This window comes from Shinella curvata (assembly GCF_022899935.1).
GTDB classification, from domain to species: Bacteria; Pseudomonadota; Alphaproteobacteria; order Rhizobiales; family Rhizobiaceae; genus Shinella; species Shinella curvata.
The window spans coordinates 1-51,028 of record NZ_JALJCJ010000012.1 but is presented as its reverse complement, the minus strand read 5'-3'; the positions used below and the strand labels follow the sequence as shown (position 1 = coordinate 51,028).

Below are 51,028 nucleotides of genomic sequence, written 5' to 3'. Positions count from 1 at the left end.
GAGACCCCGATCTTCCAGGTCGCCGACTACGGTCTCGTCGCGGACCTGTTCGAAGCACTCCCGGAATTGCAGAAGGCGCTTTGAGTGGCATGGCGGGAATAGAGGAACTTCCCGAACGCGAGTCGATGGAATTCGACGTTGTGATTGTCGGTGCGGGCCCGGCTGGTCTGTCTGCGGCGATCCGGCTGAAGCAGGTCAATCCGGACCTCACCGTCGTCGTGCTCGAGAAGGGTTCGGAAGTCGGCGCGCATATTCTTTCCGGCGCGGTTGTCGATCCCATCGGCATCGACCGCCTGCTGCCCGATTGGCGCGAGGATGAGAGCCACCCGTTCAAGACCGAGGTGAAGGACGACCACTTCCTGCTGCTCGGCCCGGCCGGTTCCATCCGCCTGCCGAACTTCGCCATGCCGCCGCTGATGAACAACCACGGCAACTACATCGTCTCGCTCGGAAACGTCTGTCGCTGGCTGGCGACCAAGGCGGAGGAACTCGGCGTCGAGATCTATCCCGGCTTTGCCGCCTCCGAAGTGCTCTACAATGACGAGGGCGCCGTCATCGGCGTCGCGACCGGCGACATGGGCATCGAGCGCAACGGCGAGCCCGGCCCGAACTATACGCGCGGCATGGCGCTCATCGGCAAATATACGCTGATCTCGGAGGGCGTGCGCGGCTCGCTCGCCAAGCTTCTGATCCAGAAGTTCGACCTCCAGAAGGATCGCGAACCCCAGAAATTCGGCATCGGCCTCAAGGAGCTCTGGCAGGTCAAGCCGGAGAACCACAAGCTGGGTCTCGTGCAGCACTCCTTCGGTTGGCCGCTCGGCATGAAGACCGGCGGCGGTTCGTTCCTCTATCACCTCGAAGACAACATGGTCGCCGTGGGCTTCGTGGTGCATCTCAACTACAAGAACCCCTATCTCTTCCCCTTCGAGGAGTTCCAGCGCTTTAAGACGCATCCGGCGATCAGGGGCACGTTCGAAGGCGGCAAGCGGCTCTCCTACGGCGCCCGCGCCATCACCGAGGGCGGCTACCAGTCGGTGCCAAAGCTGTCCTTCCCCGGCGGCGCGCTGATCGGCTGCTCGGCCGGCTTCGTCAATGTGCCCCGCATCAAGGGCAGCCACAATGCGGTGCTCTCGGGCATTCTTGCCGCCGAAAAGCTGGCCGATGCGATTGCGGCCGGCCGCGCCAATGACGAGCCGATCGAGATCGAGCAGGGCTGGCGCGACAGCGCCATCGGCTCGGACCTCAGGAAGGTGCGCAACGTCAAGCCGCTGTGGTCGAAGTTCGGCACGGCTATCGGCGTGGCGCTGGGCGGGCTCGACATGTGGACGAACACGCTGTTCGGCGGTTCGATCTTCGGCACGCCGAAGCACGGCAAGACCGATGCGCAGTCGCTGGAACCGGCCGCCAAACACAAGCGGATCGACTATCCGAAGCCGGATGGCGTGCTGACCTTTGACCGTCTCTCCTCGGTGTTCCTGTCGAACACCAACCACGAGGAAGACCAGCCGATCCATCTTCAGGTGAAGAACCCGGAGCTGCAGAAGACCTCGGAACTCGACATCTATGCCGGCCCGTCGACGCGCTACTGTCCTGCCGGTGTCTATGAATGGGTGGAGAAGGACGGCAGGCAAGTCTTCGTCATCAACGCGCAGAACTGCGTGCACTGCAAGACCTGCGACATCAAGGACCCCAACCAGAACATCAACTGGGTGCCGCCGCAGGGCGGCGAAGGGCCGGTTTATCCAAATATGTGATGCTGTAGTCGAGAACCCTAAGTTGCCTCAACGCCTCTGCAAGTGATTAAATTTATTGAGGCGTTTAAAAATCCGAGAACCCGACATTTCCCAAAGTGAAGCCCGGGATTTCCCAATTCGCAAGAACAAAAAAAAACCGGGCGGAGCCCGGTTTGTCATTTTTTGGAGGTGAGCAACATTTCTACATCGTCGCGGAGGTAGAAATTTTCGCCCACTCGCCATTTGGGAATTTGCACTTTTAGGCCACGTTTGAGCGCGTCGTTTGTCACTCGGCCACCGAGCTTCTTGGCGAAACCAGCAAGCTCCCGTTCAGGCAAATACCGATCTGAAAATCGGCGTAGTTCGAGCTTCGCGTACTGGGCCACCGTCGCAGACTGGCTCGGGAACACCTCTCTTAGAAATCCTTCATGCGCAAGCGCCGAAACGGTGTTTTCGCTTACTCGAAGTCTGACCGAAGCGTCGGGAGCTGAGATATGACCGGAAGGCGCGGTACTGTAGACGGCGGAGAAGGCCTCGAGTGCCGTTACATAGGCATCCTCCTGGCTGTCATTTATTCGACGATCCCGCACCATATCGACGATGTGTTCCATGAAGCGGACCTCGAACACCTCTTGCTCACATGCCAGATTGGATTTTGCTGTAGTACCGGCGGCGGGCAGCTTGCCAAGTTCCTCAAGCACCGTTCGGAGCGAACTGGCTGGGACTCCATATTCGCGTGATGCCGAAGATACAGAGTGGTACTGGCGCTTCGTGACGGCACCAAGGAATTCGTCGCCGGGTCCCAATGCGAGATGTTTTACCCCGACATCGCGCATGATCGACAGGACTTCGGCATACCCCGGATAGTCGGCGAACTGGAGGGCCTCTGCCGCAAAGCGTCCAAAGATGCTGGTGGGGCAATGCCGTCGTTTCGATCGAAAGTTCTTTGACATCTGCTCAGCAAGCACCCTTTCGAACTCCTGGACGCCAGCTAGCAGATGTTCGAAACCTACGTCGGCGGCGGAACATAGCTCCCGATCCGATGCCGCCGGCCAATCGCGGTTGGGGCCTTGAATCTCTGCGCCAACGAGTTCGCACAAGTGGGCGGCTGCCTGCAGCGGAACGCTGTCGAGCCAGCTCGGCTGAGTGGGCAGGTTCCACTCGAGCCGCTCGCGGGCATACCGCTCAAAGTTTGTTTCTGCCCGGCTGGAGGACCGCGCGCAAAGGCCTTCAATGCCGCCTGGCTCTCGTCGTAGTCTCAGAGCGAAATCGGGTCCGAGATGCCAGTCAATACGAGGCAGCTCTACGAGCTCGACGTGATGAACGGGGCAGGCTCTCAAAAATTTGGGAAGCCAGTTTAGGCGAGCAAACGCCCGATTGCCGGGCCTCCCAAACAAGTTCTGTTCGTCATCGGCAAGGCAAAGGGCGCACACCCGGTCTTGAGCCAAAGAGACGAAACGCGCCGCCAGCCGATGCCCGCGGACAGCCAAGTCCGCGCCTGACTGGCAAGTTCCCCTCCGGTTTACGTGGAGGTCGGGACCAAGCAGGCGCTGAAGAGCGCCGAGCGCGTTCGACGCCCCCTTAGTTAGCTCGCCAAAGTTCAGCCCGAACAACGACCAAAAATCGGAAGCATTCTCCGCTCCATGTAGCGCGGCGGTGCGCGAACAAAAGCTCGCGACCGTTTCCCCTTCATGTGCGCGTGCCTTTAGCGACAACGTATTCACGGGCGATCTCCGAACTTGATCTGTTTCTCCCCGCGCTCTCGTCGGGTCCTGGGTGCCTTATCGTTGACACGCATGAACGCCTTTAATGGTTCTAGTTCCTGCCAAGCGGCGTGCGTGAAGACGTTTTCATGCTCGAGGCAACCGGAGTAAGCCATATACATTTTCTCGAAATGGACCTTGCTGACCTCCGGAGCCCCCTCAAGGACAGCCAATTCCACTGCACCACGGATCATTTGGACGATTGTCCCAAAATTCCCCGAACCCGCGTGGCTTAGGCGCTCCTTGAATTTTACGTTTGGATCGGTCGGCAAATTGAGCGAGACCTCCCCATGGGCGGCGATCTTCGAAAGAATTTCGTCGATTGTCGCCAAGCCTTGAGTGCCCTCGAGCTTCTCAAGTCGGATCGCCGTCCGGCGTGTGAATAGTTGCTCATGCTCCGAAAGGAATTCGGCAAGCGGAGGAACACCCGCAAGGATTAGGCGTACCGGCCAGTCAGGCATCTGCACAAGCCCCTTGAACGCATCGGCGATCTTCTGCTGATCCACGGCATTCGCGGCGACCACGGCATGCTGAGCTTCGTCGATCACGACGAACATGATCTTGTGGGCCTTGAGCGCTACCCGAAACGTATCCCACGCCTCGTTCTCGCGGATGCTGGCCCGCACCGGCATACCCAGTTTGCGGAGGCCCTCAATCGCGAGGAGCTTTGGCGTGCAAGGGGAGGGTGGTTCGTACATCAACACCGGATTGACTGTTCCACCGTCCTCGTCGGTGTACGGTGCCATGGCCTCGATCAGTGAGATATGCTCCATGATCGTTCGGGTTTTGCCGGCTCCGGATTCTCCGCAGACAGCGAGGATGCGGCGCTTGCCGGGTCGGTTCTCGTCTTGCGGATCGTGCCAAGCGACGCTCGCCACCAAATTGTTGAAGGCAAGGCTGAAGGTTGTATCTCGGGTCAGGCCGAGGTAGCGATCGTTGATCCGCTTCACTTTTTCGGCCTTTTCGAGTTCGGAAGGCGAAAGGGTTGCCCGGATGCGAGCGATGGCAGCTACTTGTTGGCGATTCCAGTCCATAGGTTTTCTCCTGAGGTAAGCGCCCGCGCTGGACGGGTCGATTGGGTCTGAATGACGTCTTCGGCACGCGGACGCGTGCCGAAGACGTCATGGCGTCAGCGATCAAACACGGAGTTGCTCAGACCGATGGCCGGCGTTTCCGGAGCCGGCACCGTCTCCTTGACATCGGGCTCGCCCGTATGCTCCGACGCATCGCGCCACGCGTTTTCCCCTACCGGGAGCTCGATCCCGATCGTGCGATAGAAGTCTTCTGCGAGCTGGCCGGTGGACATGAAGTCCTGTGGAACCGAACTCTCGCGGGCGGTGATGCGGAGCTTGAGGTCCAGCTTCTTTTCCCACTCGAGATAGGCAGCTTCCGTCGAGACAGGGTTGTCGAGATCGGCTTCCATGCGCAGGACTTCGGCACGCTTCCGCGCGTCTTCCTTTGCCTTACGCACGGTCGGTCGAGACAACTTTGCCTCTGTCGCGTTGATCGCCTTGAGCTCAGCGCAGATGGCGGTCCAGGCCCACATGCTCATGCCCTCGAACTCTTCGTCGATAGCAGGTACGGTCAGCCAGCCCTCGCCAGTCCACACAGAGATGGACCCGAGGTTCTGGCGATCGACGCGGATGAGAGCGAGATGGCCATCCTTCCAGCGGCGACGGAGTGCCTGCAGCTCCACCGACTGGAAGTACACACCGAGAAAGCGGATGCCCTGCTTGCCTACCACACGCTGGACGTTAACCCCGAAGATGTGGCGGCGCTGAGCCGGAGACGGCGGCGGCGTGATGCCGTGCTTGGCAAGGCGGTTCCAGGCATTCCTTGGCGTTTCGCCGCCCAGGCCTTCGTGCGGAGTGTTGTGATACACGTCGACGAAGTAGCGCGTCAGGATGGCCGCAACTTCTTCGAACGTCACGCTGGCTTCAACCTCGGGATCGCTATCGCCTTTCGCTTCGACGGAGTTGCCGGTCAGGCCCGAAAAGTACTGGAACGCGTGCTCCGCAGTCGTACGGAAAAAACGCTCGATCGTACCGCGCGCGGAGGCTGCTCCCGCTGGAGGCAGAAGGAGAGTTGCTCCGAGATCGTTGACCGTGACACGGAAGGGCTGGCTCGAATACCAAGTCGCCGAATCCGTCGCCACCTCCTCAAGAGTGCCGCAATACTCCCAGGTCGAGGTGCAACCGTAGAGCTTGGCGATCGACGTTTTTACGATCGCCGTCATCTCGAGCGTAGCGATCGACGTCATCACCGAAGGTGCCTGCTTGTGTACACGGAACCCGAGCAGACAACGCGTGGCGACATCGATGATAGCGGTCATCCAGAGACGGATGCGCGCGACCTTCGTGCGCTGCTTCTTCGACATTTTCTGCCAAACGCCTGCGAGGACGAGGAGAACCTGGAGGTCTACGCGCCATTCGTCCATCTCACCGCGCTGGAGGGGGCGGAAGACCTTCAAACCATCACGAGCGGCGGCGTATTCGCGGTCAGCCGCGGCCTTGCCAAGCCGGGCGTACGCGAGAAACGCAGCCGGCAAGTCGTTGATGCGTTCGCTGAATGTCTTGAGCGAGGGGGTGCGCAATTCAGGCAGCGAGGCCACGGGATTTCCGCGCTCCTCATTCTGCTCGTTCGCGAGCAGAATGCCGGCATTGATCTCCTTGATTTTTTCCACCATGAGCGCATGAGCTTCGGCTTTCGTCGAAGTCGGGTTCGCGAGATAGAACTCGATGTACTGCTGCAACACGACACACTCTTCGGCCGTGTAGTAGGTGTTCTTCTGGTTGCGTCCCCACTTTTTAACCTGATTGAGCGCACTTGCATCGCTCTCATATTTACGGAGCCAGTTGCGGACCGTACGGGGGTGTGGGATCGGCTTGACCTTGTCAGTGAGGTAGTTCTTGCGCTTGGTCCCCTTGTCAGCGATTTCGTCCCAGATTTCGGGAAGCGTCTTCTTCATCACCTTGTCAGAACGCGTGAATCCGCTCTCCTCGCGCTCGCGACGGGCGAAGATTTCACAGACGCGGGTCTGGAACAGGCTCTGCTCCTGGCGCTTCTCATCGAGGTCGCCGAGATAGGCGCGCGGACGGGCCGCAGCGCGAGAGCCTTTTTTCGAGTAGTAGTCGGGACGGTACTCCATCGGCTCGTCCGGGTCGCGGAACATCGCGTGGATTTCCTCGTGCGTGAAGGTTTCATGGAGCCCGTCATGAACGCGCTGCAAGGTATGCGTCTGGAGATCGCTTTCGACCGGGCGGCGGAAGATGCCCTTGAAGTAGAGAGCATCGAAGGACTTGAAGTTGTACACGGGGGTGATCGGGCCTGCGGCGAGGATTTCGGGGTTCTTCATGAGGCTTCTCCTTGTTTGCCTGGATGGGGGCTGCACTTTGGTAGGTGCCAGCCGAAGGTCCGGCAGGCAGTTCTTGAACAAGTTCGCGCTGTATCCGTCTGCAGACGGACGCCACCATCCTGCCCATCAGGGCGGACGAGGCATGAGCGCAGGCACACGGGTTCCCTGCGGCACTTCGACAAAGCGCGTCACTTCAGTGCTCCTGATTGTGGGGCGTCAGCGGGCTACGCGAACAAAGGGACGCTCGAGCAGAAGGCGATCCGGTTCGGCATGGACCAGAACGCGTTCATGGATCAGGCAGATCGCGGCATTCAGTCCGCGTGCATATTTTGCGGCACGCTCTGCGAGGGCATAAAGGCTCACCTGGCCGCAGATGTCCTGCACCAAACGGCGCATTTCTTCGCAATCACCGGCGTTGCGATTGCGAACCGCATTGCGGATGACCTGGGCGTTTGCCGAACGCACGCGGGTTGCGTGTTTTTGGGTGACGAGCACCATCTCGTCGGCTTGGCCTTTGATGACCGGCTTGAGACGTTCGATGGTATCTTCGATACCGGTCTTCTCGACTTGGTGGGTGGGCTTTACCGCTACGAAGACCTTGTTGGTTTTTACGGTGATACGGTAGTCGGGAGTGTGCTTCGTGCGCGTCCCGTCCGCAGCCGTAAAATGCACCGCTGACGGCTGGTCTTCCAGAAGAAGAACATCCGGGCAGGCCAGAGCCATTTCTGCGATAGCCTTCTCGTGCGTGCTTTCGAAGCCGATCGCGCGATTGCGCTGATGGTCCACCAGATAGCCGCGGACATGGCCCTTGGTGCGCTCCGCCGGCTTGCGGGTGCTGGTAGAACGCTGAACCGGAACCCAGATTCCCGCGTTAATGAGCTCTCCGTCCTCGGTAACGAGCTCAATAGTCGAATAGCGACCGGACGTGGGGCCGTCCGGCAGCAGTTGAGTATCGTCTTCCCTGCGGTGCTCACGACCAAAGCCCGCGTTCTTCTCGCGCAGATAGCGGAGGACTGCCTTTGCGTTCATGCCATGCCCTTTCCAGACACACGTTGACGTCATCCGCAGCCGAAAAGGCTACGGAGCTAGAGTCCCAGGATGCGACGGTTAAGCCGGGGACTACGCGCGAAGGCGTATGGTCGCGTGAGTGGAAAGGAAGGAACGGCCGAACGCGCCCGAGGCTACGGCGACGAGCGAGCTAAAGTCAAAAAGGTGATCGGAATACTGGCTGAAGCCGACGGGACAAACGATAGCCAGAGCCTCGCGGCTCGAGGGGCAATTCTGATTTTTGCAGCTCGTCGTTTTCATGACAGTCACCAGCTCTAACAATGTTGTGCAATCATTGCTTACTGGGGATTACCGTAACCTAGCAGTCACGGCAGAATGATACCGGACTATAGGTTAGCGGGCGTCCCGCGTTTCTATATGTATCATCCTGGCAGTCATGAATTAGCTTCCCGTTTCGACTGATGCTTACCTACAGGCTGGAATTTCCCATTTCAATCCGAGATTTCTTCAAATCCAGACTAAAAGCGCCCGGATTTGAAACATCCTCTCGACATGGTTAACGGGCGCATACCTAAGTCGATACTTTGGAAACGACCCGCAACAGCGCTCATCGGCGGCGTTGGCCAAAAGTCACGGCGCTGGGCGGTCTCATGAGGTGTGTTTCCACGACTAACTTGTGGCTCTCGGGAAACCACAGAGGCGCGGGTTGCCCGCGGATCATTCTGTTGATGAACTCAGAGTTGAGGCCAGCCCCGTGCAGCATATCGTTGTCGTCCACGAATAGTTCCGAGTATGGGACGCGCGCGAGGATGTCCTCGCTGGTCTGGTGGAGGGCCATGGTCGTCAGAAACTGATAGCCGATCATCATCCTGACGACGAAGCTCCCGTAGGATGCCTCCAGAGTGTAGGGTGTTTCCCTGCTGAAGCCATGTTCGAGACCCCACCGCGCCACTTCCAACCGATGCATTTCGTTCTCCACTTTGTCGGGAGTAGCGTGCGTGGTCGGGAAGCAAGTGACAAAGTCGGCATGTAAGGCGTCGCACCTGCTCACCTAACTGTGGCAGCTGAGAACGCCTGTCGGATGACGCGAGAAATTCAAATCTTTCGCGCCAGGCGGCATGAGCCGCCATTGAAACGCGAAAATCCGGAGCGGTTGCTCCGGATTTCTATACCCAGGGGATTTTGGACGACGGCAACCATCGCAATGGTGGCGTCCACCCGATGCGTTCTATGTTGCGGCAACCGGCACGTTAACGCGTGCGTTGGCGATCACCTGATTTCAGGCCTGCCTAACTACGCTGCCTTTCGCGTGAAAAGAGCGCGTGCGAGCACGCCCTTCAATTGTTCGTGCGAGCTTTGGACAAAAGCGGTCGCCATGGGCGACGGACCTTCGACCTCGACTTGGCGAAGGCTGACGAGGATCATCGTCATGAATGTTCGCACTTCACTTTCTTCCCAAGTGAAGACCTCAAGTGCATCCTTCGCGGTCGCCTCGTTTTCGAAGCACAAGAACTCTCCCACCTTTCCCGTCTTGGTTGCGTCGAGGTGAAGTTCGTAGATATCGGCCGGGTCCCCGAAGCTGACCTTATCGAAAGACATCAGCAGGAAGGGAACGGGATGCGTTTTGTCGGTTGCGGCTGCGATCCGCAAATCGCCGTAGAACCGATCGACGACGTCCTTTGCGAAGGACATGATTGCTTTCACCTCGGGGTGGGACTCCAGATCGAGGATAGCGCCAGCGAGAAGTTGATAGGGGCTTTTCATATTACTGCTCCAAACGATAGAGGTCGCGAAGGCCGACAAGGAAGTCCCCGGCCTTCTGGTAGAAAATGACCAGACGGCCGTCGTCACCGCCCAGATCGGCGATGGCGCGCGTCGCAAGACCGACCTTCAACAGAGCGGTAAATGCCGTCGGCTCATCGGTGAGGATCAGCCCGGCGATTTCGAGCGCGGTCATGTCCTCGAAGCCTTCCATCACCACCAACTTGCGAAACGTATTCGATGGCGGGCGCTCATACAGCTCGTGGTACTCGTCGAGGACGAACCGTGACGAGCAAAGTTCGAGACACGGTTTCGCGAATACGCGGGAGGAACTGGCCATCTCGCGGACCGAGACCATGAAATCTTCCGCAGACTCGAGAGCCGTGCAGAGCACCTCCAGAAAGCGTTCGCGATTATCATCGTCGAGGAAGTCGGCGATTTGGGAGATAGCGGATGAAGTGTCAGTCAAGTCCATACCTTTCTGCGCGCGGGTACTCGCTGGGCGCGAAGCGCCGTTCGGAAAACCCGGACGGCCCCGTTTTTCAGTTTAATGTCGAGGGAGGTCAGCTCGGATGTTGAGCGCGCATTCGTTCTTGCACGCATGGAATTGCGTGCTTGGGAGAAAGACGCCGCGGTACCCGAGCTGATCGAGTGCTCGAAAGGATCGCTAGGAGGAGGGATAGTACATAGGGTCACCGTTGCGAGCGTTGCACAGACAAAACTCTCCCTGGTTTGACCCTCGCCAGGCAGCATGCCGCTGAAGTTACTCGCCTTCAGCATTCTGCGGGGACAGGTTGTTGTCTGGGCCGCGCGCTCGTCTTGGGAGTTATGGTTTTCCGCGAGGCTACCAACCTAAGCCCGCGGCACGTCTCCGAAGTGGTTTCAAAATACACATCGAGCCCGCCGCATCAAGTTTATTACCGCGTATTCAGGGGCTGGCGCTTGATTTTGTTTTCCGGCATAATTTTACGAAAAATATAACGATCGGATACTAATGGTTCTGTTTCCGGTACTTGTGCTGATCCGTTTATATTGTGCTCAAGACCCGAGTGTGCTCTTGAGGCAACACTGCCGGAATGCGAGGTCCCTGATTTTCACGTCGGAGTCTTCTTTTCACATAGTGCGCGAGACATTACATTGCTCGCATAAATGAGGGATTCGATCTTGAATCGTCGCGTGAATGAGTGGAGCAGGGCCGAAGGCGAGCGTAGAATCCGAGAGGTTCTCGACAGCGCCAAGCAGGTTGGTCCGCAGGCGATCCGCGACGTCGACGGCCTGTTCGAGGTCCGGTTCATCGCTTCTACCGAGAAAGAAAGCGCGGGAGAATTCCTGGCGCGCGGTGGGCCAGACAGCCAATAGCTTCGTGCTCCCACGACAGAAAACGTAATCCCAGCGGAAGTGCCCTGCGTGACTGGGGTAACCTGAGTAACCGTGTAAGTGCAGTCACTGCCCTCAACGAGCACACCCAATCTCCCCGATCAGTCCGCGATGTCCGGCGACTTCGGGGTAACCTGCGTAGGCATGCCACATCTCCGTCTTTCTGACGGGACGATTTGGACGTGATCCTGTTTCCAAAGTCGGTCACGGCCGGTTCTGCGTTGATTACGTCCCCCGTGCACTCAACCAGATCACATCACCATCGTCGTCATCGCCATGCGGGCCTCCTCGACCCGTTCGCAGCGCGGGATCGTCCACATGTCATTCGAAGGGTTGTACACTCCGGGCAGGGGATGGAAGCGGTTGATCGTCTCGAAATCCTTGGCGTTCATCGTGGCGATGGGCATGTCGTAGACGATCGACGTGGCGGCGATGAACAGGTCTTGCCCCGGCTTCTTTTCGTGGGCGTGCTCGTTCACGAGCCACAGATGGGTCAGTGGCTTGCAGCAAAGCAGTTTCCCGAGGATGCGAGCTACCTGGGGAGTTGCCGCTGGATACTCGAAGTCCGTTTCGAGCAATTCGTCCATCCATTGCCAGAGCTCTTCGGCTCTATAAGGGTCTGAACGATATTTACCCGCAATTCCCGTTTCTACCTCGAGGATAACGGCGAACGGTATTGCGACCCGCCGCTGACGCCGAAGCCACGCCGAGATTGTGGGATGGGGCCGCGGCCTACTGGACTCGCTAAGTATATTGGTGTCGAGCAGGAAAATATCGGTAGCCATGCTTCCCAACGTCGGCTGTGCGGGTCAACACTACGCTCGTCTGTCATGGTTAAAACCGGGTGAATCGGCTCGGAAATTAACCAATTTCGCCCGTAGGAGTTGACTTGCAGGGAGATGTTCTCTAAAAGTTCCTTCCATGATCAAGGCCATCATGTTTTCGATACGAATAGGTTGAGCAGCTGCCACCCCGGCGGACGTTCCCATACTATTTGTATCGAGGTCATGTATGGCATCCTCAGATCACGTTACGCGGAGGCTTCGTCCTAGCCTCGAAGCCGCGCTTCCTCAGAAGAATTTCCGCCCAGCAGTCAAAGGACCGGTACGTCGATCGTTCCGATCGAGGGTCGTCCACGATCTCTCGGCTATTCTGGAACTTGATCCCACCGTTGTTTCGTGGTCCTGCGGTCCTCCGCAGGTAGTCGTGGGCGGTAAGGACTACGCCTCCGACATCTGCATGACGGACACTGATGGCGTTCGGTGGATGCTGGATGCGTTCGACCGCAAACGGCCGGCTGACGTCGCAGCGATCACCTCTGCCGCCGCCGCGCTGTCCTATCGCTATCGAATTGTCGACCGATCCGAAATCTATGATGGTTTTCGCCTGAGAAATGCGAGCGACTTGCTTCGCTACGCAGGCCATAACGTCCCGCTAGGGGACCGCGTACGGCTACTCTCCGTCCTTGATGAGAACGGGTCCTTGTCCTTTTCCGAGTGTCTTCAGGTTTTACGGGAAACACAGCCCGTCGCGGCGCTCGCCTCTTTAATTCTCCAGGGAATTGTCGAGGTTGAACTCGATGACGCTCTGATCGGGCCAGAGACCATGGTGAGGCGGATACGGGCCTGACTGCGCCTGTAGCCGTCAGACCCATCATCCTCGAGGCTCATTATGACCTATCGCATGACACGCGCCAAACAGGCGCACAACCTGGCGACGCTGGTCGCCACGATGCTTATCAGACGGAGCATCCGGCCGTTTCTACCGGCGTCGAATTTCATTGTGGCAATTGAAATTCCCGACCGGATCGACATCGATTTATACGAGATGGTGACCCGTCAGTTGCTGAAGCGGGACCACATCCTCGATATCGACGACAGTGTAACTGTACACGACGCGGCCGAGTTAACCCAGAGCGCAGGGCCCCTGATTTCGAAGTTCAGGGACGCCCGACGCGTTGTCATTTTTTACACCAACGACGAGGAAATCTCTCCGGACCTCAATGTCATGATCGACCTTCGGACGTGCATTGGCTCTCCGAGAGCAGTTCATTTCATGGCGGCCGCAAGGACCCTCGGGGCATCTATGAACGAGGAGGAGGCCGCGTACCTTGTCACGAGGCCGCTTCGCGACGTTCGTCTGGCTGCCCGTCCAGGCCGTCCCATCGGTCGCCTGGTCCAACATTTGCAATCGCTATCAAGGAGGGATGTCGAAGCCGCTGCCAAGGTCCATCCACCTGGATCGCTTGTGCTCGAGTGCATGGAGGGATATGGGCCGGCGAAAAACTGGGGCCTTCAACTAGCCGAAGACATCAAACGATGGACGCGCGGGGAGATCGAGTGGAGGGACGTTGATCGCGGTATCCTCTTGAATGGCCCGCCGGGCTCGGGGAAAACGACTTATGCCCGCGCATTGGCTAACAGTTGTGGAATCAATCTCATCACCGAATCGGCGGCTGCTTGGCAGGCGAAGGGCCACCTCGGTGACATGCTGAAAGCGATGCGGCGGGCTTTCGGAGCCGCACGTGCGGCGCAACCGACACTCTTGCTCCTGGATGAATTCGACAGTTTCGGTCACCGCGGCGTCACCGCGGACGACCGAAATTATGATTACAAGGTGCAAGTAGTAAATGGTCTCTTGGAGTGCCTCGATCCGAGCGACGGTCGGGAGGGCGTGGTCGTAATCGCGACGACAAACAACGCGGCAGCCATCGATCCCGCGTTTCTGAGGCCGGGGCGTTTGGAACGTGTGATCGATATCCCGCTGCCGGACCCGGAAGCGCGAAAAGCGATCTTGGAATTTCACCTTCGTCACCGATATATCGGCGACTTCGATCATTTCCGCGATTGCACCGAGGGGTGGTCGGGCGCAGACCTCGAAAAGCTCGCCCGGGATGCGCGCCGGCTCGCGAGACATGCCGCCCGAACTGAGGTGACCGAAAGCGACGTCATCGCAGTCATGCCCGCCGTGGTAACGCTCACCGAGGAGGAGCGCTTTCGACTGGCCGTACATGAAGTGGGGCACGCCATTGTCGGTTACTCCCTCAGGCCTGACAGCCTCGTAAAGGTAACAATCACCGGGAGGAGGCCTCGGACGAAAAGCTGGCAAGCGATCGGGGCGACCCAGTTTGATGAAGCGTTACCGTTCATGCCGACAGCAAGGCACTTTCAGGACATTATCGCAATTTTTCTAGCTGGCATGGCGGCGGAGCGCGCCGTCTTCGGAGATCATTTCGCGGGCTCGGGAGGGGCGTCGTCGGCCGATCTGGTGCTTGCTACCGACTTCGCTACCATGATGGAACGCACCTTTGCTTTCGGCGACGGCTTGCTTGCCGACATGGGAACGGGAAATCGACCGATGGAAAGCCTCAGGCTGGCGGACCCGGTCCTCAGGGATGCGGTGCGTCGAAGGCTCGACGTGGAGTACAAACGAGCCGCGGCGATTATTGAGGAAGGCAAGAGCGCGTTGTTGCGCTTGGCCACTCGTCTCTCTCAAAGCCTCGAACTCAGCGCAGAGGAAGTCCGCGAGACGTTCGCTCAGACACGGTGTGCCCGTCAGGCTCGTAAAAGGAAGTCGAGAACATGAGGGTTTGGATCATCTCCGATCTCCACTGCGAGTTTGGCGTGCCCTTTACGCAGCCGACCCCGGCCGACGCCGACGTCCTTGTCTGTGCCGGCGATCTGCTCACGCGAGGCATTGTTCCGAGCATGGAGTGGCTGTCTCGGAACATCGCCTCGTCGCTTCCCGTCGTCCTTGTGGCAGGCAATCACGAGTTTTACGGCAGCGCGGTTCTGGAGAGCCTCAAAGGCGCTCGCAAGGCAGCCGGCCGATATCCCAATATCCATTTTCTCGAAAATGATGCTGTCGACATCTCCGGCGTAAGGTTCATCGGCGGTACCCTGTGGACCGACTTCCGGGTACTCCAAGGCGATCCGCAGTTGGCGATGACGGCGGCACAATCCGGCATGAACGACTTCCGAAAGATCAAGCTGTCGAAGATGCCTTATAGCAAATTCAAGCCAATCCACGCCTACAGACAGCATATGGAGACGAGGGCGTTCCTAGCTTCTGAGTTGGAGATGGCGCGCACGAGAACGACGGTCGTGGTAACTCATCATGCTCCGTCCCGGCAGTCCCTTCCGAGTGAGTTCCAGAGCGATCCACTGTCGCCTTGTTACGCATCCGACCTCGAGAGCCTCATCCTGGCCACGCAGCCGGCTCTTTGGGTGCACGGGCACACACATAACCGTAACGACTACTTGGTCGGAGCCAGCAGAGTCGTCTCAAATCCGCGGGGATATCCAGGCGAACACGTGGATTTCGATCCCGCGTTCACAGTGGAAATCTAGGTCCCGCATGGTCTGCATCGGATCGGCGAAGGGGTCGGCGAGAAACTCGACACCGTGTCCGCCCAATTCCGCGATCTGCTGACGCGCCGTACCAATATGACTGCCGGTCCTGTGAGGAGGTTGCAAGGCCGGAATTTACAAAAAATTCAACCTGTTGCTGCAGACGTTACCAGCGAGGTCCTGCAACATGACAGTTATAACGAATGAACACATTGAATTCGCACTTGGACGTAAGGGCGCAAAGAAAGCCAAGAAGCGCCGTACGGGCGGAGACGCGAACGATAGTGGTCACGAGTTCGAGAAAGCGTTCACGCTTAGCTCGATACTCGTTGAAATCAATAGAGAACTTACGGGACCAACGCGTTCGCAGGTTGTCCGGTTTCAGTCGCAGCCGTTAGGTTTCGTCGATGATCTCGTGATCTATCGTGGAGCGACTTATTGCGATTATTACGAGCTAAAGAGCGGAACCACGCAGCGTTGCACCACGGCGCTCAAATACAACATAGCTCGTCAGCAAAAGGTTCTATGCGAGAACCGAATTCGCGGCCGGATCAACATCGTTTTGAGGAAGCACCTTGTTCACGCCGGTGTGGCAGTAAAGAGGAGGACGGGCGCTCCCATTTCAATTGTAGGGTTCGAAGAAGACGTTCGCAGAGACTTGAAAGCAATTCTCGGCGCGGTTCCCGACCTCGCAGATAGCTACAAGCTGATAACGTTGAGGATACTATTGGATGGGGCGTGGCATTCATTGGGCCGCAGTGCGGACGTGGCCAAAATTATCGCCGAGTGGAGATTTCTTGCAAACTATGCGGTTTTCTCTTCGTCGCCGACTGGAGTTAGCCGAGCCCTCACCGATTTTTTCACAGATGTCGGTCTCGAACTAAAAGACGAACGAGATGTCGTGAGATTTAAGCTAAACGGGATAGGTGGATTGTTTCTGTTTCCGGTCGGCTCCCCCAGATGGAAGGCATTCGAACGTCACTTGCTTGATGCAAAGCCGAGCGATCCTATGGTCTTATATGAAATCATCGAGAGATTTAATCATGCCTGATGGTAGATCGCCATCCCAATCGGCCAAACAAAACGAAGCACTGTCATTTGAAAACGCCCGGGTGGGGCCTCAAACAGCGTTGGTGTTTGAAAACCGAGACGGTAAAATCATTGACGAGTGGATCAATGGTGATGACCATCAAGCGTACGCGGAAGTCGCATTGTTGTGCTATTGGTTGGACGAGAAAATCGTTAGCACTCCCAAGCCTGTTCGGGTGGCGCAGGTTTATCAGGATTATGAGGACCAGCCCGGTGAAAAGATATCAGATATCGTTTTGGTCAGACCGAACCTTCAACAAGCTGAACCCGTCGCTGCTATGATTTCCAGGGCTGTAGCCTTGACCTCCGTAAAACACGTTAGAATTGTCGCAGACACTGCCAACCACGTAGTTTTCACACGTCTGGGCTTATTACTTGCGAACTGTCCCCTACATTCAATTCACCTTTCAGCGCGCCTGATCGACCATGATCGTCAACCAATTCCGGAAACTTTTAGGGGGGCGGTTATCCACCAGCTTCCTCGTGACCCGTGGATGCCAGAGATCGTTAGGCGTCGGGCATTCGGAAGCGGCCCAAAGCCCGATCACACCCCTAGTGTGAACCGTCAGTTCCACTAGGACGCTATTATCCGCTAAGCCCACTTCCTAAGTCGTGAACCCTCGGCCAATGGAAGCTCTTGTCGCGTCGACCAGCCGGTCAGCTCGCCGTTGCTTTGCCTCGTTTAGACGGCGGACGACGTAGCGGGGGTTGGCGATCCCCCGGTTTGACTTTGATGCGTGCCTCCCCCGGCTTCCAGCCGACCTCATCTAGGGCGCTTCCCAACGTGGGTCTTTTGCCTTCTCGAACGTCCTTCGTACGCGATGCCATGAATGCCTCCCGTCAGCTAGCGCTAGGTTCTGCCCTTTACGGCATACTGGCAAGAGACCTTGTGTAAGCTGCGGCTGGTTTTGGACCGTACGGACGGCGAGGGAGGCTGGTGCGACGGCAATAAGTATCGTGATTTCGATATCGGCTGAACGTGGCAAACACGCTAAGCGTTGATCAAGCCGAGCATAGCGAGATTCGTGGGACTGGAATGAAAAAAAGGGAGTTACGCAGGCAACCGAAAGAAAAGAAGGGGCAGAAGCACCACTACATCCCGCAATTCTACCTGCGCCCATGGCTCGGTGATGACAACCGGCTGGAGGAGTTCGGCCGTGTTCCGCCCAGCAACCAGATTCGTTCTCGCCGGCGAGGTACTGAATCCACCGGCTATGAGTATGATCTTTACACCATTCCCGGCGTGACGGAGGAGACCAAGCAAAACATCGAGCGGGTGTTTATGGGTACAGTCGATAAGACGGCTGCAGCCGCCCGCGATGAACTGCTGCGGGGTAACATTCCCCAAGGCGAGTTACGGCACGCATGGGCGAGGTTTCTGATGTCCATGGCCATGCGGACGCCTGAAGAAATGCGGCGCTTCAAAGAGAACTTCGTCTGGTACTGGATCAAGCCGGTGGCAAAATATCAAGATCGATACGACGCGATCCGCAAACCCGACTGGCCGCCGACGCTGGAAGAATACTTCGTGTCACAAGACCCTCATATGGTGCAGCGGCAAGCGATAGTGCTGGCAACCGACCTGATGCAGCAGGAGAATGTCACGCGACACCTCATGGGGGCGGAATGGTGGGTATTCGACAGCAGCCGTGTGCAGCGGCCCTTCATGACCTCAGACCATCCGTTTGTGATGACTAATGGGCTAAAGCGGCCGGACGGGCACTTTGCTATACCGATTGGTCCTCGGCACCTGTTCGTCGCTTTCATGCAAAAGGATTTTGGTGAGTGGTTTCGCCGGATGCCAACCGGGAAGATTGTCCGCGCCACCAATGAAGCCGTGATCGGGCAGGGGCGGAAATACGTCTATGGTATCGACGGCGCGAATATCGCTGAGGTCCGCCGCCTAATGGGTAAGCGGGAATACATGACCCTGTTGCCGACGATGACCAAGAAGGAAGGCGACGAGGCGAAGGCACATATCTCAAAAGAGATTTGGGATGCATGGCTTTGAGAAGCAACGGGGCAATAGCTGACGGATATTGCCGCTTCGCATCGGCAGCCCAATAAACGATGCGCTAATAATCGTTGTCTTCACCCAGCGACCAGTAGAAGTTGATCTACTATACGCTGGACCTGCAACCCTGTTTATGCATGACTTGTCCCAGCATGGGAGTGGGGCATGGCGATTCAAGCATTCGAAGCAGATCAGACGGCTGAGCAGTCCGTTTTTCAGTCAAGTCTTTCCGTTGAGGCCAAGATCGAGAGAGCTCGGACCGAGCTCTTGGACTTCTCCGCGCGAAACAGACTCCTAAACGTCCCCAAGTTTTCCAAGAGCGCGAAGACGATCGATATAGTCGACGAGAAGGCGGCTGAAGTCTTCCGCATCTTGGTGACCGACGGGAAGGCAATGACCTTCCTCGCGGGAGCCAAGGGACGAGAACCTAAGGATGGCGATAGCAACGAAGAACTGGTCGAGCTTGCATTGCCCGATGACGATGACCGGGACGAGACCGGGCGTCTGCTCCGTCACGGTGACACCAAACTCCAAACCAAGATGACACCGAACGCGCTTCAGAAGAGGCTGCTCGATCTCTATTTTGACGCTCGAACTCTCGAGGAGGAGCAGGGGGTCAACATCCTGTACCTTGGTCTGGGCACGCTGAAGTGGATCGATCCCAACAACGCGGAAAACATCAGGTACGCGCCCCTGATCCTGGTTCCGGTTCTTTTGGAGCGAGGTAGTGCAGCGGAGCGTTTCAAGTTGCGCGCGCGGCAGGAGGATTTCGCGTCGAACCTGTCGTTGGAAGGGTTTCTCGATCGTATCCACAAGATCACGATGCCTGCATTTGAGGTATCGGACCAGTTTTCCTTTGACGATTACGCGGCGCAGGTCGCGGCTGCTGTCTCGGTCAAACCAGATTGGTCGGTACAGCCCGACGACATCGTGCTCGGCTTCTTCTCGTTTGCCAAGTTTCTGATGTATCGCGACCTCGATCCGAGCTTATGGCCACAGAACGCCAAGTTCACGGATCGTCCGCTCATCACGTCTCTGGTTTCAAACGGATTTACGGCGGGCGAAAGTCTCTTGTCGGAAGACGACAAGATCGACGCCCACATTTCCCCGGCGGAAATGACCCACATCGTGGACGCTGACAGCTCCCAGTCGATCGCGATCCACGAGGCCCGCAGAGGTAGGAACCTTGTAATCCAGGGGCCGCCTGGTACTGGCAAATCTCAAACCATCGCAAACATAATTGCAGCCGCCGTTGCCGACGGGAAGACGGTGTTGTTCGTTGCCGAGAAAATGGCAGCCCTCGAGGTCGTCAAACGACGTCTGGATCAAGCTGGCGTTGGCGATGCATGCCTCGAACTCCATTCGAACAAAGCCAACAAACGCGCCCTTCTGGCGGAGCTTCAGCACACCTGGAACCTCGGCGCGCCAAAGGGCGAGCCATCGGACGCCGTCGACCGTGGACTGACGGAGACACGGGATACGCTGAATGCGCACGCCGACCGTTTACATGCCGTCCACCGTCCATACGAGCTGACGCCTTACCAGGTTATCGGCCATCTCTCGCGCCTCCGCCGGGTCGGTGTGCCTCCTTCCGACATCGAGCTCACGGATGCGGTTTCGTGGAATCCGGAAGTCCGCAAGAAGATTGTTGCCCTCCTGACAGAGTTGGCCCAACGAGTTGACGATATCGGCCTTCCTCGGGACCATGCGTGGGCCGGAGTGGGGCTGACGGGTATCACACCGCTTGATCTCGAGAGACTGGTTGCCCGCTTACGGAACGCATATTCGGTTTCGATCCAACTAGCTGCGGATATGCGCGGTGTCACCGACACGATGGAGCGGAAGGCAGTCGACACCCTCGCCGAATTCTTCGTTGAGGTAACGCTATCCGCGCGCCTAGCGACAAGGCCGGACGGTATCGACCTGCCATCGCTCGGTAGTCAGGTGTGGGCGCGCTCCGCCGCCGATATCGGCAAACTACTCAGAGATGGGGCCGACTACGTTCGGCTGGCCGACCGCGTGTCAGGCGTGTTCCTCGACACCGCCTGGTCGGTCGACCCCACCACGACAGCTTCGATCTTAAAACGGCTACCCTCGCAGTTCCCGGATGCCGCTTTTTCGACGTTGGCTCAGTTGAACGCTGCGGTGCCTCGTTTTCTGAACGCGGCGGCGTCTCTCCGATCGATGCTGGGTGTCAACGCGTCTCCGACGCTTGGGTCCATTGGACGGCTGGTTGCGATCGGCGAGCGCGTAGGCGATGCACCGGACGTCAGTCCCGATGCCTTCGTATCCGCGATATGGGAGCGAGGGCTTGAGCAAGCGGGAGACCTCGCCGAGGCCGTTTCGGTCTATCGGGCGGTCAAATCCGAACTTACCGGAAAGGTTGCCGATCAGGCGTGGGATATCGACCTCGCTGCGACCCGAACGGCCGTGGCTGTTCATGGGGACCGATTTCTCAAATTTGCCAGTGGCGATTGGAGGAAGGCTAAGGCGCTGCTCAAGACGGTAATGGACGAGATGCCCCCTGCAGAGACCATTCGGCTGCTCGATCTCCTCCAGAAGGGCAAAGAGGCGCGTGCGACGATCAAGGCTGATGACAGTCTGGGGCGCGCCGCATTCGGCGCGGACTGGCGTGGTGAGAAATCCGATCCGAAGCCCTTGGAAAGCCTGGTTCTTTGGATGCGGAGCCTTCGAGGAGTGAGTTCCGAGGCCCGCCAGATTGCGGGGCGTCTCACGGATAAGTCGGCTGTCGCGGCCCGCTGCGAACAGGTCCGGGCTCTTCTTGATGAGACAAGGCGTCTGTTCCTGTCGGTGTGGTCCGAGCTTGGCGACAAAGCCACGACGATATTCCCGGGAGCGATGGATGTGGACGAGGTCTCGCTCCCACAGGCGGCTCCGGCCCTCAAGGAACTCGCCGCTGCAGACATGGCATTTAAAGAACTCGCGCGTCATGCCCTGCCGGACGTCGGCGCGCGTGTTTTCGCATTGGAATTGCTTTCCTCGGCGCAGGCCAGCAGGCGCACTCTGGATGCTTCGGATCATCTCGGCACGTCTGCGTTCGGACCGCTTTGGCTTAGCGCGAGGTCCGACTGGCCGAGGTTGTCCGAGATTTTTGCCTGGGCGACGGCCAATTCCGATATCCGAGAATTGGCGTCCAGGATTGCTGAGCCCCACGGGAATGCGGAGTTGGCCAAAGCCGCGGCCCAGCTCGGTGAAGAGTTCCTCGCCACGATGGGGGAACTGCTCGGGTTCCTAAAGGCCGAATTGAGCGAAGTCTTCGGAGTGCAAAACCTCTCTGACGTTTCGATCGCGACCGCTTCCGAACGGCTGCGTCGCTGGATCGAAAACGAAGAAGAGCTTTCGAAGTACGCCGCCTACAACGCGCGGGCAATGGACGCCACGCAAGCTGGCGTTGGCCAGGTTGTCGACCGGCTAAGGGATGGCCGCCTCACCACCTCCGATGTGGTTTCTTACTTCGATATGGCGTTCTACGAAGCGATCCTACGTGACCAGCACGCGCACGATCCGGCTCTCGCGCAGTTCGACGGCGAAGTGCATGGCCGTCTGGTCGGCGAGTTCGCCGACCTCGATCGTACCCGCATGAAACTCTCAAGGCTCGACGTCGTTCGTGCCCATCATCGGAAGATTCCCTCCGTTAGCGGGATCGGTCCAGTCGGAATCCTACGGGGCGAAATGGCGCGTCGTCGGAACCACATGCCCATTCGTCAGCTCATGCAGCGTGCATCACAGGCGATACAGGCCCTAAAGCCAGTCATGATGATGAGCCCGTTGTCGATCGCACAGTTCTTGCCGCCCGGTGTTTTGGAGTTTGACCTTCTCGTAATGGACGAGGCATCACAGATTCAACCGGTCGACGCTCTCGGAGCCGTTGCGCGGGCGAAGCAAGTTGTGATTGTCGGCGATGAGCGTCAGCTGCCTCCGACCAAGTTCTTTTCCAAGATGACGTCTGGTGGTTCCGACGAGGATGACGAAGACCAGGACGGCGCGAAGGTCTCGGATATCGAGAGCATTCTGGGGCTCTTCTCCGCGCGCGGTCTTCCGGAACGGATGCTACGTTGGCACTACCGTAGCCGACATGAGTCGCTCATCGCGGTTTCGAACAGTCAATTTTATGACTCGAAGCTGTTTATCGTCCCCAGTCCCTACACTCGGGATGCGGGGATGGGGCTTCGTTTTCATTACGTCGAAAACGGCATTTTCGAAGAGAGCGTCAATAAGGTCGAAGCTAAGGTGGTCGCCGAAGCGATAATCCGGCATGCCCTCGAGACACCTCAGCTCTCACTCGGCGTGGCGGCATTCTCAATCAAGCAACGTCGGGAAATCCAGGATCAACTCGAAATTCTCCGACGTCTGAACCCGAAGACCGAAGAATTTTTCCATTCGCATCCGAGCGAGCCGTTCTTCGTGAAGAACCTGGAAAACATCCAGGGTGACGAGCGGGACGTGATCTTCATATCGGTAGCGTATGCGAAGAACGCCCAAGGCTATATGAGCATGCGCTTTGGTCCCCTCGGTGCTGAAGGTGGCGAACGACGCCTCAACGTTCTCATCAGCCGCGCGAAAAGGCGGTGCGAGGTCTACTCGTCGATTACCGACGAAGACATCGATCTGGAGCGAGGGAAGGGCAAGGGCATCTTCGCGTTCAAACTGTTCTTGCATTACGCGCGGACGGGCCGCATCTCGATGTCCACAAGGGCGGATCGTTCGATGGACAGCGTGTTCGAAGAGCAGGTGATGGCCGCCCTCCAGGAGCGGGGCTATCAAGTTCACCCACAGGTTGGGATCGCAGGCTTCTTTATCGATTTGGCTATTGCTGACGAGAGCGTTCCCGGCAGGTATCTCGTTGGCATCGAGTGCGATGGCGCATCCTACCATGACGCCAGGTCCGCGCGCGATCGCGACCGTCTCCGTCAGGCGGTGCTGGAGGACCACGGCTGGTCCATACATCGTATCTGGAGCACCGACTGGTTTCAGCGTCCGCGGGCGGAACTGGAACGTGTGATATCCGCCATCGATCGAGCCAAAGCGGAGGCGCTTTCGGGCGGTCACGCCGGGGAAAGAGGCACGCGGGCGGTCCCCGTTGAAGTTGTAACGATTGAGCGTGCCGATGTAACCGAGATCGGACTGGAGCAGGTGCATCAGGCCGCCGGGTTGTCGTCCTTCTACGAAGAAGCCGTCCTGAATCCTCAAGTCACAGGCGAGTTACATGAGGCTCCTACCGAGACTATCGCTGGTCTGGTGCGGGAAACGGTGGACGTTGAAGGACCGATACACACCGGCGAGGTTGTAACGCGTATCCGGGCTGCCTGGGGACTGCTGCGTGCCGGGAACAGGATCGATGGCCATGTCGGCAACGCGATACGTATAGCGGTGAACAGCGGCGATGTTCTGAGGTCGGGGGAGTTTCTTCTAAAGCCGGGCGGGGAGGTCCGTCTAAGGGATCGGAGCGTCGCCATGTCGTCAAGTCTTCGACGCCTGGAGCTGATACCACCCATGGAGATCGACGTGGGCCTAAAAGACATTGTCGGCCGGAGCTTGGGAGCAACCGAGGACGAAGCTGTAAACGCGGTCGCGAGGGGCTTAGGATTCAAGGCTACCAGTTCACAGCTCAGGGATATCATTCGTTCGCGCATTGAGACGCTGAAGACCTCGGGGGAGTTGGAAGACCGCGACGGAATGCTCGGCCCCGGTAGCGGACCCGCGAGCCGTTAATGTGGCGAGTGCGGGCAAACGGGCGAGGGAAAATCGGACCGGGCTTCCTGGCCGCGCTTCTGTGCTCCCTGGCCGGATCAGGTTTCGCGAACGAACCCTGCAGCGGTGGCAAGGGCGGGATTGCCGCCTGCCAAGGGGATACCTTCATCTGCAATGACGGATCGGTGAGCGGGAGCAAGAGGTCGTGCGCCGCATACATGGGAGCGTCGGGTTTGCTCGGAGCGGGGGCGGACATGAGGCCGAGCGTCGAGGCTGCTTGTGCCTGCCGGAGCGGTATCTTCTGCGTTGGACCACGTGGCGGCCGCTACTGCCTGAGGGACGACGGGCAAAAAAGCTATCTGAAAAAGTAGGCTTCACAGTATCCCGATGTTGCGAGCCGCAAACCAACAGGCCTAGAGGACAGACTGCAGTCGCAAGCCATCGCAAATTGCCGCGTCGGCCCGCCTGATCTGCGCCAAGGATACCGCTTTCTGTCCTACCCATTCCGTCGGCAGCAGCTTGATCACGGGTTCTTCCGGGCCGTTGTAGACGACCTCGCCCTTGAGGTTCTCGAGATCGAAGACCAGGAAGAGCAGGTGGTCGGCGCGGGTATCCACCATTCTGAAAGCGGGACCGCGATTTGTCCCCGTCGCCTTTACCTGGACGGAGCGGCCGTCCGGGGCATGGCCATCGATGCCCGTTCCATTGCGCGGGGAGAGCTTGAGGCCGAATAGTTCGGCCGCCACAGCCTCGCCGATATCGCCGATCAGGTTGCCGTCGAGGGTGAATTCGAGAGCCGCCGAGCGATAGTGGTCGCGCAGACGGTTCCGGGCGAGGACGAGGTCGGTGATCACGGGAGGGAGGGAAAACGCGAAGGCGGGCGTTCCTGCCGATCCGGGGACGCCCGCAAGTCGAACCATTCCGTCCCCAATGTGCGCCGTTTCCACGCTGGTTCCCCGCTGGTTTATTTGTGATTCATTCATGATGCCGCATGACATTTATTTTACCTCCGGATCAGCCGGCCCCTAGCCGCGACACTTGCATGTGTTTAGTTTTGTGTATAGTGCAGTGGCATCGAAGGGGAAGCGATGATGGAAAAGGTCAAAAACGCTCCGGTCAAATATGTGATCGGCGTCGTTCGCTTTCCGCCCGTCGCCGACCTGGACAAGTTCGCAGGAGCGATCCAGTCAGAACTTGGCGAAGAATATCCTTTCGGCAGTAGCCCGCGTTTCACCGAACTCAGCATCAAGGTCGATGAAAAAGGCGTCGAAGTGACGCCACAGGAAGTCGCTCTTTGGCAGTTCCTGAACGCGGGCCGTACCTGTGGGATCATCGTGAACCAAGGGCTAGTGGGCCTGCACACGATGGCCTACGAGAACCACGAGGATTTCCTCGGCAAGCTGTTGCGTGTCGTCGAGGTGGCCAGGGGCCTCGAGGGAAACCCTTTGCGATTCGTGGAGGCGCTGGCGCTTCGCTATGTGGACCTGATCGTTCCGAGCGAAGGCGAGACGCTGTCCGACTACATGCAGGCCAAGCTCCCGACCGATATCGGGATCGACGGCCTCAAGATGAACGACGGCGTCAACGTGCTGGGAATGAAGAGCTCGGTCGGCAACATCCGGCTGCAGGTTTTCCTCAATCCCAAGACGGTCCTGCCGACCGACCTGATCTCGCCGTTGTTCGCGGACAGCGGCTGGGGGTGGGAACTACCCGAGAGGGAATTCGTTACGATCGACACCGATCACGCGACCGTCTATGCGCCGCCTATCGAAGTTGAAAAGATCGATATCCGAGAACATATGTTCAGCCTCAGGAAACCGATTAGTGATATCTTCAAGAAAATCGCGACTCAGCACGCGATGAAAGTTTGGGGATTGGAATAATGAAAAACGTAAATACCAATCACAGCCTAATCATCATCAACTATCCGCCGGTTGTTCGCGGTCTCGTTCTTGCGGTAGGCGTCGCCTCCGCTTCGACGGCCTATGCGGAACGCCAGCGCATCGCCGCGCCTGAAACGGGCCTTACCACGCCGTGGTACAAACCCGCCGAAGTCGCCGCGTCGGGTCACCACATCAGCTTGCTGGATATGGTGACCGAGCTGAAGAAGGGCGGTTTCCCCGTTGCGTCGATCGCCCAGTTCGCTGGCGTGGAGCGCAAGACCGTCTACTCGTGGCTTGATGGCAGCGCCACGCCGCATCCGGACCGCGAGGAACGGGTCGCCGCCGTGTTTCCCGTCCTCAAGGAGCGCTTCGACGGCGACTTCGTGCTGATGTACCGTGTCCTCCGCGCGAAGGACCGCGACGGCAACAGCCTCGAAAGCCTGTTTCAGGCCCCGAAGATCGATGTCGAGGCCGTGAAGAGGCAACTCGCTGTCCTCGACACGTCGATCAACACGATCAAGGCGGCCGAGGCGCGCAAGAAGGCAAAGCCCGTTAAAGAGATGGCGGGAAGAAACGCCGCGATCGACGAATCCCCGGTTGCTGTGTTCGAGGACATCTGATCTCATTGGTAGCAACGAGATTCTGACGAGTTCGAAATGGCATCATTCGAGGAGGAGGCCACCCAGCTTTTGAAGGCGGGGTGGCAGCAGTGTTCGACGTTCTACCCCAATGAAAAGGTCGGTGGCGATCTCGGGCTTCCCGAGGACGCTATCCTCCTCGTGCTCACACAGGCATGCTCGGTAGTGAGCTCGCCACTGAAGCGCGATCCCGTCATGGAACTGATCGTCGGGACCAAACTCCCGAAATTCAACCCCAAGGCTCCCGAGACGCGTGGCGGCAACGCCCGTAAATTCCATGTCGAACTCGGTGCAGAAGGCAACCGCGCCGCTTACGAACTCGACATCTATCAGCGGCACTTCATTCCCCGCAGCCTGTTTGTCGATTTTGCGCCAAACGGTCCGACATGCTCGGACGAGGACGCCACCAGGGTCGGCAACTGGGTCGGACGGTTCTACACCCGCACCGCGTTCCCGAACGCGCTAGTCGAGGGGTTGAGAACGGAAGACTTCCAGAAACGGCTTGAGGCGGCTCTGTCCGAAAAAGCCAAGAACGGGGAGACTATGCATGAGCAGGTTCGGGTGATTTTCGGCGCGTGGTCGCCAAACGACGAGACCGGTCCGTATACGCTGGACCTTCATATTGCAGTGAGGTCCATCGATGCCGCGGATGAGTTGAACGGAGTCTTGAAAAACGCTTTCGGCATTGCCTACCCGGAAGACAAATTGACAATCGGCTGCGTTGACGTGACGATCTACGTCCACGAGGCTTCGACCCTCACGCTCGATAGTGTCGAGAACTTGCGACGGATCACAGATTGGGACCTCCTCAGCGGCCTCAAGGAAGAAGCCTGATCGGCCGAAGGACCGCTATCGCCGCCCGCGCCTCTGCTCGGACTTCACCCATTCCTCCAGAAACTCGAAGCACCGCTCCAGCGCCTTCTTGTCCTTGCAGTAGTCGATGGGCTTCACGCCACCGAGTTCCTTCCACGCCTGTGTGGGCCACAAGTCGGCGCGGTCACGGCGGCTGATGCGGCTGTAGACCCTGTCCCATAGCTTGCCGACCATTTCCTTATGCAGCTTTTCCGCCGCGGCAGCCTCTCGCTCGGCCTCGGCGAGCCTATCCAGCTCCCGCTGCACGGCCATGAAGCCGCTGGCACTTTCAGCAGCAAGTTCCCGTGACGTTTTGCCGTCATGACCGGGGATGGGTGTTCCGAGAAATACCTCCACGTCCTTTACGGCAAAGATGGCCTGCTCCTCAATCTTGGCAACGCGGTCCGCCGCCTCCCTCGCCAACCGCTCGGCGGTCGCCACCGCCTCTCGCTCGAGGCGAGCAGTTCGCTCTGCCTCCGCACGTTCGCGGGCGCGGTCGCGTTCAATCCTCAGGCGCTGGTACATGCCACCCAAGGCGAGGCCCACCATGTCCTCAGGTAGCTCGTTCGGGTAAGAGCGCTGTATATCGGCTACGGCGGCGGGGATTTTCAGCAGGCGCGCCATCAGGTCGTTAAACTCGACACCCTCGTTCGATAGTAGCGTCTGATCTCGCATGCTGTACTCGGTCGCCCGGCCCTTGAGCCACTTGTCGAAATCCTCGAGACCTCCGTCGTATGGCTGCATCAAGTCTGCGATTGCCTTGACGGCCCCCAGGAGCTGGCTCTTCCGTTTGGCTGGCAGGCCTTCCTTTTCGATCACCGCCCTCAGGTCTTCCTTGAAACGGTAATGCATGTAGTAGGCGTTCCCCCGGGATGCCTTGTACACGACCCCCGCGGCTTGGAGGCGCGCGAGGTATGCGGCGATCTCCTCGTAGGGAGACTTGAAATCTTCCGCCACTTCGCTGGCAATCCAGCGCGCGTGTTCAGACTTCACGTTCCGCAGGCCCGGCTTTGCCCATCGCTCTGACCATGACTTGGCAATATCGAGAGCGATGAGCGGCTGGTTGTTGTCGGCTTGATAGAGCCTGTCGAAAATGGCCGCCTGCCATTGACGGCGGTAGACAATGAAGGCGGACGGACGGTCGTCATCGGTATCGAGGTGCGCTGACAAGCCGCGGCGGACCATCGCGTCCACCAGTGTTTGCGCCTGCTTGTGGTTTCGGGGATAGCCCTCGCGATAGATATCGACGAGACGTTGAGCCTCCGCTCGTTTGGCTGCTTCCTGCCTCTGGCGATCTTCCGCGATCTCCGCCGCCTTGGCTTTGACCTCGGCACTGTGGATCAGCCTGCGGGGCGCGAGATCGAGGATAGTGTCGTCAAGTTCATCCAGCGGAACGGCGCGATATGCGGAAACCATGATTTCGAGGACTTCAACGCTCATGGCATCGAGCTTCTCGATCTTCGAGGGCGGGCAGAGATGGGTGTTTGCGATCTCGATGAAAATCCGACGGCCGTCAGACATGGTCGCGGTGACGTCCGGGATCAGTTCCCCCGCAACCATTTCGAGCCTAACATCGGTGAGCTCGACAGACCGCTCCGGCGTGACCTCAATGGTGTTCCCGTCTAGTCCGACGACGGATGTGGCGGGGAGGGTGACCCGGCGGTGTTGGGCGATGATCTCCTTGGCGCGGATGTGAAGTGCGGTCTCGCCAGCAGTTGTGCAGTCGTAGACCATGTCTTCGGGGCGGTGAGCGAAGGAGTGGGCGCGAACCTCGCCGCCGTTCCGGGCAATCAGCTGTCTGTCACAGCCGAAGCATTTGCATCCGCATGCCAGGCCGTTGGCGACCTCGGATATGTGACGGAGCGAACCATTCACAGCATCCTTGGCGACAAGGATCATGCCCTCGTCGTGTGGAAATAGGTCTGCAATGGTGATCTTCGTAGTCATCAGCGACCTGAAACATCGTCAGGGCTGGAGGCTAGACCGGAATTGTCGTTTCCGGAAGGCGCTGGTGTCCGAAAGGAAAGCGGATCATCCCTTCCGGGCCGCCAAGGTGTGTTCGCTCTATGTAGTGGGATGGCAGGCCCTCGTTTACGGGCCGAGCCGTGTTCGCGCACGAAAGCGATGCATTTCGATCTCACATTCGCCGTGGGGCGGGCGAGATCATTTCGCTGGCAATCTCTGAAGATGTCGGCCAGGGAGCCTGAAGTTCCGCTTCCAAGGTCTCATAGACGTCGAGCCGTGTGACGTCGGGTAGAACCGGCCGCCCATTCTCGAGAAACGCCACGCCATCATAGCCTCGCGGAACCGACGCCACAAAAGATTCGGCCCTTTCGAGCGCCGCCCTGAGGCTACGGCTTATATCACCAGCATCAAGCCCCTCCATGCCGAGAAGCCGATCGTAGTCATCCTGGCGATAGGTTCCGCCGCGACGGATATCGGCGATAAGGCTTTCAGGGGTATATCCCGCATCTTTCGCTGGAGCAGCCCAGATAACTGCGGCCAAGGGAACGTGGTGGGCATCTATGTAGAGCAGATCAACGATGTCTCTAGGTTCACGTCGAGAGGCCGCGCACAGTGCCTTATTGGTGGCCAGATCAAACATATCGAGCTTGTACCCGAACGTTTCATCCTGGACAGCCGGGAAGAACCTGAATGCGCTGTCTACAACCCATTCAAGCACCGTGCTCTCGTTTTCTTTCCGGATTACGGCTCGGTAGAATTCCGGCTTTCGAGCATCCCAATGTAGTTCGAACCCCGCGCGCTCCAGAAGGCCCACATCTACATCAACGCTTTCAGCAAGTATTTTTACGCGATCTTCATGACCGACGAGGTCGTGAAAGATGTCGATATCATTCGAGAGGCGCGAGGCACCTGCGTTGATGGCAGTGCCTCCACCGATATGATTAGCTGGGTTCCTGTTTTCGCTTATAGCAAGAAGCGCCTGGCGCTGAATGTTAAGGAGCGCCAAGGCATGCGTCCTCGAGCCGTAGGGCAAAACGCCTAGTAGCCATGTTCCCTTCGCGCTTCAGGCGGGATGCGGCATCGAGAACATCGGCAACGGAAGGTTCGTCCATCTCCTTCGTTGACCAGAAGCACAACGAACCATAATTTTCGAAGGCCTTATGATACAGCGATGCAACGCCCGCCGTTGCCGGTTGGCTGAGGTCTAACTCTCCAATGTCGCATTTGCTCAGTCTCGCAAAGCTGGTCATGGCACTTCTCTCAATTTCCACATAAAATAGGTCATAGTGCACCGTGTAGCAAGTGGCCGGCACTTTCGCCACCGAGCAAGTCGGGGGTATCCGTATCGTCTGGCAGATAGAAAACTCGCGGCTACGTGTTAGTCTCAAGTTTGATGAACCATGCTATTACGTAGGGAATTTCGGATTTGACTGCAGACACACTCGCGCTCTTGATCGACGGAGACAATGCGTCGCCAAAAGTCATCTCGGGCCTCCTGGCGGAGATCGCGACCTACGGGACCGCTAGCGTCAAGCGAATCTACGGTGATTGGACGAAACCGAACCTCAACGGCTGGAAGGAGTGCCTGCTCGAACACTCGATCCAGCCCGTCCAACAGTTCGCCTATACGACGGGGAAGAACGCCACCGACGGCGCGATGATCATCGACGCCATGGACCTTCTGTATACGGGCCGCTTCTCCGGCTTCTGCATCGTGTCCAGCGACAGCGACTTCGCAAGACTGGCGGCACGTATCCGGGAGCAGGGAGTGACGGTCTACGGCTTCGGCGAGCGCAAGACACCGAGACCGTTCATCACTGCATGCGACAAGTTCGTCTATGTCGACGTGCTTGGGGGAGATAGAGCCGAGCCATCTCCGGAAAAGACGGCATCCGCGCCGAAGAAGGTAAAACCGACGGCGGAAAACGGCGCGGCGTCACAGGGCGTAGCCGCAAGCGGCAAGCTCGACAAGGCGGCCCTGGTGATGCTCCGCAAGGCGGTGGAGGCGTCGGCCGATGATGATGGCCGAGCCAACCTAGCCCGGGTCGGGGCACACCTCTCGAAACAGTCAGCCGACTTCGATGCCAGAAACTACGGATACGCGAGGCTTAGCGATCTTGTAGAGGCTTCTGGCATACTCGAGGTAGAGCGGGTAGGCGGACAGAATAAGGTCGTGACGGTGAAGCTGAAGGTCGGCTGAGAACCGCGGGCAATCTTGACGGGAGTACGCCGCGACAACTCTCGGAAATCGTTCGACAACCTGTGAGCAATCCGGCATGAAAATGCGGGTGCTTGATGGGGGATGATTTGTACGTACCGCCGTGGACGATTTTTGCTGGTCTCGGGGCGCTTGATCGCCGCGAGCTGAGCAATCTCATCGCAAGCTTCGAGGCCACAACGCTGTTGTCCATGTCGATGGACCGCGTCACCGATGTGTTGTCACGCTTCCAGAAAGACAGCCAGTCGTCAGACGCCACGGCTTTCGCCCGCCGCTTGAAGGGTGCCGCGGACACGTTGTTCTCCTCCGAAACCTCAGATCGTGCGTTGCGAATTCGCCTGTGGGTCAGGATCGCAGATGCGCTCGATCTGGACGCGACACTCCCGTTGTCTTCGAGAAGAGCCAATTCCGTTGGCGCAGGCGTGGCGCACAAAGCGGCGGCCGTGATGGCTTTGCCCGTGGCCGATGAAAAAGAGGAGTTGACGCAGACAGGAATTCAGAAGGCCTGGAGGACTGTAACGTCGCTCTTGAGCCGCCCCCATCATGATTTTCCTTCTCTGGTTGCCGGGCAGGCGCAACTCGTCGCGAAGGCTGTGGCCGAGGCCGCGACATCGGGTGAGATTCCAGGGGAACTGGCGAGCGCTCTCGGAGAGCGTGTCCGTGACCACATTCGAAGCCTGCCACCCGAACTACAGGATGACGCCATGCGCGATGCCCTGACGGCGGGAGATCGCGCAGCCTTTACTGTGCTTGCCGCCGGGACTGCGGCATTCTCTATCGGCATGGGCGTGAACCTGGCTGGGTTCAGCGCTTACATCCTCGCCGCCCAGGCGTCGGCGTTTATCCCGTTCATGAGCGGGCCAGCCGTTGTGTCGACTCTCTTCATGCTCGCGAACCCGCTCTTCAGCGTTCCGGCGGTCCTCGGTATCGGGTACTTCGCGAACAACTATGTGAACGGCGGGCAGGCCGCCAAGCTCGCCGCCATCGTTTCGGTCCAGCTTTCACTTCGAGGGCTATCGGCCGAGAGGGATGGCCTGGAGGTCCTACTGAATGGATTCCGGACGGCGACCGAGGTCGACATGGCATCGCTACCAACGGCGACCGCGGCGAAGACCACATCTCGGAACGTTACCATCGCCAAGCATGTCGGTGGGCGGTTGCCAAATGCGCCTGGCAATCTAAAGAGGGCGGCGCTTTCCTCTGATCGGCGAAGCGACCTGCTTGTCGGCGTACTCTCGAAGAACCGCGGCGATGCGCTGGAAATGGCCGCTGTAACGACACTGTCGGCAAGTGACATGCTCTACAACGCTGTATCCATCGATCCGATGGTTCTCGCCGCGGCGGATTTCTCGCGCACGGAGGACCTCGGAGACCTCTTCCGGTTCGGTGTGTTTGCCGAGCGCATCGGATCGATGAGCGAGGCCGCTGCGGCGGGAGCGGGGAATAACCTGCGTGGTTATGTTTCCGAACAGCTAGTCGCGGCCCGCCTGTCGGAAGTCGGCCATGTGGTAAGTTTTCCAGAGACGTCGAACAACGCGGGTTTCGATCTCCTCGTAGACGGCGTGCCGTTCCAAGTAAAATGCCTGCAAAGCCTCGAAGGCCTGCGAACGCATTTCGCGAAGTATCCCGAAATGCCTGTGTACGCCAATGCGGAGTTGGCGGAGGCCGTGATCGACAGCGGTGCTGATTGGGCTAAGCTCGTGTTCTACATCGATGGTTTCGACCGCGAGATTGCCGACCTCATCATGACCACCTCCCTGGAAGCGGCCGAAGCGCTGGGCGATCTGAATGTGCCGTTTTTCGCAATGGCGGTTTCCTCGGCACGAAACCTCCACAGTGTCTGGCGCGGCCGCATGCCCCTGTCGGACCTGCCGTTCTCGGTTGTTATGGATGCCAGCGTCAAAGGCGGACTTTCGGCCATTGGCGCGCTGTCGGGCAAGGCTATTGGCCTGGTGGCTTTTGGCCCGGCCGGGGCGCTGATCCTGAGTGGCGTCGGCGGTATCAGCGCATTGGTCGGCGCGGGCTGGACGAGAGAGCAGGCAACACGGTTGCTGTCATCCGAATGGCTCTCTGACCTTGACGCCTCTACTGAGCGGTTCCGCGCCGCGCTTCTGGCGGTTGTCCGGGGCAAGGTCGCGATGCTCGAGGCGAAGAAATCCCTCGTTCCCAGCGTGCTTCCCGAGATCAATGACTGGATCGGCGCGCGCTTCGCAGACGACATCGTATCTCTTGGTGAAGTCACGTACGATATCGAGATTGCAATTCCGTCGTTGAGTCAGCCGGCAAAGGCACGAGCCTGCCTCGCTGCCATGGATGCGGCCAAGGTTCACCCCCTTGCGGTCGAGGCGGAGTTAGCGGACCTTTTGAAGGTGCTTGGGTCCGAGCCATCGAAAGCCGCATCCGCTGGCAGGAAAGTCTCCGACGCATGGTCCGCGTTTAAATCGAAGCTGCCCAGTGCGGGCTAATGGAGGTATTGCATGCAGGCGTTGATCGGGGTGGCGAGGTCCAGAGTGATGTTATTGATCGCCGCAGCAGGCGCAGCGGGAACGCTGTCTGTCATTCCCGTGCAGGCGCAGGACGATCACTCGATCTACTACGGCTCGCGTGCCGGCATGCACGTGACGACCGTCTCCAAATCCGGAATCGGTACGTCAAATGCCGTTATCATGATCAAGCATACGCCCAAAGACGCCAAGGCGTACTGCGTTGAATACGAGCAGGATTATTCGATGGCCTGCGTCAAACGGACGATGGCATCGGTAAAGGTCGGCGACAGGGTAACGGCGAACTGCAAAAAGGGGACTTGGACCGACGTTTACGGCGAGGGGTATGTCCTTGAAGGTAAGTCGAGGTCCACTGACCTCATGGCTGACTATGTCGTGCGTAGCGTAAAGTCGGGCGAAGTACTCGACGGTTCATCGGCCTCTGGCTACCCGACCGCATTAAGCGTCTTCCAGGAACTTTGCCCTGGTGTTGCTGAATGATACGTCGCCTATCCGTCGTCACCATGCTTGCATGCTTAGGCTTGACGGCTCCGGTAAGCTCCCATGCCGCCGACGTTAAGTTCGAAGGGATTACGAGCGGGCAGTTCGGTCCAGAGGCACGCTTCAGGCTCGAGGGCGAAATCGTTGAGGCCGACAGTGCTCGTGTGAAGCAAGCATTGGCGGAAGCCAACATCTCAGTTCAACAAGACCCTTGGCGACGGATCGTCATCGCACTGAATAGTCCGGGCGGCGATTACCACGAGGGACTAAACCTCGCCTTGGCGTTCCGTCGCCTCGGTCTCGCCACCGTCGTACGTGAGATGGACGCCTGCTACTCGGCCTGCGCCGTCGCATTTCTGGGGGGCGTCGATCTTCCGAAAGACCCGACCCCTGTCGGCGATGGTGATTCTATCCCCGATCAGAAGCCGTCGCGCACGCTTGAGAAGGGAGCAAAACTGGGATTTCACGCGCCGTATCTCTCCGTTCCCGAGGGGAGTTACGACGCAGCCCTGGTACAGGATGCCTACAGAGCGGCGGTTCTGGGTATCGCGCGATTAGTAGCGGTCGCGGATCGCCTCCATCTCGTTCCAGCCGAGTTGCCTCGCTTGCTCGCTCCAGGCCGTGACGAAATGTATATGGCCGACGACGTAGATGCAGTCCGTGTTCTCGGCATCACTTACAATGACTTCTCGTACCAAATCCGGCATGGATATCCATTTTCGCATTCCATGATCCTGAACGGATGCGTCAACCGCTACTACCATCTCGGGCGTAGAAGCAGTTCCGACGGCTACCAGATTGCGTTGTCTTCGCTCGAGGAGTTTATCGAAGGTTCCCAGCTGATGGAGAACGGCGAGGACGCTATTGCGTTCGGCGTTCGCTCAATCGGGCAGGGGACGGTGTCAACGTGGCTGGCCTACATGCCAATTGCCAAGACGAAGGACGGTAATCGCTTCGTATGGTGTTTATTCTCGCCAGGCACCACAGGGCCAACGACATTTTACAAACCAGCAGGGACCATCGAAGAGCTGTTCTCGGAGCTCAAGGGAAAGGGCGATCTCTGGGACTTTACCTCATCGCCAACGACGATCACGCTTTCGACGGGCGATTGGGTTGACGATATGATGCGCGCAATTGACCTTGTTCCGCCACACACGAAGTTGGACGATGTGGCAATCCAACTCGAATCCTATCGCAAGTCCGAGCAGGCGATCACTCCTCGGTAAGCTGTTATCACGGGTCCGAGGCGCTATTACAGCTTGAAGCAGAAACGGTTCCGTGTCTCGCTGTTAAGCGCGCACAGCGTATATCCATCGTCGGCGTAGGGAATGGACGGCTTGCCGTTTATCGTGAAGAAGTCGCCGTCGCGTGCAAGAATGGTCTTGTTGCCTGTCGGCCATACGAATTCGTAACGGTCGGATCGCCGATTATCTACGATGACATTGATATTCAGAGTAGCTTCACAGGGTTCAATCTCCCGTTCGCCAGTTTTACTGAAGACGGCACACGTGGCGGACGCTTTCGCACCGACTATCGATCGTGGGGATGTGGCATCCGCGCTGGTAGCCGCTCCGCCGAGCTCTTCGAGAGTGAGGCCTGGGCGATATGAAGCAAGTTGGTTGATCCCCCAACTCCGGTCGGCGAAATTATCGACGGTGCAAGCTCCCTGACCCAATAGGACGTTGTACATCCCGTTGTACCCGCAACCTTGCAGGCCGTTCCCATTGACGGCGATAACGCATCCCGCTTCGGAATACCCGGCATCGCTACTCGTCACCGAATAGTATTCGGTACCATCCGCGGTCTTCAGGAGTTTGACGACGGACTCGTCCTGCGTGACGGGTTTCGTGAATTTCCGTACATCGACGGGGTCCTTCATCAGGCCCACTTGCCAATGGAAGGAATTCTCGCACGCATAGTACGCGCGTTCTTCAGGTGGGGCTGATTGGACAGGAAGGCCTATGAGTTCGATTTCGAAGCGGCCAGCTTTCTCTACGGTATCGATGTAGAAGAAATCGTTGCCGATATGGCCGAGCATCTCCTGAATCAGGTCAGGGCGCATCATCGTCGAATTCGACCAAGGGACCAGATTGTTGGCGAGCAGCATGATCTTGCTCATGTCCTCCAGCGCAACGTCGTGGGCGACGGCCAGCGCTTTGGTACTGATCAGGCTTTCTTCCTTCAGGGCCAGGAACGGGCGATGAAATCCGAGCTTACCGGTGACGTGAAGCTTGCGATTGACGAAGGTCACCTCAGGTCCCTGTGCAATTCCCATCATGAACATGATGGCGCACATGGAGTAGCATTCCGCACCTTCGTCGATGACCGTGCCAACGCCGTTCTTGTACAAGAATTCAGCGAGTTTAACGCCCTCGGTGACGTTTCCTCCCGGACTGTTCAAACAGATCGTGTCTCGCGCCGAACTCTCGCCATCGACACCGAGAAACTCCTTGGCGGCGATTTCGACTAAACGGGAGAAGTCGCCTGAGACGATCTCTCCTTCAAGGGAGAGAACACAGGTCTCTTTGGAGGACTTCCTTATGTCAGCACCAGAGGCCGCGCCTGCCTGAAAGAATACCAGTCCGACAATGGCCATCCACGCCAAACAAACCTGCCACGATGACCTGTACAGTTTCCCCATCTGCCCCTCCTGTAAAGCTCGCGTCATTGATCCGCCTCGATCCCTTCGGGCTGATCGCCTCGAACCTCTGTTCCTTCTGCTTACCTTATTTCCTACGTCGTTGCGGTGAAGTTTCGGTTGATTGGCTCGATCGTCTATTCAGGCTTTTGCCAGTAGTGATCGATGATGTTCTGTCCGTTGTTCACGATACGCTGGCCGATTTCGGGATCGCCGCCCTTCAACGTATCCGGATCACCACCGCACAGACGCACGAACAGAACCTGCTGGGTCGCGAACGTGAAGTAGTCGCGACTGGTCGGTTCGAACTCGAGGCCTGCCATTGCGAAACCGTCCGCCACCTCGGTGGCCGCGTCGTCGATGGCTTTGAAGACCTTGTCGAGCATCGCGCGTTCGGCCGCTTCCCTGATTTCCAGGTATTTGCGCTGTTCCGGTGTCGGGATCGCACAGGTGTTTTCAGTCATGTCTTCTCCATCGGCAGTGGTTGGCGGGCCTTGCTTCCGCGCTATGTGTTGGCAGACAACATAGGAGCAGGCTGATGAAGGTACAAAAGTTCAGCGTCTCGGACGCGAAGATGATCAAGTCGCCGGGGCAGGATGCGGAAATCTATGTCGGAAATCTGGTAGACGAACGAAATGGCGGCCCTGTGACCATCGGATACGGACGCTATGCGCCCGACCAGTCGCTGACGGAGACGATGGAAGTGGATGACACGATGATCGTCCTCGAGGGGCGGCTATCTGTTTCCACATCCGATGGCACCGCTACGGCAGGTCCGGGCGATATCGTCTACATGCCGAAAGGGCAGGCGGTTACGATCATGACCGAAGGCGAGGGGGCTCTCACGGCTTTCGTGACGTATCCACATTGGGCCGAGGCCCATAAAGGTTGAACGGGAATCTTTGCCGATGTTCTTGTCACCACTCCGCTGGGCCACGTTCGCCTGGCGAATACAGTGAACAGACATGTACAAGGTTGTCCGCGTGCTCCCCGCAGCCAGAGTGCCTCCGGTTATCCCCCACAGCCGCGCTCGCGATCCGCGAGGCCCTCATACCATTACAATATCATCTCCGTTTAGGAGCTTGACGAATAAGGTGTCGAGGCGCTCAGGCGGCTTAGCCACCCGATCGATGACAATGAGCCTCTCGACGTGACGGCGATCTGCCTACGAGCAAGCAGATTTTTGCTCGTAGGCAGATGCGATAATTTGGGAACGAGAATCCCTAGTTGTTTGTCCTATCGCGGAATGACGGCACCAATGCGTGAGCTCCGTCTCCGAGGAGTGCGATGCTGATGAGGGCGAGGCTCCAGAAAAAGGGATACTCCCAGCCGCCGCCCGTACTGCTGAACTCCCATCCGTTTCCGGAGTGGGCCCAGGTTGCACCGAGCAGTACGGCCGCTGCTGCGACAGCAGCAAGACGTGGCTTCACGCCGGCGATTAGAGCGATGCCCGCAATAACCTCAATAAACAGGATCAGCCACGCCATCGGGCCCGGCAGGCCAAGCGATTGAAAAAATCCGACAGTGACCGGCATTGTGAGCACGAACACCTTGAGATACAGCGAATGCGCAAGCAGAGCCACGCCCGTCAATACGCGCAGAAGAAGGATTCCGTAGGGGGCGAATTTTGTGTCGATCATGATAGCTCCGTATTTAGCGCTTGCGAAATTGCGCGCTTGGAAGCGCCTTGATTACGTTGTGCGTCTCTGCGATAAAAGTCGCAATTTTTTCGAATTGAAAATGCAAAAATGCACAATTGGGATTGGGACGATCTGAAGTACGTGCTTGCCGTCGCGGACCATGGGAGCCTAGCTGCCGCGGCGCGTTCGCTCGGTGTAAATCACTCGACGGTGCTACGGCGCATCAGCTCTTTCGAGGCCTTGAATGGCCTGCGCGTCTTCGATCGACTTTCATCTGGCTACACTCTTACGGAGACCGGAGAAGACTTGCTCGAATCCGCCCGGCAGATGCAGATGATCGTCCGCCAGTTGGAAGGCAGATTACGCGGGAAGGACGAACGACTAGAGGGAGCGTTAAAAGTCACCACCTGTGACACCCTGATGGGATCGGTGCTTCCACGAATACTCGCGGGGTTCAGTGAAATGCATCCTGGGATAACGGTCGCGCTCACCACTGGTAGTTTCGTGACTGACCTCGCCCAACGAGATGCAGACGTGGCCCTTCGAACGGGAGACAGCGCGCCTGATGCGCTCGTCGGGCGACGGGCAGTCGATGTCAGCTTCGCGATCTATGGCACTCAAGAGCTGATAGAACGGAACAACGGCAAGACGCCGGCGGAATTCGACCGTTGGCTAGCGCCCGACATGACCCTTGGCGGCATGAAGATTTCTCGTTGGCTCGGGAAAACGGTTCCCGAGACCTCGATTGCCATGCGGGGGGACTCGCTGGTCTCTCTCCTACGTGCCGCTGAATGCGGTCAGGGCTTCGTTGTCCTGCCCTGCTATCTGGGCGCTTCGTCGCGCAATCTGCGAAAGGTAGATCACCCGGAATTCGACGCGATGGCAACCGGACTATGGGTCCTTACTCACAGTGACCTCAGGAAGACTGCCCGCGTCCGCGCGTTCACAGCATATGTCTCAAAGGAATTTCGTAGAGCTGAAGCTCTTTTCCGTGGCTCCGTTTGATGTCCGATGACTAGCTCCTTGGCGTGATCTACGGCGGAGATATCTGTCACCGCGCCGCCACTAGCGGCGCTCTGCAGTCGCTCCCGCCGGAGACGTCAACCACCGCGCAAGCCCGACAGCGAGCCAACTTCCCAGACATTGAGCAAAAACAAAGGCCAGGACGTCTACGGGGCGAATGCCCGCAAGGCTTTCCGTGAACGCCCGCGCGATCGTCGTCGCCGGATTCGCGAACGAGCTCGACGCAAAGAGCGTCACCGACAGGACATAGACGCCGACGAAGGCGGATACCGAGTTGGGGCGAAACCTGATTCCAAGGAAGATCGTGAAAATGAGCCCGAAGGTAGACACTGCTTCCGCGATCCAGACAGGAAACCCGGTTCGTACGTGAACGCCGACGGACAAGAGCGGCAAACCGAACGTGACATGTACGAAGACAACGCCGATCAATCCGCCGATCGTCTGCATGCACATATAGGCAACGGCCTCGTTCCTCGGTATCTCGCGCTCGAGAAGCATTGCCAGACTGACCGCCGGATTGAAGTGGCCACCGGAGATCGGCCCAAGGAGCTCGAGCAAGACGAACAGCGCAGCGCTGCAGGATATCGCGACACAGAGCATGACCAACGCCGGCACATCCGTCATCGCGTTGGCCATTACCGCACTTCCGACAACTGAAGCCGTAAGCAAGGCCGTCCCGAGGAACTCGGCAACGAGGCGTTTTGAAAGTGAATGGTTCACCGCGGTGATCTCTGTTTTCGGCGTTTGGTGTTGAACAGACTGCGACTGTGTGTGCCCATCGCTATCGCAGAATGCGATGGACACACTAGGTTGCTATTTCGCCAACAGTTTCTTGAGAGCCAGTGTTAGTTGCTTGAGGACGTTCGCGGTCGGTGCAGCCTTGGGCTTGTTCTCCAGGTCGGTGCGCTTGACCGAAGGGTAAATCGGTACAAGAAGACCCCGGATCATCACGCGGCTTGCTCCGGAAATGTCAGCGCGAGCGCGTTCTTGATGTCGGAGATGATATCTTCGGGGTCTTCGAGGCCGATCGATAGACGGAGATGACCGTACTTCCTGAAATTCTCCGGGTACCTCTCCGATCCCCCTCGGCCGCCCCCGCCAACGTGGACGATGAGCGTCTCATCGTGTCCAAGAGACACTGCCGAGGTGATGACTTTGAGATGTGAGACAAATCGGTTCTGGGTATCCGGATCACCATCCACCGCGAATGCCATCATCGCCCCGTAACCCCGTCCGCCAAACTGGCTTTTCGCCAGTTCGTGCTGGTCGTGGGAGGCCAGCCCCGGATAGGTGACGAACGCTAGGCGTTTTTCGGTTTCGAGATACCGCGCCACCGTCTCGGCCGTCGAAAATTGCTGTTTCAACCGGAGTGGAAGCGTCACGGACCCGCGGGTGATCAGCCACGCGTTGAAGGGAGATATGGTCGCACCGAGGTCTACGAGCGCGTCGGCCTTGATGTGGTGGATCAGCTCCTTAGCCCCGATGACAACGCCGCCCATCGCATCGCCGTGGCCATTGATGTATTTCGTTAGCGAATGAACGACCAGGTTCGCCCCCAGCTCCAAGGGACGGAAGAACGGTGGAGGCGTGAACGTCGAATCCACTGAGAGCATCGCCCCGGCCGCTTTGGCAATGCCTGCGAGGCTGGCGATGTCGGCAACTTTCGTCGTCGGGTTGGCAATGGATTCGGTGTGTATGAGCTTCGTGGTCGGTCGGACGGCCGCACGCACCGCATCCATGTCACCCATGTCGACGAACGTCGCATCGATGCCGTAACGTTCGGGCAGGAGCTCGGCGAAAAGCCGCCAGACGGCTTCATAGGTTACATCCCCTACGATTACGTGATCGCCGGACTTGAGGAAGGTGAAGAAAATTCCGTAAAGCGCTGCTACGCCTGTGGAAAAGACAGCTGCATCCTCGCCGCCCTCCATAGCGGCTAACTTTCGCTGCAGGCAGATTTGATTGTGCCCGGAGTTGCGCGTGTAGGAGGGGTTGGTGGTGTCCGACCAGTCCTTCATCGATGGATCGTAAGGGAGCGTATAGGAGTTCGCCATCACGATCGGCGTGCGAATGGCCCCCGAGGTCTGGTCTACCTCGTTGCCACCATGGACCGACAGAGAATTGAACCCGAGCGATGACAACTGATGTTTGTCTGGTCTGGACATGAGAGCTCCTTAGGAGAATGGGCCTGAGTAAAAGACACCCAGGCTGCGGGAGGTTCAGATAGTCTGTCGAACGATGACGCCGAGTGCGGTCGTGATCAGACGGGCGACATTGAGTGCTCCGATGTCGTCCACATCGCGTTCCGGCATGTATTCGACGAAGTCCATCGCCGCGATCTTGCCCTTGGTGGCCGCACCCTTGATGAGGTCGACCATCTGGTAGTAGCTGAGGCCGCCGGGAGAGCGCCCGATCACGCCGGGGACGATCGAGGGATCGAATGCATCCGCGTCGATGCAGATCACGATGTTGCTTCCTGGGGGAATAAGGTTGGTGACGGCATCGATCCCCGCCTTGTGGTACTCGTAGGCGGTGATGAACTGCACGCCGCTCTTAACCGCGTCTTCGTAGTCCGTGGTCGCCGCTGAGCCGATCCCGCGTGCACCAACCTGGATGATGCGCTCTACATGGTCCATTTCGGATGCGCGGCGCATGGTGGATGATAGACCGTGGCTTTCCCCCATATGTACGTCACGCCAGTCGATGTGTGCGTCGATCTGGAGAATCGTGAACTTGCGGCCGCTGCCGTCGCGGCCGAGCGCCTCGAGCATCGGGATCGGAACGGAGTCATCTCCACCGAGCAGGACCGGGACGGCACCGCCGCGCAGGATAGCGTCGATGGCATCGCCGATCGTCTTCCTGTTAAGTGCGTAGTCCTTCTCATCGTACGGAAGGTTGCCGCAGTCGACAGGACGACTGGAGTTGCTCGGGAAAACTGGGCCGCCGTGGTCGAAGTCGTGCCGATCCACGTTGGCCGTCAGCGCACCGGTGGCACGGCGTAGCGCGTCCGGGCCGTTCCGGCAGTACGCGCCGACTGACGCATACGGGGTAGCCCCGGCAGCGCCAATGATCGCGACGGGGGCATTGATCCCGTCGAGCGACGTGCACGCCTCCAGGCCAAGAAATGTCTTGGTTTCCGACGCCGCGCCATAGAGCGCACCGAGATTTGGCTTTTCAGTCATTTGTCGTCTCCTTCGTTTTGCCGCTCGGGGCAATATGGTTGGAATGGTCGGACTTGGGAGCTAGATGCTGCGAGGCTCGAGATAACCAGCAAAGCGTCGCTGGACGATCTGGAACGAGGTGATGATGACGAACGTGATGGTGAGATAGATTCCAGCCGCCGTTACGTACGGTTCGAACTGGATGTAGTTGTCGAGCGTGATGCGCCGGGCGACACCCGTCGTCTCCAGCAGCGTGACGGTGCTGGCCAGCGAGGTCGCATGCAACATCATGATCATCTCGTTGCCGTAGAGGGGAAGCGCGCGCGTCAACATCGCGGGCACGAGGATTCTGATCGCCTGCTTGCTCTTGGGGAGCCCGTAGGCCCTTGCGGCTTCAAGCTCTCCTACAGGTATGCTTCTAAGCGCTCCGGCGAAAATCTCGGTGGTGTAAGCGGCGGTGTTCAGGACGAAGGCAAGAAGAACACAGACCAGTGGACTGGAGAGCCAGGGCCACATGAAGCTGTGGCGGATCAACCCGAACTGCGCGAGCCCGAAGTAGATCAGGAACAGCTGGACGAGCAGCGGGGTACCCCTAAAAAGTAGGGTGTAGGCACTTACGGCGTATCGCACGCCGGAGCGGGCGCTGTTCCTGAGAAAGGAAAGCGGCACGGCTATGATGAAAGACAGTGCCAACGACGTAAACGCCAGGAAGAGCGTCAGTTTCATACCCGTGAAATAGAGCGGGATATTCTCGACGATGATGTTCCAGTTCATGGTGCGAGCTCCTTGACGCCCATGGACGTCCGTTTTGCCACGATCGTAAGCACGATCATCGAGCACACGGTCAGTGTCAGGTAAAATGCTGCCGCTACGAGGAAAAAGGTGAAGGGCTTGCTCGTCGCCTCCGCGGCACCCTTGGCCCTGAACATGACGTCGTGCAGGCCGATCAACGAGGCGAGCGCTGTCGCTTTCGCTAAGACAAGCCAGTTGTTTGTGAACCCCGGCAACGCAAGCCGCGTGAGCTGCGGCAGGATGATCCTGAGGAAAATGGCGGACTTTGGCAGGCCGTAGGCCAACGCCGCCTCGACCTGTCCTTTGGGGATGTTGAGGAGCGCCATGCGGAAAGTCTCGGTCATATAGGCACCGAAGATCAAACCAAGCGTGCCGATAGCAGCACCGATGGGCGGGAACTCGAAGCGGACGTCCCAGCCGAGTGTCCCAGCTGTCTGGTTAAGCAGCGACGGGAGGCTGTAGAATATCAACAACATCCAGACCAAGTCCGGAATACCGCGGATCACGAAGGTATAAACCGCGGCAGTCCTTCTCAGGAACCTGTTCTCGGAGAGCTTGGCAAACGCGGCCGCCAATCCGATCACCGTGGCAAGTACGAGCGAGCTCAGTGCCAGCAGCAGGGTCGTCGACCCTGCTGCCAGAATGCTCACGGAGAACTCCGAAACCATCGCTCTTACTCGCCGAAATACTTCGTCATGAGGGCCTTCAGCGTGCCGTTTTCACGGACCTTGCTGAGCCCCCTGTTCACGTCCTCGACAAGTTGCGTATTGTTTTTCCCGATTGCGATAGCGACGCCTTCGCCGAACTCCTTGGCGTCCTTTCCGGTCATTTCCGGACCGGTCAGCTCGAAGTCCTTGCCGTCGTCCGTCTTGAGGAAGCTGTGAACGATCTGGGCCTGATAGCCTAGAACGAGATCGGCACGGCCGTTCGTGAGGTCGAGGAAAGGCGCGCTACCGGAGTCGTAGCGCTTGATCGTCGCGCCGGGCATATGGGCGGTGACATAGGCGTCCATCGGCGTACCGGTCTGGACGGCGATGATCTTGCCCGTAACACCCTCGGGCGAAATCGTGATGTCCGCACCCTTCTTGGCAGCGAAACGGAAGATCGGGTGGTCGTAGATGTCGCTGAACGCAACGACCTGACGACGCTTGTCGGTCACGGTCAGCTGTGAGATCAGTGCGTGATATTTCCCTTCGATCAGCGATGGGAACATGCCGTCCCATGCCGCGCCGATGATGTCGCAGTCGAGTTCCGCTTCCTTGCAGATGGCTTCCATGAGCTCGATATCGAAACCAATGAGCTTGCCGTTTTCGTCAATCGACTCGAACGGAGGGAAGGTCGCATCCGTGGCGATCGTGACCTTCTCGGCGGCGAAAGCCGGGGTGAGGAAGGTTGTAGCCAATACGAGAGCGCATGCGGAATTGATGAGAATCCTCATTGTTCTACCTCTGGTGATGTTGGGTTTCTTGTATTTCGCTGAGCCGCCTCTCTCCCAAGAGATGGTCAGTGTTTCAGGCGACCTGCCAGAAATTGTTGGAGCCGTGGGCTCGACGGGGAATTGAAGATGTTCTCGGGCGATCCTTCTTCTTCGACCAGCCCCTGATGGAGGAACATCACGCGGCTCGACGCATGGCGGGCAAAGCCCATCTCGTGCGTCACAACCACCATGGTACGGCCTTCCTCTGCCAAGGTCTGCATGACCCGGAGGACCTCGCCGACAAGTTCGGGGTCCAGCGCAGAGGTTGGCTCGTCGAAAAGCATGACATCGGGATTCACGCTAAGCGCTCGTGCAATAGCAACACGCTGCTGTTGGCCGCCGGAAAGATGGGCGGGATACTTCTCAAGGACGTCGAAGCCGAGGCCGACCTTCGCCAGGTTCTCCTTGGCGCGTTCGCAGGCCTCAGCCCTTGGAACGCCGAGGGCGCTCATGGGGGCTTCGATCACATTCGACAGTACGGACATGTGGGACCAGAGACAGAAATTCTGGAAAACCATGGCCAGCTTGGCTCTCATCGCCTGGAGCTGACGGTGGTTTGTCGGGCGAAGGTAACCGTCGCGTTCGAGTTTAGTCGAGAGGACATCACCGTTGATGGAAATCTGTCCTGAATTTGGGCGCTCGAGGAAGTTGATGCAGCGGAGAAACGTACTCTTACCGGAGCCGCTCGCACCGATTATACTAATCACGTCACCGGAGTTCGCTTCGAGCGAAATGCCCTTCAGCACCTCGAAATTACCGTATGATTTGTGGATATCCTTGACAGCAAGATTCATTACTTGCGTCCCCCTTTGAAGTCGTTCCCGTGATCGTCATTTTTATTTTCCTTGTACCCATCCTAGTTATAAAAATTTGTGACGCGCAAATGACCATTCCTCACCCGTTACATGATCTCACGTCATGAATCGCGGCGGTGGTTCAAAGGATTGGACGCGTTTTAATCCCGCATGTGTGAACAGCGGTCACGCTTCGCTCGATGAGAGGCTACTAATAAGCGTCGCCGATAGGGTCGGCTACCTGCCCGATAAGTCAGGTGTCGGCGCGCCCTCGCCACACCCTTCGACAACGAGGTTACAGCGTGCGACTTTGTTGCATTCGTGCAATCTCAGGTGGTTGACAGGCGTTCGACTTTGAGCCATTTCGGAAGTGGCATTCGACATCATTTTCGTTAGGCATGACACACGTCCAGCGGTTCGCTGAACGTTGAATCTCCCTTCTACGTCGGAGACCGTCGAACACAAGGGGGGCGCATGACCGACTGGATCAGCCAGACAAATAGAAGACTCCAGCAGGCCAAGGCCTACGCTGACGAGCCTGAAACCTTGAAATTCTCCATCTTCATTTTGTGGCTCTGCATGCGCGACGCGGAGGAAGATGTGTGCAGCACCTATCGGTCGCTTTCCGAGAAGAGCTTGGACGATGCTGTGGCCGGGATGGTCCTTGAAAACGTCTTTGGTCAATTTGATGAGAAGGTGCAGACCTCGGCTGCGAAAATGAAGATTTTCGAGTCACTTGCCATCCGACTACGTTTTCTCGAAGACCTGTTCTTTCTTACGGACGACGCCGCGGTCTCCCGTAGGGCGAGTTTCTACGAGGTTTCGTTCGAAGATGAAGGCGGGTTCTTCATCAACCGTGCTCCGAAAAACCGCTTAGCCAAGGGTGGGGAGCCGTTTTACCGAAGGGCATTCAAACGCGCTCGAATGCTCCCGTCCAAAATCGGCAAGTATCGTATCGACCTCAAGGTCCATGACGATGCCGCAGGACGGGTGCGTATGGCGGCGGGAAAGCCATTCCAATTGGGTGCTGCCGTTTTCGACAAACTCGAGTTCGACTTAGACTACGACAACGACAACCATTTTGTTGTCACTTCGACATCATGTCCGGGTCATTTCGCGTCTCTGGTGGGCGGGATCGAGCGCGCCTCGAAAGAAGACTGCGCTGGGGCCATTTATCCGGAGCTGACTTTGCCCAGCTCCATGATTCAAGACCTCCGGCTGGCGCTGGCCAGCGACCAGATCATCACCGACGGCATGAGTTTCGTGGTGGCGGGGTCGAGCCACGAGAAGCGGGAAGATCAGCTGTATGAAAACGAGTCGGTCATGCTCGACATGATCGGAGCGCCAATCGCGCGCCATAAAAAGCTCTACCGCTACAGTGAAGTCGGAATTCAGGAACGTATCGAAACGGGCGATACGATCACAGTCGTCCTCCTTGCCGATCGCGCGGTGTCGACGGCGATATGCCTCGACTACTGTAACATTTTCGACAATCCACCGTTTGATCATCTCGATGTCGATCTTTTGATCGTCCCGTCCTGCGGAGGCGTCACCACGATGAGGCGACACGAGGACAAAGCAAAATTCCTCTACGATCAGAGCAAGATGAAGACCGTAGTGGTTCAACAGCACTACGACGAGCACAATTCACCCGCTCCAAGCGACTTGATCGGGTATTTTCTTTCCCCCGTAGACGGCGGGCATGTCAGGGAAAATGCGTCCAGCGGGGAACCCTGGCGACGGCTGACACTTTAAGTGGCAATAAAAGATGACTCGCTTTCTGCGCAACCCGATGTAAAGCTTTGTGAAGCATTATATGTGGCATATTCGCATCGTATTAGGTGTTGTTGACTGATGGGAACCGACGCTCTGGAATCCGCAATCCGCCGCAGGGCGATTGGTGGCTTGCTTCAACCAGGTAAATCGCCTGCGGATGCTTTTAGCGCCGTTAAGGCCTACCTTGCCGACGGTGGCACTGCCCAGGCCCGTGAAACCGTTTACGAAAAAGTCCAGAGTTTGGTTTTTCACCTCATCGCGGGGCGGCGGTTTGGTGGCAGCCTCGATGAATGGGCCGTCGTGGTCGGCCGGATACGAGGCCTTGTCGAGGTCAACGACAGATTGTTGGCAGAACGCTTTATCGTCCTGGGGGAACTGCTTGAGCAAGCCCACCACTTCGCGGACGTACATTCGGTAGCAGATGTCCTGTCCAAGAAGCATGTTTCCGCAATCTTGACCGCCGTTGGGGCGAATCCAGACGGTGTCGACCGAAAGCAGCTCCTCGCCTCGTTTAATCTGGGCGACGCAAATCTCTCGAGAATACTAACCAACCTTGTAACCGCAGGACTCATCGACCGTGAGTGGGAGGGTCGAGACGTTACGGTGAAGCTCAGCGAGTACGGTCGGAAAATATACCTGGAAAAGTTAAGGGGTCAGAGCGATCTGGCGTCGCCATCAACTCCGTTCACCGATGCGTCTAGCCTTGAGCAACTCCGATCGGATTGGCCGGATAAGCATGTCGGTCTTGCGGTCTGCAGTGGTGAACGTCTCCTGTCCTGGGATCGAGGGTTTGAACAGGTGATGGGAGTGGGGTCAGGCACGTCGGAGATAGCTGTTTCAACGTTGCGGCAGCGACTTGCGGGAATGGCAGCCGTATCTGACGACGTCTCCCCACACGAGGTCACCCTTCCGGACGGGCGTACTTTCTCTGTGAAAGAACACGCCTGTAGGGACGGTCGCTCAATCTGGCTCAGTGTGGATGTGTCCGACTACGTGAAACGCATCGAGATGTTCAAAAAGCGGGAGACAATCCTCACGCAGGAACTTGCAAAGCTGCGGTCGATATCCAGCAAAACTCCACATATCTACCCGGACACCATCCCCGGACCGGACTTATTGAACGTCGTAAGCGCATTGAAGGCCGATATCCTCATGCCTTTAACGACAATATTCGACTCGGCAACATCCCTTGGAAGCAGGCTGTCCAACTTCAACCACGACTACCAGGAGACGATTCACAACATCGCTAGCTTGACGGAGCGGATCAGGAAATTGACGAGAGCGCTCGTAAGGGCCGGGGAAGCCCCACGTCAGGATACGCTGGTTTCCGAAGATTTCTCGCCCAACGAACTCGTTCGGGAGATTGTGGAAAATCTGTCGAACACCTGTCTCGTCACGGGTATTCAAATCGACAGCAGAGGTGTCGCATCAAGACGCTCGATCAGAGGTGACCGGTTGGGATTCGAGGCAACGCTGGTGAGCTTCCTCGGGTGCTTCTTCGATCATGCCAAGCCCGGCGCGACGGTGTCTATCGGTTCCGAGTGGCATGGCGATGCCATGCGAATGTCATTCGAGGCCCCGACTGCCGTCTATCTTGCCCATAGTTCCAGTGATCACCTCTTATCGTTGCCGCTGTGCGTTCCGCATAAGGCTGGCTACGACGCGAAGATGACCGTCGAACACGGCAAGTTGCATGGTGAGTTTGAAATCTTATCCGCCAAGAAAGCCCGTACCAAAGCGATCGCCGTGAGTGATCGTTAAACTTGCCAAAGCACAGGTGGACAGGATGCATATGGGGCCGCTGTTCGCGCGCGCCTCTGAGTGAATCCCTCCCTAATCGCCCTTATAGGGTCGAGTGGAACATAACTACAGGGACGCGAGCAGGTTCGCTCGCCCAAACTGCGGCAGGAGCCACCGTAGAAAGAGCCGAACCGCGGGACGGGAAAGGTTGCGATCCGTAGATAGTACGTGCCATGCCCCGAAGATATCGATCGCGTAAGGAAACGGCTTGACGAGTGTGTTGCGTTTGAGGTCGTGGGCAGCCAACATATCGCTGACCAGCGCAACGCCCGCGCCATGTACCGCGAGGCCGATCGCCATGCCTAGATCGTTACAGTAGAGATGGCGTGCATCTTGGTCGACACCCGGAAGCCCAACCTCTGCAAACCATCGCCTCCATTCCGACCCGTCATCCCAATGGAGTAGCAACGTCCTGCTGAGGTCTATCGGTTTGGCGGACTGTCCGCCGATGCTGTCGAGTAGACGAGGGGTGCAGACGGGTGCGACATTGACCTGATCCAATGACGCCGACCATCTGTCGGGCCACCCTCCATTCCCGAACACCAGCCCGATGTCAGTGTCTTTCACCTCGTGTACTCTGTGGTTGTCCATGAAGGTGATGTGGCACTCGATGGATGGGAAGTCGCGGCAGAAATCGCCCAGGTTCTTTGCCAGCCATGTGTTCGCGAACATCGGAGGGCAGGCGATTTCCAGCTTGCCGCCGCCGTCCTTGAGGTCTGCCAGCCTTAGAGCAGCGTCGGAGATTTCCTGAAGGGCTTGGCTGACTGTCTTCGCGAGAATTCGACCAGCGTCAGTGAGCGTTAGTCCGCGCCCCGCTTTGACAAACAACTCGTAGCCTAATGCTTCCTCTAGGCGGCGAATCTGATGACTGACGGCGCTGTCCGTTAAGCTGAGCTCGTCGGCAGCCTTTGTCAGGCTCCCATGACGGGCCGATGCCTCGAATGTTCGTAAGGTTTGAAGAGGGAGATGACGAAGGTTCTTCATAAGGCGCGTGGACCCGAGTTTTCTCCATCGACCTTACGTTATCCGCGTCTGGATTTGGAGTAGGACTGTCCACTCAACATGTTTGTCTCCCGAGCGGTCCCACTGTGAAATACGGTGTTATTCGACACTGGGAGGATCAGTGAACGTGCTGGAGGAAGTCCCTGATGACCTGCCACTGAGAATTTCCTCCAGAATGGATTAGAGTCTGGCCTATTGAGGACGGACTTATGAAGAAGCAGCGA

The 51,028-nt window shown here is 58.0% G+C and carries 43 protein-coding genes; 20 read left to right on the top strand and 23 right to left on the bottom strand.

The window, feature by feature from the left end:
• Nucleotides 1-89 precede the first annotated feature (89 nt).
• The gene (locus tag MUU55_RS28305; RefSeq protein ID WP_244764119.1) at nt 90-1,754 is read left to right on the top strand and encodes an electron transfer flavoprotein-ubiquinone oxidoreductase; all 1,665 of its coding nucleotides are present in this window, start codon (nt 90-92) and stop codon (nt 1,752-1,754) included.
• 155 nt (nt 1,755-1,909) lie between these two features.
• On the opposite strand, the gene MUU55_RS28300 is transcribed toward MUU55_RS28305, so the two are convergent.
• From MUU55_RS28300 to MUU55_RS28270, 7 genes are all read right to left on the bottom strand, one after another.
• Nucleotides 1,910-3,457 carry a TniQ family protein gene (locus MUU55_RS28300; protein WP_244764118.1) on the bottom strand — a complete coding sequence of 516 codons (1,548 nt, stop codon included), beginning with the start codon at nt 3,455-3,457 and terminating at the stop codon, nt 1,910-1,912.
• Nucleotides 3,454-4,530 (bottom strand): ATP-binding protein, encoded by a 1,077-nt coding sequence (locus tag MUU55_RS28295; RefSeq protein ID WP_244764117.1) that lies wholly within the window; start codon nt 4,528-4,530, stop codon nt 3,454-3,456. Before MUU55_RS28295 ends, MUU55_RS28300 begins: the two co-directional genes overlap by 4 nt.
• A 95-nt stretch (nt 4,531-4,625) precedes the next feature.
• Nucleotides 4,626-6,851: a Mu transposase C-terminal domain-containing protein gene (locus tag MUU55_RS28290; RefSeq protein ID WP_244764116.1), complete on the bottom strand. Its 2,226-nt coding sequence runs from the start codon at nt 6,849-6,851 to the stop codon at nt 4,626-4,628.
• A gap of 216 nt (nt 6,852-7,067) precedes the next feature.
• Nucleotides 7,068-7,880, bottom strand: a complete 813-nt coding sequence (locus MUU55_RS28285) for a hypothetical protein (RefSeq protein ID WP_244764115.1) — start codon at nt 7,878-7,880, stop codon at nt 7,068-7,070.
• 586 nt (nt 7,881-8,466) lie between these two features.
• The gene (locus MUU55_RS28280; RefSeq protein WP_244764114.1) at nt 8,467-8,826 is read right to left on the bottom strand and encodes a hypothetical protein; all 360 of its coding nucleotides are present in this window, start codon (nt 8,824-8,826) and stop codon (nt 8,467-8,469) included.
• A gap of 326 nt (nt 8,827-9,152) precedes the next feature.
• Nucleotides 9,153-9,623: a hypothetical protein gene (locus MUU55_RS28275; RefSeq protein WP_244764113.1), complete on the bottom strand. Its 471-nt coding sequence runs from the start codon at nt 9,621-9,623 to the stop codon at nt 9,153-9,155.
• Between the two features lies 1 nt (nt 9,624).
• The gene (locus tag MUU55_RS28270; protein WP_244764112.1) at nt 9,625-10,095 is read right to left on the bottom strand and encodes a hypothetical protein; all 471 of its coding nucleotides are present in this window, start codon (nt 10,093-10,095) and stop codon (nt 9,625-9,627) included.
• A 689-nt stretch (nt 10,096-10,784) separates the two neighbouring features.
• Here MUU55_RS28270 and MUU55_RS28265 point away from each other — a divergent pair.
• Nucleotides 10,785-10,979 carry a hypothetical protein gene (locus MUU55_RS28265; RefSeq protein ID WP_244764111.1) on the top strand — a complete coding sequence of 65 codons (195 nt, stop codon included), beginning with the start codon at nt 10,785-10,787 and terminating at the stop codon, nt 10,977-10,979.
• Nucleotides 10,980-11,248: 269 nt separating this feature from the next.
• Here MUU55_RS28265 and MUU55_RS28260 read toward each other — a convergent pair whose 3' ends face one another.
• Nucleotides 11,249-11,782 (bottom strand): PIN domain-containing protein, encoded by a 534-nt coding sequence (locus tag MUU55_RS28260; protein ID WP_244764110.1) that lies wholly within the window; start codon nt 11,780-11,782, stop codon nt 11,249-11,251.
• Between the two features lie 454 nt (nt 11,783-12,236).
• Here MUU55_RS28260 and MUU55_RS28255 point away from each other — a divergent pair, with 454 nt between their 5' ends.
• The 7 genes from MUU55_RS28255 to MUU55_RS28225 all read left to right on the top strand — a co-directional run bounded on the left by MUU55_RS28255 (nt 12,237) and on the right by MUU55_RS28225 (nt 24,182).
• Nucleotides 12,237-12,626, top strand: a complete 390-nt coding sequence (locus MUU55_RS28255) for a hypothetical protein (protein ID WP_244764109.1) — start codon at nt 12,237-12,239, stop codon at nt 12,624-12,626.
• 42 nt (nt 12,627-12,668) lie between these two features.
• Nucleotides 12,669-14,582, top strand: coding sequence for an AAA family ATPase (locus MUU55_RS28250; protein ID WP_244764108.1), 1,914 nt, complete (start codon nt 12,669-12,671; stop codon nt 14,580-14,582).
• Nucleotides 14,579-15,346, top strand: a complete 768-nt coding sequence (locus MUU55_RS28245; RefSeq protein ID WP_244764107.1) for a metallophosphoesterase — start codon at nt 14,579-14,581, stop codon at nt 15,344-15,346. Before MUU55_RS28250 ends, MUU55_RS28245 begins: the two co-directional genes overlap by 4 nt.
• Before the next feature lie 187 nt (nt 15,347-15,533).
• Complete coding sequence (locus MUU55_RS28240; protein WP_244764106.1) at nt 15,534-16,397, top strand: hypothetical protein; 864 nt, start codon at nt 15,534-15,536, stop codon at nt 16,395-16,397.
• A complete protein-coding gene (locus MUU55_RS28235; RefSeq protein ID WP_244764105.1) occupies nt 16,390-17,013 on the top strand; it encodes a hypothetical protein in 624 nt (207 codons plus the stop codon). Before MUU55_RS28240 ends, MUU55_RS28235 begins: the two co-directional genes overlap by 8 nt.
• Nucleotides 17,014-17,471: 458 nt before the next feature.
• A complete protein-coding gene (locus tag MUU55_RS28230) occupies nt 17,472-18,446 on the top strand; it encodes a DUF4238 domain-containing protein (protein ID WP_244764104.1) in 975 nt (324 codons plus the stop codon).
• A 168-nt stretch (nt 18,447-18,614) separates the two neighbouring features.
• Nucleotides 18,615-24,182: a DUF3320 domain-containing protein gene (locus MUU55_RS28225; protein ID WP_244764103.1), complete on the top strand. Its 5,568-nt coding sequence runs from the start codon at nt 18,615-18,617 to the stop codon at nt 24,180-24,182.
• A gap of 392 nt (nt 24,183-24,574) precedes the next feature.
• Here the strand turns inward: MUU55_RS28225 and MUU55_RS28220 are convergent, their stop codons facing one another.
• Nucleotides 24,575-25,108 carry a DUF6998 domain-containing protein gene (locus MUU55_RS28220; protein ID WP_244764102.1) on the bottom strand — a complete coding sequence of 178 codons (534 nt, stop codon included), beginning with the start codon at nt 25,106-25,108 and terminating at the stop codon, nt 24,575-24,577.
• 141 nt (nt 25,109-25,249) lie between these two features.
• Here MUU55_RS28220 and MUU55_RS28215 point away from each other — a divergent pair, with 141 nt between their 5' ends.
• The 3 genes from MUU55_RS28215 to MUU55_RS28205 are packed head-to-tail and all read left to right on the top strand — an operon-like array spanning nt 25,250 to nt 27,516.
• A complete protein-coding gene (locus MUU55_RS28215; RefSeq protein WP_244764101.1) occupies nt 25,250-26,044 on the top strand; it encodes a TIGR04255 family protein in 795 nt (264 codons plus the stop codon).
• Nucleotides 26,044-26,664: a helix-turn-helix domain-containing protein gene (locus tag MUU55_RS28210; RefSeq protein ID WP_244764100.1), complete on the top strand. Its 621-nt coding sequence runs from the start codon at nt 26,044-26,046 to the stop codon at nt 26,662-26,664. Before MUU55_RS28215 ends, MUU55_RS28210 begins: the two co-directional genes overlap by 1 nt.
• A gap of 36 nt (nt 26,665-26,700) precedes the next feature.
• Nucleotides 26,701-27,516, top strand: a complete 816-nt coding sequence (locus MUU55_RS28205) for a hypothetical protein (RefSeq protein WP_244764099.1) — start codon at nt 26,701-26,703, stop codon at nt 27,514-27,516.
• 15 nt (nt 27,517-27,531) lie between these two features.
• Here the strand turns inward: MUU55_RS28205 and MUU55_RS28200 are convergent, their stop codons facing one another.
• The 3 genes from MUU55_RS28200 to MUU55_RS28190 all read right to left on the bottom strand — a co-directional run bounded on the left by MUU55_RS28200 (nt 27,532) and on the right by MUU55_RS28190 (nt 30,749).
• Nucleotides 27,532-29,481: a hypothetical protein gene (locus tag MUU55_RS28200; protein ID WP_244764098.1), complete on the bottom strand. Its 1,950-nt coding sequence runs from the start codon at nt 29,479-29,481 to the stop codon at nt 27,532-27,534.
• Nucleotides 29,482-29,671: 190 nt separating this feature from the next.
• Nucleotides 29,672-30,505 carry a hypothetical protein gene (locus MUU55_RS28195; RefSeq protein WP_244764097.1) on the bottom strand — a complete coding sequence of 278 codons (834 nt, stop codon included), beginning with the start codon at nt 30,503-30,505 and terminating at the stop codon, nt 29,672-29,674.
• Nucleotides 30,492-30,749, bottom strand: a complete 258-nt coding sequence (locus MUU55_RS28190; RefSeq protein WP_244764096.1) for a hypothetical protein — start codon at nt 30,747-30,749, stop codon at nt 30,492-30,494. Before MUU55_RS28190 ends, MUU55_RS28195 begins: the two co-directional genes overlap by 14 nt.
• A 176-nt stretch (nt 30,750-30,925) precedes the next feature.
• On the opposite strand from MUU55_RS28190, the gene MUU55_RS28185 reads away from it, so the two are divergent.
• The 4 genes from MUU55_RS28185 to MUU55_RS28170 all read left to right on the top strand — a co-directional run bounded on the left by MUU55_RS28185 (nt 30,926) and on the right by MUU55_RS28170 (nt 35,927).
• Complete coding sequence (locus MUU55_RS28185) at nt 30,926-31,699, top strand: NYN domain-containing protein (RefSeq protein WP_244764095.1); 774 nt, start codon at nt 30,926-30,928, stop codon at nt 31,697-31,699.
• A gap of 95 nt (nt 31,700-31,794) precedes the next feature.
• A complete protein-coding gene (locus tag MUU55_RS28180; RefSeq protein ID WP_244764094.1) occupies nt 31,795-34,182 on the top strand; it encodes a hypothetical protein in 2,388 nt (795 codons plus the stop codon).
• A 12-nt stretch (nt 34,183-34,194) separates the two neighbouring features.
• On the top strand, nt 34,195-34,701 hold the full coding sequence (locus MUU55_RS28175; protein WP_244764093.1) for a hypothetical protein: 507 nt from the start codon (nt 34,195-34,197) through the stop codon (nt 34,699-34,701).
• Nucleotides 34,698-35,927 carry a COG3904 family protein gene (locus MUU55_RS28170; RefSeq protein ID WP_244764092.1) on the top strand — a complete coding sequence of 410 codons (1,230 nt, stop codon included), beginning with the start codon at nt 34,698-34,700 and terminating at the stop codon, nt 35,925-35,927. The genes MUU55_RS28175 and MUU55_RS28170 overlap by 4 nt, the downstream gene beginning before the upstream one ends.
• A 26-nt stretch (nt 35,928-35,953) precedes the next feature.
• Here the strand turns inward: MUU55_RS28170 and MUU55_RS28165 are convergent, their stop codons facing one another.
• Both MUU55_RS28165 and MUU55_RS28160 read right to left on the bottom strand, forming a co-directional pair.
• Complete coding sequence (locus tag MUU55_RS28165; RefSeq protein WP_244764091.1) at nt 35,954-37,342, bottom strand: COG3904 family protein; 1,389 nt, start codon at nt 37,340-37,342, stop codon at nt 35,954-35,956.
• A 134-nt stretch (nt 37,343-37,476) separates the two neighbouring features.
• Nucleotides 37,477-37,803, bottom strand: a complete 327-nt coding sequence (locus MUU55_RS28160) for a hypothetical protein (RefSeq protein ID WP_244764090.1) — start codon at nt 37,801-37,803, stop codon at nt 37,477-37,479.
• 74 nt (nt 37,804-37,877) lie between these two features.
• Between MUU55_RS28160 and MUU55_RS28155 the strand changes: the two genes are divergently transcribed.
• A complete protein-coding gene (locus MUU55_RS28155) occupies nt 37,878-38,231 on the top strand; it encodes an ethanolamine utilization protein (RefSeq protein ID WP_244764089.1) in 354 nt (117 codons plus the stop codon).
• A 331-nt stretch (nt 38,232-38,562) separates the two neighbouring features.
• Here the strand turns inward: MUU55_RS28155 and MUU55_RS28150 are convergent, their stop codons facing one another.
• Nucleotides 38,563-38,979: a DoxX family protein gene (locus MUU55_RS28150; RefSeq protein ID WP_244764088.1), complete on the bottom strand. Its 417-nt coding sequence runs from the start codon at nt 38,977-38,979 to the stop codon at nt 38,563-38,565.
• A gap of 108 nt (nt 38,980-39,087) precedes the next feature.
• On the opposite strand from MUU55_RS28150, the gene MUU55_RS28145 reads away from it, so the two are divergent.
• A complete protein-coding gene (locus MUU55_RS28145) occupies nt 39,088-39,984 on the top strand; it encodes a LysR family transcriptional regulator (protein WP_244764087.1) in 897 nt (298 codons plus the stop codon).
• Between the two features lie 60 nt (nt 39,985-40,044).
• On the opposite strand, the gene MUU55_RS28140 is transcribed toward MUU55_RS28145, so the two are convergent.
• The 7 genes from MUU55_RS28140 to MUU55_RS28110 form a co-directional block, all read right to left on the bottom strand.
• Nucleotides 40,045-40,806 carry an aquaporin gene (locus MUU55_RS28140; RefSeq protein ID WP_244764086.1) on the bottom strand — a complete coding sequence of 254 codons (762 nt, stop codon included), beginning with the start codon at nt 40,804-40,806 and terminating at the stop codon, nt 40,045-40,047.
• A gap of 143 nt (nt 40,807-40,949) precedes the next feature.
• A complete protein-coding gene (locus MUU55_RS28135) occupies nt 40,950-42,167 on the bottom strand; it encodes a trans-sulfuration enzyme family protein (protein ID WP_244764085.1) in 1,218 nt (405 codons plus the stop codon).
• A 54-nt stretch (nt 42,168-42,221) separates the two neighbouring features.
• Entirely contained in the window at nt 42,222-43,184 is a 963-nt protein-coding gene (locus MUU55_RS28130; RefSeq protein WP_244764084.1) for an arginase family protein, read from the bottom strand.
• Nucleotides 43,185-43,244: 60 nt separating this feature from the next.
• Nucleotides 43,245-43,937, bottom strand: a complete 693-nt coding sequence (locus tag MUU55_RS28125) for an ABC transporter permease (RefSeq protein ID WP_244764083.1) — start codon at nt 43,935-43,937, stop codon at nt 43,245-43,247.
• On the bottom strand, nt 43,934-44,605 hold the full coding sequence (locus tag MUU55_RS28120) for an ABC transporter permease (RefSeq protein ID WP_244764082.1): 672 nt from the start codon (nt 44,603-44,605) through the stop codon (nt 43,934-43,936). Before MUU55_RS28120 ends, MUU55_RS28125 begins: the two co-directional genes overlap by 4 nt.
• 23 nt (nt 44,606-44,628) lie before the next feature.
• Nucleotides 44,629-45,393: a transporter substrate-binding domain-containing protein gene (locus MUU55_RS28115; protein WP_244764081.1), complete on the bottom strand. Its 765-nt coding sequence runs from the start codon at nt 45,391-45,393 to the stop codon at nt 44,629-44,631.
• A 65-nt stretch (nt 45,394-45,458) separates the two neighbouring features.
• The gene (locus MUU55_RS28110) at nt 45,459-46,226 is read right to left on the bottom strand and encodes an ABC transporter ATP-binding protein (RefSeq protein WP_244764080.1); all 768 of its coding nucleotides are present in this window, start codon (nt 46,224-46,226) and stop codon (nt 45,459-45,461) included.
• Between the two features lie 474 nt (nt 46,227-46,700).
• Here MUU55_RS28110 and MUU55_RS28105 point away from each other — a divergent pair, with 474 nt between their 5' ends.
• Both MUU55_RS28105 and MUU55_RS28100 read left to right on the top strand, forming a co-directional pair.
• On the top strand, nt 46,701-47,981 hold the full coding sequence (locus MUU55_RS28105) for a hypothetical protein (RefSeq protein WP_244764079.1): 1,281 nt from the start codon (nt 46,701-46,703) through the stop codon (nt 47,979-47,981).
• 99 nt (nt 47,982-48,080) lie between these two features.
• A complete protein-coding gene (locus MUU55_RS28100; protein ID WP_244764078.1) occupies nt 48,081-49,763 on the top strand; it encodes a MarR family transcriptional regulator in 1,683 nt (560 codons plus the stop codon).
• Between the two features lie 105 nt (nt 49,764-49,868).
• On the opposite strand, the gene MUU55_RS28095 is transcribed toward MUU55_RS28100, so the two are convergent.
• A complete protein-coding gene (locus MUU55_RS28095; RefSeq protein WP_280519165.1) occupies nt 49,869-50,786 on the bottom strand; it encodes a LysR substrate-binding domain-containing protein in 918 nt (305 codons plus the stop codon).
• Between the last annotated feature and the right edge of the window lie 242 nt (nt 50,787-51,028).

Coding starts and splice junctions, on each gene's coding strand:
- MUU55_RS28275 (WP_244764113.1), bottom strand. CDS start 9,623: ATGAAAAGCCCCTATCAACTTCTCGCTGGCGCTATCCTCGATCTGGAG.
- MUU55_RS28260 (WP_244764110.1), bottom strand. CDS start 11,782: ATGGCTACCGATATTTTCCTGCTCGACACCAATATACTTAGCGAGTCC.
- MUU55_RS28255 (WP_244764109.1), top strand. CDS start 12,237: ATGACGGACACTGATGGCGTTCGGTGGATGCTGGATGCGTTCGACCGC.
- MUU55_RS28125 (WP_244764083.1), bottom strand. CDS start 43,937: ATGAACTGGAACATCATCGTCGAGAATATCCCGCTCTATTTCACGGGT.
- MUU55_RS28250 (WP_244764108.1), top strand. CDS start 12,669: ATGACCTATCGCATGACACGCGCCAAACAGGCGCACAACCTGGCGACG.
- MUU55_RS28155 (WP_244764089.1), top strand. CDS start 37,878: ATGAAGGTACAAAAGTTCAGCGTCTCGGACGCGAAGATGATCAAGTCG.
- MUU55_RS28095 (WP_280519165.1), bottom strand. CDS start 50,786: ATGAAGAACCTTCGTCATCTCCCTCTTCAAACCTTACGAACATTCGAG.
- MUU55_RS28190 (WP_244764096.1), bottom strand. CDS start 30,749: ATGACCAGCTTTGCGAGACTGAGCAAATGCGACATTGGAGAGTTAGAC.
- MUU55_RS28115 (WP_244764081.1), bottom strand. CDS start 45,393: ATGAGGATTCTCATCAATTCCGCATGCGCTCTCGTATTGGCTACAACC.
- MUU55_RS28165 (WP_244764091.1), bottom strand. CDS start 37,342: ATGGGGAAACTGTACAGGTCATCGTGGCAGGTTTGTTTGGCGTGGATG.
- MUU55_RS28175 (WP_244764093.1), top strand. CDS start 34,195: ATGCAGGCGTTGATCGGGGTGGCGAGGTCCAGAGTGATGTTATTGATC.
- MUU55_RS28305 (WP_244764119.1), top strand. CDS start 90: ATGGCGGGAATAGAGGAACTTCCCGAACGCGAGTCGATGGAATTCGAC.
- MUU55_RS28145 (WP_244764087.1), top strand. CDS start 39,088: ATGCACAATTGGGATTGGGACGATCTGAAGTACGTGCTTGCCGTCGCG.
- MUU55_RS28290 (WP_244764116.1), bottom strand. CDS start 6,851: ATGAAGAACCCCGAAATCCTCGCCGCAGGCCCGATCACCCCCGTGTAC.
- MUU55_RS28225 (WP_244764103.1), top strand. CDS start 18,615: ATGGCGATTCAAGCATTCGAAGCAGATCAGACGGCTGAGCAGTCCGTT.
- MUU55_RS28100 (WP_244764078.1), top strand. CDS start 48,081: ATGGGAACCGACGCTCTGGAATCCGCAATCCGCCGCAGGGCGATTGGT.
- MUU55_RS28280 (WP_244764114.1), bottom strand. CDS start 8,826: ATGCATCGGTTGGAAGTGGCGCGGTGGGGTCTCGAACATGGCTTCAGC.
- MUU55_RS28200 (WP_244764098.1), bottom strand. CDS start 29,481: ATGACTACGAAGATCACCATTGCAGACCTATTTCCACACGACGAGGGC.
- MUU55_RS28240 (WP_244764106.1), top strand. CDS start 15,534: ATGACAGTTATAACGAATGAACACATTGAATTCGCACTTGGACGTAAG.
- MUU55_RS28295 (WP_244764117.1), bottom strand. CDS start 4,530: ATGGACTGGAATCGCCAACAAGTAGCTGCCATCGCTCGCATCCGGGCA.
- MUU55_RS28130 (WP_244764084.1), bottom strand. CDS start 43,184: ATGACTGAAAAGCCAAATCTCGGTGCGCTCTATGGCGCGGCGTCGGAA.
- MUU55_RS28135 (WP_244764085.1), bottom strand. CDS start 42,167: ATGTCCAGACCAGACAAACATCAGTTGTCATCGCTCGGGTTCAATTCT.
- MUU55_RS28245 (WP_244764107.1), top strand. CDS start 14,579: ATGAGGGTTTGGATCATCTCCGATCTCCACTGCGAGTTTGGCGTGCCC.
- MUU55_RS28160 (WP_244764090.1), bottom strand. CDS start 37,803: ATGACTGAAAACACCTGTGCGATCCCGACACCGGAACAGCGCAAATAC.
- MUU55_RS28285 (WP_244764115.1), bottom strand. CDS start 7,880: ATGAACGCAAAGGCAGTCCTCCGCTATCTGCGCGAGAAGAACGCGGGC.
- MUU55_RS28230 (WP_244764104.1), top strand. CDS start 17,472: ATGAAAAAAAGGGAGTTACGCAGGCAACCGAAAGAAAAGAAGGGGCAG.
- MUU55_RS28150 (WP_244764088.1), bottom strand. CDS start 38,979: ATGATCGACACAAAATTCGCCCCCTACGGAATCCTTCTTCTGCGCGTA.
- MUU55_RS28170 (WP_244764092.1), top strand. CDS start 34,698: ATGATACGTCGCCTATCCGTCGTCACCATGCTTGCATGCTTAGGCTTG.
- MUU55_RS28205 (WP_244764099.1), top strand. CDS start 26,701: ATGGCATCATTCGAGGAGGAGGCCACCCAGCTTTTGAAGGCGGGGTGG.
- MUU55_RS28235 (WP_244764105.1), top strand. CDS start 16,390: ATGCCTGATGGTAGATCGCCATCCCAATCGGCCAAACAAAACGAAGCA.
- MUU55_RS28270 (WP_244764112.1), bottom strand. CDS start 10,095: ATGGACTTGACTGACACTTCATCCGCTATCTCCCAAATCGCCGACTTC.
- MUU55_RS28215 (WP_244764101.1), top strand. CDS start 25,250: ATGATGGAAAAGGTCAAAAACGCTCCGGTCAAATATGTGATCGGCGTC.
- MUU55_RS28210 (WP_244764100.1), top strand. CDS start 26,044: ATGAAAAACGTAAATACCAATCACAGCCTAATCATCATCAACTATCCG.
- MUU55_RS28105 (WP_244764079.1), top strand. CDS start 46,701: ATGACCGACTGGATCAGCCAGACAAATAGAAGACTCCAGCAGGCCAAG.
- MUU55_RS28110 (WP_244764080.1), bottom strand. CDS start 46,226: ATGAATCTTGCTGTCAAGGATATCCACAAATCATACGGTAATTTCGAG.
- MUU55_RS28180 (WP_244764094.1), top strand. CDS start 31,795: ATGGGGGATGATTTGTACGTACCGCCGTGGACGATTTTTGCTGGTCTC.